Source organism: Gymnodinialimonas sp., from assembly GCF_059726805.1.
Map to the genome: position 1 here is coordinate 221,693 of NZ_AP041059.1, position 57,671 is coordinate 279,363.

44 protein-coding genes and 1 tRNA gene (1 of these 45 cut by a window edge) are annotated in these 57,671 nt (G+C 62.9%); 29 read left to right on the forward strand and 16 right to left on the reverse strand.

Going from position 1 to position 57,671, the window contains the following annotated elements:
- Positions 1-7 precede the first annotated feature (7 nt).
- Complete coding sequence (locus AC6I9R_RS01135; protein ID WP_461426943.1) at positions 8-619, reverse strand: ribonuclease D; 612 nt, start codon at positions 617-619, stop codon at positions 8-10.
- Positions 620-1,016: 397 nt separating this feature from the next.
- On the opposite strand from AC6I9R_RS01135, the gene AC6I9R_RS01140 reads away from it, so the two are divergent.
- The 10 genes from AC6I9R_RS01140 (at position 1,017) to AC6I9R_RS01185 (ending at position 10,682) form a co-directional block, all read left to right on the forward strand.
- Complete coding sequence (locus AC6I9R_RS01140; protein ID WP_461426941.1) at positions 1,017-2,219, forward strand: tyrosine-type recombinase/integrase; 1,203 nt, start codon at positions 1,017-1,019, stop codon at positions 2,217-2,219.
- Entirely contained in the window at positions 2,216-2,890 is a 675-nt protein-coding gene (locus tag AC6I9R_RS01145; RefSeq protein WP_461426940.1) for a hypothetical protein, read from the forward strand. The genes AC6I9R_RS01140 and AC6I9R_RS01145 overlap by 4 nt, the downstream gene beginning before the upstream one ends.
- A 79-nt stretch (positions 2,891-2,969) precedes the next feature.
- Complete coding sequence (locus AC6I9R_RS01150) at positions 2,970-3,224, forward strand: helix-turn-helix transcriptional regulator (protein WP_461426939.1); 255 nt, start codon at positions 2,970-2,972, stop codon at positions 3,222-3,224.
- A 106-nt stretch (positions 3,225-3,330) separates the two neighbouring features.
- Positions 3,331-3,681: a hypothetical protein gene (locus AC6I9R_RS01155; protein WP_497863051.1), complete on the forward strand. Its 351-nt coding sequence runs from the start codon at positions 3,331-3,333 to the stop codon at positions 3,679-3,681.
- A 196-nt stretch (positions 3,682-3,877) separates the two neighbouring features.
- Entirely contained in the window at positions 3,878-4,774 is an 897-nt protein-coding gene (locus AC6I9R_RS01160) for a DUF7146 domain-containing protein (RefSeq protein WP_497863052.1), read from the forward strand.
- Positions 4,771-6,297, forward strand: a complete 1,527-nt coding sequence (locus AC6I9R_RS01165) for a YfjI family protein (protein ID WP_461426936.1) — start codon at positions 4,771-4,773, stop codon at positions 6,295-6,297. Before AC6I9R_RS01160 ends, AC6I9R_RS01165 begins: the two co-directional genes overlap by 4 nt.
- Positions 6,298-6,461: 164 nt before the next feature.
- The gene (locus AC6I9R_RS01170) at positions 6,462-6,854 is read left to right on the forward strand and encodes a hypothetical protein (protein WP_461426935.1); all 393 of its coding nucleotides are present in this window, start codon (positions 6,462-6,464) and stop codon (positions 6,852-6,854) included.
- A gap of 161 nt (positions 6,855-7,015) precedes the next feature.
- Complete coding sequence (locus tag AC6I9R_RS01175; protein ID WP_461426934.1) at positions 7,016-7,798, forward strand: hypothetical protein; 783 nt, start codon at positions 7,016-7,018, stop codon at positions 7,796-7,798.
- Positions 7,795-9,096: a hypothetical protein gene (locus AC6I9R_RS01180; RefSeq protein ID WP_461426932.1), complete on the forward strand. Its 1,302-nt coding sequence runs from the start codon at positions 7,795-7,797 to the stop codon at positions 9,094-9,096. The genes AC6I9R_RS01175 and AC6I9R_RS01180 overlap by 4 nt, the downstream gene beginning before the upstream one ends.
- Positions 9,093-10,682 (forward strand): hypothetical protein, encoded by a 1,590-nt coding sequence (locus AC6I9R_RS01185; protein WP_461426931.1) that lies wholly within the window; start codon positions 9,093-9,095, stop codon positions 10,680-10,682. Before AC6I9R_RS01180 ends, AC6I9R_RS01185 begins: the two co-directional genes overlap by 4 nt.
- 444 nt (positions 10,683-11,126) lie before the next feature.
- On the opposite strand, the gene AC6I9R_RS01190 is transcribed toward AC6I9R_RS01185, so the two are convergent.
- Both AC6I9R_RS01190 and AC6I9R_RS01195 read right to left on the reverse strand, forming a co-directional pair.
- Positions 11,127-11,405 (reverse strand): hypothetical protein, encoded by a 279-nt coding sequence (locus AC6I9R_RS01190; RefSeq protein ID WP_461426930.1) that lies wholly within the window; start codon positions 11,403-11,405, stop codon positions 11,127-11,129.
- Complete coding sequence (locus AC6I9R_RS01195; RefSeq protein WP_461426929.1) at positions 11,402-11,647, reverse strand: helix-turn-helix domain-containing protein; 246 nt, start codon at positions 11,645-11,647, stop codon at positions 11,402-11,404. The genes AC6I9R_RS01190 and AC6I9R_RS01195 overlap by 4 nt, the downstream gene beginning before the upstream one ends.
- A 104-nt stretch (positions 11,648-11,751) precedes the next feature.
- On the opposite strand from AC6I9R_RS01195, the gene AC6I9R_RS01200 reads away from it, so the two are divergent.
- From AC6I9R_RS01200 to AC6I9R_RS01220, 5 genes are all read left to right on the forward strand, one after another.
- Positions 11,752-12,345 carry a hypothetical protein gene (locus AC6I9R_RS01200; RefSeq protein WP_461426928.1) on the forward strand — a complete coding sequence of 198 codons (594 nt, stop codon included), beginning with the start codon at positions 11,752-11,754 and terminating at the stop codon, positions 12,343-12,345.
- Positions 12,346-12,415: 70 nt separating this feature from the next.
- On the forward strand, positions 12,416-12,781 hold the full coding sequence (locus tag AC6I9R_RS01205; protein ID WP_461426927.1) for a twin-arginine translocation signal domain-containing protein: 366 nt from the start codon (positions 12,416-12,418) through the stop codon (positions 12,779-12,781).
- Positions 12,778-13,530, forward strand: coding sequence for a hypothetical protein (locus AC6I9R_RS01210; RefSeq protein WP_461426926.1), 753 nt, complete (start codon positions 12,778-12,780; stop codon positions 13,528-13,530). The genes AC6I9R_RS01205 and AC6I9R_RS01210 overlap by 4 nt, the downstream gene beginning before the upstream one ends.
- 812 nt (positions 13,531-14,342) lie before the next feature.
- On the forward strand, positions 14,343-14,750 hold the full coding sequence (locus AC6I9R_RS01215; RefSeq protein ID WP_461426924.1) for a type II toxin-antitoxin system HicB family antitoxin: 408 nt from the start codon (positions 14,343-14,345) through the stop codon (positions 14,748-14,750).
- Between the two features lie 874 nt (positions 14,751-15,624).
- On the forward strand, positions 15,625-16,116 hold the full coding sequence (locus tag AC6I9R_RS01220) for a hypothetical protein (protein ID WP_461426923.1): 492 nt from the start codon (positions 15,625-15,627) through the stop codon (positions 16,114-16,116).
- Positions 16,117-16,475: 359 nt separating this feature from the next.
- Here the strand turns inward: AC6I9R_RS01220 and AC6I9R_RS01225 are convergent.
- From AC6I9R_RS01225 to AC6I9R_RS01235, 3 genes are all read right to left on the reverse strand, one after another.
- A tRNA-Leu gene (locus AC6I9R_RS01225) sits at positions 16,476-16,562 on the reverse strand.
- Between the two features lie 41 nt (positions 16,563-16,603).
- The gene (locus AC6I9R_RS01230) at positions 16,604-20,221 is read right to left on the reverse strand and encodes a translocation/assembly module TamB domain-containing protein (protein ID WP_461426922.1); all 3,618 of its coding nucleotides are present in this window, start codon (positions 20,219-20,221) and stop codon (positions 16,604-16,606) included.
- Positions 20,218-22,014 (reverse strand): autotransporter assembly complex protein TamA, encoded by a 1,797-nt coding sequence (locus AC6I9R_RS01235; protein ID WP_461426921.1) that lies wholly within the window; start codon positions 22,012-22,014, stop codon positions 20,218-20,220. Before AC6I9R_RS01235 ends, AC6I9R_RS01230 begins: the two co-directional genes overlap by 4 nt.
- 150 nt (positions 22,015-22,164) lie before the next feature.
- On the opposite strand from AC6I9R_RS01235, the gene AC6I9R_RS01240 reads away from it, so the two are divergent.
- Positions 22,165-23,148, forward strand: a complete 984-nt coding sequence (locus AC6I9R_RS01240) for a complex I NDUFA9 subunit family protein (RefSeq protein WP_461426920.1) — start codon at positions 22,165-22,167, stop codon at positions 23,146-23,148.
- A gap of 6 nt (positions 23,149-23,154) precedes the next feature.
- Here the strand turns inward: AC6I9R_RS01240 and AC6I9R_RS01245 are convergent, their stop codons facing one another.
- Complete coding sequence (locus AC6I9R_RS01245) at positions 23,155-23,958, reverse strand: undecaprenyl-diphosphate phosphatase (protein ID WP_461426919.1); 804 nt, start codon at positions 23,956-23,958, stop codon at positions 23,155-23,157.
- A gap of 202 nt (positions 23,959-24,160) precedes the next feature.
- On the opposite strand from AC6I9R_RS01245, the gene AC6I9R_RS01250 reads away from it, so the two are divergent.
- The 4 genes from AC6I9R_RS01250 (at position 24,161) to gltB (ending at position 31,468) form a co-directional block, all read left to right on the forward strand.
- Positions 24,161-25,597: an NAD(P)-dependent oxidoreductase gene (locus tag AC6I9R_RS01250; protein WP_461426918.1), complete on the forward strand. Its 1,437-nt coding sequence runs from the start codon at positions 24,161-24,163 to the stop codon at positions 25,595-25,597.
- Between the two features lie 140 nt (positions 25,598-25,737).
- A complete protein-coding gene (locus AC6I9R_RS01255; RefSeq protein ID WP_461426917.1) occupies positions 25,738-26,478 on the forward strand; it encodes a hypothetical protein in 741 nt (246 codons plus the stop codon).
- Positions 26,475-26,933 carry a GFA family protein gene (locus AC6I9R_RS01260; RefSeq protein WP_461426916.1) on the forward strand — a complete coding sequence of 153 codons (459 nt, stop codon included), beginning with the start codon at positions 26,475-26,477 and terminating at the stop codon, positions 26,931-26,933. The genes AC6I9R_RS01255 and AC6I9R_RS01260 overlap by 4 nt, the downstream gene beginning before the upstream one ends.
- The gene (gltB, locus tag AC6I9R_RS01265) at positions 26,933-31,468 is read left to right on the forward strand and encodes a glutamate synthase large subunit (RefSeq protein ID WP_461426915.1); all 4,536 of its coding nucleotides are present in this window, start codon (positions 26,933-26,935) and stop codon (positions 31,466-31,468) included. Before AC6I9R_RS01260 ends, gltB begins: the two co-directional genes overlap by 1 nt.
- A gap of 283 nt (positions 31,469-31,751) precedes the next feature.
- Here gltB and serB read toward each other — a convergent pair whose 3' ends face one another.
- Entirely contained in the window at positions 31,752-32,627 is an 876-nt protein-coding gene (gene serB, locus AC6I9R_RS01270; protein ID WP_461426914.1) for a phosphoserine phosphatase SerB, read from the reverse strand.
- A gap of 85 nt (positions 32,628-32,712) precedes the next feature.
- Between serB and AC6I9R_RS01275 the strand changes: the two genes are divergently transcribed.
- Positions 32,713-34,182, forward strand: coding sequence for an alpha/beta hydrolase (locus tag AC6I9R_RS01275; protein WP_461426913.1), 1,470 nt, complete (start codon positions 32,713-32,715; stop codon positions 34,180-34,182).
- Positions 34,183-34,323: 141 nt separating this feature from the next.
- Here AC6I9R_RS01275 and AC6I9R_RS01280 read toward each other — a convergent pair whose 3' ends face one another.
- The 3 genes from AC6I9R_RS01280 to AC6I9R_RS01290 are packed head-to-tail and all read right to left on the reverse strand — an operon-like array spanning position 34,324 to position 38,426.
- Positions 34,324-35,373, reverse strand: coding sequence for a lipocalin-like domain-containing protein (locus AC6I9R_RS01280; RefSeq protein WP_461426912.1), 1,050 nt, complete (start codon positions 35,371-35,373; stop codon positions 34,324-34,326).
- Positions 35,373-37,754, reverse strand: coding sequence for an FtsX-like permease family protein (locus tag AC6I9R_RS01285; RefSeq protein WP_461426911.1), 2,382 nt, complete (start codon positions 37,752-37,754; stop codon positions 35,373-35,375). Before AC6I9R_RS01285 ends, AC6I9R_RS01280 begins: the two co-directional genes overlap by 1 nt.
- Before the next feature lie 3 nt (positions 37,755-37,757).
- Positions 37,758-38,426 (reverse strand): ABC transporter ATP-binding protein, encoded by a 669-nt coding sequence (locus tag AC6I9R_RS01290; protein ID WP_461426910.1) that lies wholly within the window; start codon positions 38,424-38,426, stop codon positions 37,758-37,760.
- A gap of 105 nt (positions 38,427-38,531) precedes the next feature.
- On the opposite strand from AC6I9R_RS01290, the gene AC6I9R_RS01295 reads away from it, so the two are divergent.
- Positions 38,532-39,302, forward strand: a complete 771-nt coding sequence (locus AC6I9R_RS01295) for an alpha/beta hydrolase (RefSeq protein WP_461426909.1) — start codon at positions 38,532-38,534, stop codon at positions 39,300-39,302.
- On the opposite strand, the gene AC6I9R_RS01300 is transcribed toward AC6I9R_RS01295, so the two are convergent.
- Positions 39,299-39,733, reverse strand: a complete 435-nt coding sequence (locus tag AC6I9R_RS01300) for a MarR family winged helix-turn-helix transcriptional regulator (protein WP_461426908.1) — start codon at positions 39,731-39,733, stop codon at positions 39,299-39,301. The genes AC6I9R_RS01295 and AC6I9R_RS01300 overlap by 4 nt on opposite strands.
- A gap of 327 nt (positions 39,734-40,060) precedes the next feature.
- Between AC6I9R_RS01300 and AC6I9R_RS01305 the strand changes: the two genes are divergently transcribed.
- From AC6I9R_RS01305 to AC6I9R_RS01315, 3 genes are all read left to right on the forward strand, one after another.
- Positions 40,061-41,239: a phosphoserine transaminase gene (locus tag AC6I9R_RS01305; RefSeq protein WP_461426907.1), complete on the forward strand. Its 1,179-nt coding sequence runs from the start codon at positions 40,061-40,063 to the stop codon at positions 41,237-41,239.
- 116 nt (positions 41,240-41,355) lie between these two features.
- Positions 41,356-42,951: a phosphoglycerate dehydrogenase gene (gene serA / locus AC6I9R_RS01310; RefSeq protein WP_461426906.1), complete on the forward strand. Its 1,596-nt coding sequence runs from the start codon at positions 41,356-41,358 to the stop codon at positions 42,949-42,951.
- A 63-nt stretch (positions 42,952-43,014) separates the two neighbouring features.
- The gene (locus AC6I9R_RS01315; protein ID WP_461426905.1) at positions 43,015-44,190 is read left to right on the forward strand and encodes an acetyl-CoA C-acyltransferase family protein; all 1,176 of its coding nucleotides are present in this window, start codon (positions 43,015-43,017) and stop codon (positions 44,188-44,190) included.
- A gap of 62 nt (positions 44,191-44,252) precedes the next feature.
- Here AC6I9R_RS01315 and pbpC read toward each other — a convergent pair whose 3' ends face one another.
- On the reverse strand, positions 44,253-46,292 hold the full coding sequence (gene pbpC / locus AC6I9R_RS01320; RefSeq protein ID WP_461426904.1) for a penicillin-binding protein 1C: 2,040 nt from the start codon (positions 46,290-46,292) through the stop codon (positions 44,253-44,255).
- Positions 46,289-51,712: an alpha-2-macroglobulin family protein gene (locus tag AC6I9R_RS01325; protein ID WP_461426903.1), complete on the reverse strand. Its 5,424-nt coding sequence runs from the start codon at positions 51,710-51,712 to the stop codon at positions 46,289-46,291. The genes pbpC and AC6I9R_RS01325 overlap by 4 nt, the downstream gene beginning before the upstream one ends.
- 165 nt (positions 51,713-51,877) lie before the next feature.
- Between AC6I9R_RS01325 and AC6I9R_RS01330 the strand changes: the two genes are divergently transcribed.
- The gene (locus AC6I9R_RS01330; protein ID WP_461426902.1) at positions 51,878-54,016 is read left to right on the forward strand and encodes an ATP-binding protein; all 2,139 of its coding nucleotides are present in this window, start codon (positions 51,878-51,880) and stop codon (positions 54,014-54,016) included.
- Here the strand turns inward: AC6I9R_RS01330 and AC6I9R_RS01335 are convergent.
- Positions 54,005-55,012 (reverse strand): asparaginase, encoded by a 1,008-nt coding sequence (locus AC6I9R_RS01335; RefSeq protein ID WP_461426901.1) that lies wholly within the window; start codon positions 55,010-55,012, stop codon positions 54,005-54,007. The two genes, AC6I9R_RS01330 and AC6I9R_RS01335, sit on opposite strands and share 12 nt — an antisense overlap.
- A gap of 168 nt (positions 55,013-55,180) precedes the next feature.
- Here AC6I9R_RS01335 and AC6I9R_RS01340 point away from each other — a divergent pair, with 168 nt between their 5' ends.
- From AC6I9R_RS01340 to rlmN, 3 genes are all read left to right on the forward strand, one after another.
- On the forward strand, positions 55,181-55,708 hold the full coding sequence (locus AC6I9R_RS01340; RefSeq protein WP_461426900.1) for an invasion associated locus B family protein: 528 nt from the start codon (positions 55,181-55,183) through the stop codon (positions 55,706-55,708).
- A gap of 5 nt (positions 55,709-55,713) precedes the next feature.
- Positions 55,714-56,229 carry an invasion associated locus B family protein gene (locus AC6I9R_RS01345; RefSeq protein WP_461426899.1) on the forward strand — a complete coding sequence of 172 codons (516 nt, stop codon included), beginning with the start codon at positions 55,714-55,716 and terminating at the stop codon, positions 56,227-56,229.
- Positions 56,230-56,290: 61 nt separating this feature from the next.
- Entirely contained in the window at positions 56,291-57,469 is a 1,179-nt protein-coding gene (gene rlmN, locus AC6I9R_RS01350) for a dual-specificity RNA methyltransferase RlmN (RefSeq protein WP_461426898.1), read from the forward strand.
- A 110-nt stretch (positions 57,470-57,579) separates the two neighbouring features.
- Here the strand turns inward: rlmN and AC6I9R_RS01355 are convergent, their stop codons facing one another.
- Positions 57,580-57,671, reverse strand: the end of a protein-coding gene (locus AC6I9R_RS01355; RefSeq protein ID WP_461426897.1) for a hypothetical protein. 94 nt of this gene lie beyond the right edge of the window; 92 of the gene's 186 nt are visible here — the last part of the coding sequence; its start codon lies beyond the right edge, outside the window; the stop codon is at positions 57,580-57,582.

Here is a 57,671-nt window from a genome sequence, read left to right on the forward strand (position 1 = left end):
GCTCCGCTCAATGGCTGAAGATATCGATCTCGGGCCAACCGGCCAGGTCGAGTTTCGCACGCATCGGCAGGAAATCAAAACACGCCTGCGCCATCTCGGCCCGGCCTTCGCGGGCTAGCATCATGTCCAGCTTGTCCTTGACCGCGTGCAGGTACAGCACATCCGACGCCGCATATTCGATCTGCGCCGGGGTCAGCGTGTCAGCCCCCCAGTCCGAGCTTTGTTGCTGCTTCGAGATATCGGTGCCCAGCAGTTCCTGCAGAAGGTTCTTCAAGCCGTGGCGGTCGGTGTAGGTCCGCACCAGTTTCGACGCGATCTTGGTACAATAAACAGGCGCGGTCAGCGCGCCAAAGGCGTGGTACATCGCGGCGATGTCGAAGCGGCCAAAGTGGAACAATTTCAGGGTGTTGGGATCTTCCAACAACGCGCAGAGGTTCGGTGCCTCGGTCTGCCCCTTGGCGATCTGCACCAGATGCGCATTCCCGTCCCCGTCCGACAGCTGGATCACGCAAAGCCTGTCGCGGTTCGGATGCAGACCCATGGTCTCGCAGTCAATCGCGACGATGGGGCCAAGGCTCAGGCCGTCGGGCAGGTCATTTTGGTATAGGGTATTGGTCACGGCGCTCGCCTCACTGTCGGATAGGCCCGTGCTTTACCGAAATCAGGCCCCGCGGGGAAGGGAGGAAGCGCGACGCCGTTTCCAAAGCTTAACCAAAGGTTAACGAAATTGCGATTATCGTGTGTTTCTAGGGGTTTAATATGGGTGCTCAAGCTTGAGCATCCCTGCACAACTACCGATCTTCGCCTTACGGCCTCAAGCAGCCCAAAGGGCGGTAGGCCAAGAAAAAGTGGTGCCCAGGAGAGGCCTTTAAACGCGGTGTCTATCGGTATCATCCAGCCTCAAGGCCTAACCTCTCGCTTCCTTTTCCCTTTTTTTATTGGCGCAAACAGTATCATTCCCTTTCATGTCGCCTCAAACCGTACTAGGAAGGCGAGGGGGATACTGAGGGGGATACATGGCCCACGTTCTGAATCGATTGAAGGCCACGCAGGTCGCGGCGCTTCCAAAGGGCAAGTATGCCGATGGCGCTGGTCTGTGGCTTTACAAGTCAACAGATCAGAACGGTCAATGGGTTTTTCGCTACACGCTCTACACCCGTCGCCACGAAATGGGCCTAGGTTCCGCCAGCACTGTCACTCTAAAAGCCGTTCGCGCGATAGCCGCCGGGCTGCGGGAAAAGGTTGCACAGGGCATTGACCCAATCAAAGCCCGCCGGGATGCCGAGCAAGCCGCCCTGCGGAACATGCACACGCTTCACGACGTGACCTTAGACGCCTTCGAAAGCCGAAAGGCTGACCTGAGGGGCGACGGCAAGGCCGGGCGCTGGTTAAGCCCCTTGGAATTGCATGTGCTTCCAAAGCTGGGCAAGACGCCCATTGCCGAGATTGACCAACGCGACATACGCGACACCTTGGCCCCCATCTGGCACGCAAAGGCCGACACCGCCCGCAAGGCGATTGGCCGCCTCGGAATTGTGTTCAAACATGCGGCTGCGCTGGGCCTAGACGTTGACCTGCAAGCGACCGAGAAGGCAAAGGCGTTGCTTGGAAGATCCCGCCACGTCGCCAAACACATTCCATCTATGGACTGGCGCGAGGTGCCCGCGTTCTTCGCCCAGCTATCGGACGGATCAACTACGCACCTCGCCTTGCGCCTGTTGATCCTGACAGGACTGCGCAGCAAGCCGATCCGCTTTGCTCGCATCGATGAAATCGAAGGAAGCATTTGGACAGTCCCCGGCGAAAACATGAAGGCCCGCAAACACCAAGCCGTGGATTTTCGGGTGCCTCTGTCAGCCTTGGCACTTGAGACGATTGAGTCCGCAAAGCTGCTGGCACGTGACGGTTACCTTTTCCCAGGCGTCAACAAAGGCGTGATATCGGACGCCACGATGTCCAGCCTGATGACACGAATGGAAATAGAGGCGCGTCCCCATGGCTTCCGGTCCAGCTTTCGCGAATGGGCCGACCGGGCCGGGGGTGTCTCATTCGAGACGGCAGAAATGGCGATTGCCCACAAGGCGCGCACCACGACACAAAAGGCCTACTTGCGTGATGATCAGCTGGAGCAACGCGCGGCACTAATGGAGCGCTGGGCCGATCATGTTGGTGGCGGCACAGGGAAGCTAGTGCAACTGCAATCGGGGGTAAGTGCGTGAATTGGGATACTGGAAAAGAGAACCTTGCAGGCGTACTGAGGCGTAGCTTTCCTAACGCTAATCTTGAGGAAATCGATGGATGGGCGCAGCGGATAGAGAGCAACGCCTCAATCGGCAGTGTCGTGGAAGATTTTTCTCGAAGAAACCGCGCGCCTGAAAAGGATGCCGAGAGTCTGCGCGCGGCGATATCAGGGCTTGAACGTGCGGAAAAGAACCTGAAATTAGTCGGACTGATTGGTGACGGGGTGCTATCAAAAGCTCTCCAAAAGTCTGAAGTGGCGGGGATTGGGCACCGTGGTCGCTATAGCGCGGATGGCTTGGCGCAGCATTTCACGGAGATTAGATGCGCGATGGAATTGGCGAGAGACACGATACTTGCCTTGCCACCCGGATCAGATGCTTTTGGTCTAACGTTTGGGCCCCGATTTTCCGAACCAACAGGACGAAGGTCCGAGAAATCCAAAGCAAGGGGCGTCGCGCGTGAATGCGGGGATGCCTATCGCGCACTGACCGGGCACTGGCCGAAACTGCCAACTACCAATACCATAGACAACAAAGCGTCGAGCCCCTTTATGACCTTGCTTGCAGGCGTATTCGATGCATTAGGCATTGATGCAAGCGCCGAAGCCTTCAACAGGGAGGTTGCAAAGGAAAGAAGTGAGCAAGAGTAGCTGGCACTCTCCTTTTTATCACTTAGTATCATGTGCCTACTTTCGGCCTCACTGACTAACAACGCAGTGAGGCGACGAAATGGAACACCTTGGAACTCAAGATGCGGCAGCGGTCGAGCACTACTCGACCGACGCGGCCATTCAGAACACCGATCCGCTTTTGTCCGCCCGTGACGGCGCTAAGTATTTTGCTTTTTCCCTGCCTACGCTTTGGCGGCGTGTGGCGGACGGCACTATCCCGCAACCCATGAAAATCGGCGGCATGTCGCGCTGGCGCAAGTCGGACTTTGACGCCGTAATTGCCAAGGCCAATGCCGACCGCGAGGCCGCATAAGAAAACCCCAACCCATGAGGCATCACGGGAAGGGGCATATGATCTTGGCTAACACCACCGATCATAGCTCAAGAAGTGATGGCCTTCAACTTTGAAAGCCTTCCAAATGAAAACTTCCGATGGCATCCCGCCACGCAACGCCCGCCGCATTTATCGGTGGGCAGACCTTCCGAGCGCAAGCAAGCCCGCCCAATATCGGGTGACGGATCCAGGTCAAGAGCCGCGCGTTATCACCGTGTCACGGCGCAAACGCCAAGTGCTTGAGGGCCTGATGCAAGCCCCGATTTTTGCCGCAAGCTATTGCCGCCTCTCGGATAACGTGTTGCCGCTGCGTCGCGATCACGGCGTCGATATCGCTTGCACAATCTACAATAACGACGCCGACACAGGCCGCGACCGCTATGGCATTTACACCCTCGTTTCGAAAGTTGAGCGCATCGATGGGGGGGCACTGTAATGACCGCAACGGCAGCCCCAATCCACATTGTCACTCCCATCGCTGGCACCGTTCGTTGGTCCCCTTCCGGCCGGAAAATGGGCGTCTGGGGTGAGGATTTTCCCGTGCGACCGCTGGTCCTGCTAAGCACTGGTGAAGTGCGTAACCTCTCGCCCACTGAATCGCGTTCTTTCCTGCATTCAGGAAAGGCCGCACAATGACATTTGCACCTCAAAACCCGCGTCAATCGGTTGATCCGCGCCAGCTTACACGGGACTTGGGCGGCACGTGGGCACAGGCCTACGGAACCGCGCCTTGCCCGATTTGTCAGGACCACCGAAAGGATCAAAACGCCCTTACGATCCGCGTGGAAGGCGACCGCCTGCTGATGCACTGCAAAAAGTCGAATTGCAGCTTCACGGATCTCCTAAGGGCAGCAGGCATTGCACCCGGCGGGTTTGAAATTGACCCGCCGGCGCAGCGCGAAGCCGACAAGGCGAGGGTCGAATATGAGGCCCAGCAACTCGCCAAGGCCCGCAGAGCGTGGGACTTCGGCAAGCCGATCACGGACACCAAAGGCGAGGCTTACCTTAAGGGGCGGGGCATTACGTGCCCCTTGCCCGATACCCTGCGTTGGCTAGCGGATTGCTATCACGGCCCGTCTGGGCGCTTTCATTCCGCCATGGTCGCTGATGTCCAATCAACAGGGGGGGTGCATCGCACGTTCTTCACGAAGCAAGGCGACCGATTGGCCAAGAATGCCAAGATGATGTTGGGGCCGTGCGCTGGTGGCGCGGTGCGCCTCTCTGAGGCCATGGGGCCGCTTGTGGTGTGCGAGGGCATCGAAACGGGCCTAAGCCTTCTCTCAGGCCTTCTGGACGGCCCTGCGAGCGTCTGGGCCGCGCTTTCCACGTCTGGCATCCGTTCGTTGGCCCTGCCACCGCGCCCGCCTTCCGGCGCGCTGGTGATCGCAACTGATGGAGACACCCCAGGGCGCGAGGCCGGGGCCGCATTGGCCGACCGCGCACATGCCTTGGGCTGGTCCGTCTCGATTATGTCTGCCCCGGATGGGCAGGACTTCAACGACGTACTCTTGAAAGGGGCCGCGCAATGACTGCAATTCAGCCCAACGCATACACCCCCGAGGGTCCGCAGCCGCTTCTCAGGGAGGTGGCGCAAGGGGCATGTTACCCGATTGAAGCCCTTGGCCCCCTCAGGGAGGCCGCAGAGGCCGCACAGGCGACTACACAGGCCCCCATGGCCCTCGCAGCACAGTCTGCACTGTCCGTAGCCTCTCTTGCGGTGCAGGCGCACGGCGATGTCGAAACCTTGGGCGGCTTCGCCCCGGTTAGCCTCTACTGCCTCACAATCGCCCGATCCGGCGAGCGCAAGAGCGCAACCGACAAGCTGTTGATGGCAGGCCTGCGAGAGTTTGAGCGGGAAGCGTCTACGGCCTATCAACAGGACGTGACCGCTTGGGAAAACGCCGCAGAAATCTACAAATCCGACCGGGCGCAGGTCATGGCGGGTTTCAAGAAGGCAAAAGGGACCGAGCGCGCGGCAACCCAAGCCGACCTAGAGGCGTTGGGGGGTGAGCCATCCGCGCCGCTTCTGCCGAACTTGACCGCGACAGAGCCGACCCTTGAGGGGCTGCATAAGCTATTCATGGCAGGGCAGCCCGCGCTTGGCCTGTTTTCGGACGAGGGCGGCGGCTTTTTGGGTGGTCACGGAATGTCTCAAGATCACCGATTGAAGACCGTGGCGGGCTTGTCCGCGCTCTGGGGCGGGGATCCTTTGACACGGGTGCGAGCTGGTGACGGAACGTCTTCGCTGTTTGGTCGCAGACTGGCGGCGCACTTGATGGTGCAACCCGTCGCCGCCCGCCCGCTCTTAGCCGATCCGGTTGCCAGCGGGCAGGGCTTCCTTGCCCGCTTCCTGATAGCAGAGCCGCAAAGCGCAATTGGCCTGCGCTTAGCCCCTGAGGCCCCCACGGGGGCTGCGACGCAGCTTGCAGCGTTTAGCGCCCGCCTGCGCGCTATTCTGGACGCACAGAAGCCCCTTGCTGGCGATACCCTGCAACAGCTTGAGCCGCCGCACCTCGCCCTGTCCCAAGATGCCCGCACGGTGCTTTGGGAATACTATGTTGAAACCGAGACCGCGCAACAAATGGGGGGCGGTTTGGAAGGGTTGACCGCCTACGCATCCAAGACGGCAGAGCAAGCCGCACGTATTGCCGGGGTGCTGACCCTTTGGGAAAGTCTTAGCGCCCGTGAAATCCAAGTTGGGATGATGAAGAAGGGCGTGAAGCTGGCCCGGTTCTATCTTGGGGAGGCGAAGCGCTTGGCAGAGGCGGCAGAGATCAGCGCAGAAACTGAAAAGGCCGAGCGCTTGCGCCTTTGGCTTCTGCAAAGCTGGCCGGGCATTGCGGTCGATCACGGGCGTGATCCGCAGACCATCCTGCCGCGCGATATCATCCGTTTCGGTCCAGGATCGATGCGGGAAGGTAAAGCAGTAACTGCGTTGACTGGAATGCTGGTCAAATTCGGATGGTTAGCGCCGTTAGAACATGGCGCTGTAATTGACGGCGCTGCCCGCAGGGTGGCCTTCCAAATCATTGGGCGCGGGATTGGCCAATGAAGAGGCAAGAGGCTGCGACATCTGCGACATTGCGACACGGCGGATAGAAGCCGCCCTTTTTGCGACCAGTACGCGCGCGCGCGCGTATTGGCCAACTAGTTCATGGCGGGAAGCCGCCCAAGACGACTTCAATTGACGGAATCACGCAACCGAAGGGCTACGATATGGACATCACATTCAAGGATCTTTTGACGGGTCGGACGGAACTATATGCAGATCCTAACGCCAGCCCCTTGCCGGATGCTTTGCGCCAGTCTGATAGCGCCGCGTTTGAGCGCCACCCAGATTGCACCGTGTTTATCAGGGACAGCCCGCCCGGCGAAGTGCCGCTATTCGATGCACTGAGGGCGAGCAAAGTTGAGAACGTGCGGTTTCTGATGGCCGTGTATCGAGGCGAAGGCGAAGGGAGCCGCACCCTCAATCCGATCCTAGAGGCGGGAATTTTTAGACTGGCCTTTGCTCTTGTCCCGGCCCTGCAAAATGACGCGCCTCATTTGGTGGACTTGGAAGTGTCGAAGCTTCTGAAGAGTGAAGAGCTTAAACACCTGCTAAACTAACTCGCGAATTTCGCCCTCAACTCTAGAAACAAATGCGGTAATATGGTACCCCAAAAGCAGATCATTTGTGCGCCAGATGGGTGCAAGCGCATCAACGCCATAGCCCGCCCAAGTTGGGAGCAATTCATGCCCATAGAAGAGACCGACGCTGTTCTAGGGGGTTGGCTGTAGTGTCCGGGCAATCCTCAACTACAACGGTGCAGAACAATTCGCCGTATGCTCCGGCGCAGGGCCCAATTGACCAAGGCCTTGCGGACGCGCAAAACCTCTACAATCGAGGCGGCTTCAATATCACGCCATATCAAGGCGATATGGTCGCGGATGCTGATCCCTTCCAGCTTCAAGCCTACGGGATGGCCCCGGGTGTTGTGAACTCGGCTATGGGTGGGGCGCAGGCCGCTCAAGCAGGTCTTATGCGGGCCCTGGACCCCAATCTTCGGAGCGGCGCGTTTGAGCAGGTCAGGCAAAACGTAATCGACACGGTGATGCCGCAGGTGAATTCCGCCTTCGCGGGGTCTGGAATGACCGGATCAACCCTCCACGCGCAAAACCTTACCCATGGCCTGACGTCGGGCATCGCAAACGTCGAAAATCAGGCCTTCCAACAGGGGGAAAACCGCGCGTTGCAAGCCGCTGGGATGATGGGGCAAGCTAACGCCCAGATGCTGCAACCCTTGGACTACCTTCGAGCCCTGGGTGGGGAGCGACAGCAGCAGGCTCAGGCGGAGATCCAGGCCGACGTTATTCGCGATCAGCAAATGCAGGCCGGGGACCTTCAGGCCCTTCAAGACTATCTGGCGTTGGCGTCGGGTGCGGGTAGTGCGTTCGGCACGCAATCTGGGACATCCACGGCACGTCAACGGCCCGGCGTGTTCAATATGCTTGGCTTCGGACTTCAGGCAGCACCGCTTGTTGGCGGTCTATTCGGGAAGGGTACAAAATGACCTTGTTTAACAGAGGCCCTGACAGCTTTCTGGGCCGCATCGAAGAGTGGATGACACCGGAACGCGGGATTGCCTTGCAGGGCCTCGGCATGGGCCTGTCTCAGCTTGGCAGTGGCCAGCCTGTTGACCTGTCTCAATCCCATCAGGCTCTTATGCAGAGGCAGCAAAGCGCCGAGCAGCGGCGTTTGCTAGATGAAAGCGGGATTCCTACTCGCTTCACCCCAGATCAACAGGCCATTCTGGCGATGATGCCCCCAGAGGCTGCCATGCGCGTCATTGCGCAAGAGGCATTCCGTCCGCCAGCAGCACCCGTGCGCGGCGTGGAAATTGGTGGGCGCTTGGTGAACCCCGCTACCGGGCAGGTCATGGCCGATTTCAGCGAGCCGGAAGAGCGCCGGATTATTGAGGGTGCAGACGGCTACCAGTATTTCCTAGACAATGGCGAACGCGTGTTGCCTGACGTGGTAGCGGGCGGCGCGGACGTCCCGTCGTCGGTTCGAGAATACGAGTATTATCAACAGCAAGAGGTCACGGCAGGACGTGAGCCAATGTCGTTTGGGGACTGGCAAGTGTCTGAAGAGGCCGTATTGGCAGGGCCGCAGGGGCAGGCATACACGCAACCGATCACACCGGGGCAAGAGGCGGTAGATGAAGAGTTCGCCAGCGAATACGTGGCTTGGAACCAAGGCGGCGGTGCGGATGCGATGTCTCAGCTTTCCCAAATAGAAGCCGTGGTAGGTCAGTTGGAAAGTGGCGGCCAAAACCTAACCGGCCCGTTGGTGGGGAGTATGCCCGATGCAATTGGGTCAGTGATCAATCCGCAAGCTGTAGATGCCCGCGAACAGGTGGAGGAAGTGGTGCAGCGGAACCTGCGCTTAATCCTTGGCGCGCAATTCACCGCACAAGAGGGCGAACGGCTCATTGCCAGGGCCTACAACCCGCGCCTGAGTGAAGAGCAAAACGCCGCGCGCCTTCGCAGACTTGTCTTGGCTATGGAGTCCGCTGCGGAATCTCGGGCCGCCCAGATGCGTTACTTTGAACAGCACGGCACTTTGGTGGGCTTTCAGGGGACCGTGCCGTCACTTAACGATTTCGCGCGTGCAGTTGAGGGTGATGGCCCATTGGCCGCACCATCGGATCGACCCGCCCCGCCTTCTCCGACGAGACAAGCCATCACTGTTGAGCAACTGCAACAAATGTCACCCGCAGAAGTCTCAAGTTACCTTGAAGGCATCCCCTTGGATGAGATCCCCGACGATATCCTTGCGGCGATCATCGCTGCGGAAAGGTCCAGATGACGACCCTAGCAGACCTAATCGCGGAGCAAGACCGTCGCGCACAAACGCCCGCGACGCAAACCTATGCGGAACCGCAGGTTGGAGTGGCGCAACAGCCAATCGGCCAATTGTCGCCCGGCGCTTCCGCCGCGCTTGGTAGTGATCCGGCGCGACACGGCACCATGAGGCACGAACTACTTGCCGAGGCCCAGCGCCGTGGCCTTGCCATGCCAGATTCAGCCGTTGGCACGCTAGGCGGCGTGTCTGCGGCGGCTACGGACGGCGCATTGATGGGCTTTGGTGACGAGTACCTTGCCGCGCTTTCGAGCGTTCTAGGTGTCCAGCCAGACGGTCAAGGCGGCGCAGACTGGTTTGATTACAGAAGCCCGATAGCCGAACGTTATGAAACTGCGCTGGATCAGATCAGGCAAGAGCAAGCGCAGTTTTCGGAAGGCCGACCGGGGCTGGGCTTATTGAGTGAGATGGGCGGCGCGTTCCTGATCCCCGGCATTGGCGCGCGGAATGCCATGGCATCGGCTTCAGCCCGTGGCAGGGTCGGCCAAGGTGGCATAATGGGCGGGGCGGCTGCCTTCACATATGCCTTTGGAGAGGGTGAAGATGGCTTGCAGAACCGCCTGCATTCGGGGGCACAGGCCGCCCCTGTAGGCTTGTTGGCTGGCGGTATTATAGCAAGCGCAGGCGAGGGCTTCAGCCGCGTTGTCCAGCGTCTTAGGGGGCAGCCGGATGAAGCGGCCACAGCCCCCACCGTGGCCGAGCTGAGAGAAACCGCAAACCGACTTTATGCCGACGCGCACGAGATTGGCGGCGTGATTCCAGCGCAACAGATTGGTCAGATGGCCACCAGAATGCGCGAGGTGATGCGCACAGAAGGATTTGACGCAGACTTGCACCCGCGCGTTGCTGCCGCCCTAGAGCGAGTGACGCGACAAGCAGGTGATACGCCATTCTCGGAAATGGAGATACTGCGCCGCGTGATTGGTGCAGCGGGCAATAGCCTAGAGCCGGATGAGCGGCGATTGGCGGCCCAGCTTGTGGATCTTCTCGATGACGAAATCGACGGATTGCCGGTATCTGGCGCCATTCGAGAGGCCCGCGACGCCTGGGGTCGCGTTCGTAGAATGGAGGCGGTAGAGGGTGCTATTGAGCGGGCCAGCCTAACCGATAACTTCACCCAAGGCCTTAGGGCGCAGTTTCGGCAAATGTTGCGAAACCCCCGCCGCCTGCGTGGGTATTCAGAGGCCGAGATTGACGCGATCCGTCGCGTCGCAAATGGGACTGCGCCTGAAAACGGCTTGCGTCAGCTTTCACGCATCATGTCACCCGCAAGCATTTCAGGGTCCGTTCTGACTGGTGGTGCGTTTGTGGGCGGCGCTGGCCCGGCGTCTCTGGCGATTCCGGCCACTGGGCTGCTTTCAGGTCGCATGGCGGGCGACATGACCCGACGCAGCGTTGATGCAGTGCGCGGCGCGGTGGGCCGGACGCCTGCCCAGCAAGGGCTTTTTGATCGTCTGATGCGTATGCCCACACCAGCCTTGCAGCCAAGCGTAGGAATAGCCCCGGCGATTGACGCACTGCTACGCAATTGAGGCCAGGCCGACTAGGCGGGGTGCCTAGCATTGATCGCTCGAATTTCGCGGTTACACCTTTGGAAGTAGGCCGCAAGCATGGTGATCACAATGGCGCAGGCCGCGACGGCCCCAAGCGAAGGTGCGCCCAAGGTCGTGGCAAAAAGGCCCATGGCGAATACCGCCGCCCAACCCGCTGTAACCTTTTTCGATTTGATAGCTGCGATACTGGTTAAGGCCAACGCCCGTTCTGGATTGCGGGCGAGCGCTTCCGCGCGGAGCCCGCTAACTTTTATCGTTGTGCGTCTGTCCATATCGTCAATATCGTTATGAATTACCGAATCCGCAAGGGCATCTGCGGGCTGCTATGCGCGAGAACAAAAGGCGCAAAGGCTTGCGGTGTACCGTGAGACCGAAGACGACGACGGGAAAAAAATAAAGCGCATCAACGCCATAGCCGATAAACTACGCAAGCCCGCCATGGACGGCGATATGTCCGCGATTAGGGCGGTTCGCGTCACGGATGATTGCACACGCCAATCGAAAGGCCCCGACGTCTTCTGTTGTCATGCCGCGCCCGGTCGGCGCGTTCTGCCCGAGACGCAGGAAATCCCCCCATGCCTCAACGGCATTGTGAGGCGCAGAACCTTCGCACAGTCGCAGGTAGGCCGCGCGACATGGGGTGGATGCCAGTACGTCGATTTCCGTCGCGTAGAGCGTTTCAATGTCGCCTTGAAAGGTCATTCCTTACCACTGGCGATTGCCACGCCTTGGCCGTTTGCAGTTTCGCCACCCTGTAAAAACTGAATCCCGTCGCGCTCCAAAGCTTCACGGATTGCGATCACGGTTGCGTGCCGCCCGCCCACGGGGCCTTGCGTCGCGTCCATTCGCTGCACTGTCGGATAGCTGACACCAGCCGCCTGCGCGAGGTCGGAAGCCGTCCAGCCAAGTAGGGCGCGAGCGGCGCGGATTTGTTCACCAGTCAAGTTCATGTCCTTTGATAGAAAAAATTAAGAAATAGATAGATTACCTATTGATAGAGTGCCTATCTTGATCTATACATAATCTATCAAAACCGAAAGGACAACCAGTGACCACCGCACCCTTCGCAATCAACCGCCGCGCCCTCATGTTGGACGCTTGGACCAATACCCACCGCATGATGACGACACTTGGCTACGCGCGCCACCAGATGCGCGAGGTCTTTGCTGTGGAATTGCGCAAGGCATGGGCCGCCGCCAAAGCAGCAACCGCCGCGCTCAAGGCGATGGCGGTTCAATCGACCGCAGACTTGCTGGCGCAGATCACAGCCCTCCAGAACAAGGACACAATGGGACACGACGGGATTGCACGTCTGGCCCAGCTTGAAAGCGCACTGGACACCGCAAAGAAGCGCGAAGCCGAAAAGCGTAAGCTGATCGCGGCAGGGGCTGGACGGATCTGCACCGTGACCTTCACGAAAAAAGACGGCACCGCCCGCACGATGAAAGTGCAGCCCGCCGCGATGGCCAAACGCGTCAAAGGGGACGGTGCGACCGACGCGGGCAAGTGTGCTGCGCTCACTCGCAAGGCGACGCACCCCAACCTTATGCCCGTTTGGGACGTTGAGGCCCGGGCCGCCCGCTCAATCAACCTCGCGACCATTACGCGCATCGCGGCGATGGGCCAAATCCACCGCTTCTAAGCCAATCCACAACGGCGCGGGGTGCAGTGATGCCCCGCCGCCCCTCTCTAGCCCCAGAAAGGTAAATGCCATGCAGGCGATAACTGGCCCCACCCGCCGACACGCGATTGCAGCAATTGGCGCAGCAACCGCAACGGTCGGGATTTCTACAGCCCATCCCGGCGATGCCCCAGCCTCAACACCCATCCAAGGCCTGTTTCGGCAATGGCAGGCGGCCAATGCGCGCGCCAACGGTGCCGACGATTCCGACTTCGATGCAGCATTGGACACCGTGAATGAACTTGAGCGCCGGATAGCAGACACGCCCTCGCAAACGGTTGCTGACCTTGCAGCCAAAGTTGTGGCGATATCGGGTGATGGTGGGTTTGACCTCAGCGAGAACGCAGGGCCAAACAATCCCAAGCTTTGGGCCGAAATTCGGGGGGTGCTGGCATGATTGGCCGAGTGAACAATATGCCGAAATCACATGCCGCCCTCTCGCGCCGAACGCTCTTGTCTGGCCTTGCCGTTTCTGCCGCCGCCTCAATTGGTGTTGGATCCGCTTCCGCCGCTGGGCAGCCCCAGGAAAGCCAAAAGTTACTCAGCCTATCGGACCAACTAGAGCCGATTTCTGCCGAGCATGATGCAGCGAAGTCTGATTATGACAGAATGATCAGCGCCGCACGGCGGGTTTGGCCGCGCGCCCCCGACGATGCCAAGTTTTTCGGGGCTGGAAGCGAGCCGGAAGTTTTCATCGATGGGTCCAGCTACGCAGGCGCACCAGGGGTTCTGACCGACGCAGCAATGGACTTGCACGCAGAAGGGCAAATGAGAGAGATCAACCGCCTTATTGCAGGTGGCGGCCCACGCCAAGCAATGCGCGCCGAGCGAATGACCAAACTCTTGACCGATTTTGAGAAGCGCCGCGATCCGGCACGGATCTATTGGGCAGAGGTTGCGCGCATTAGACGTGAATTGGATTTCGAGCGCCTTAAGAAGCGTTATCGATCCGCAGAGGTTGCCCTGCGCCAACACGTGCATTCGATTATGACGACGCGAGAGGAAACCTTGATGGGCGTCGTGATCAAGGCGCAGGCATTGGAATCGTGGTCCAGGGCCTGTCCCTTTAGGAAGGGCTTCAACGAATTTGCGTCAGACTGGTCAGATGAAATTGCCGGGGCGATAACCCGGCAGGCAAGCCAATGAGTTGCGGTGTCTGCAATCCAAAAGCGTTCCGCACTGGCACGGGCGGGCGCGTCTACGGGTACCAGACCATAAACTCGGAAACCGCTGGCCTATGTGGCGGCGCGGCTCCTGACCTGCATTTTCTTGGTGCCGAGTATGTCTTGACCGATTGGCGGCGCGGGCCAGTGGCAGGCCGTCCAGGTTATCGGCTACTCTGCAACGGCTTGATCCTTCGCCAAGGCGACAGGCTAATTGTGGACAGCGCCAAGAGTTTCGGCGGGCGGAACGTGTGGCGCAAAATCAATATGGAGAGGATAAGGGCCATGGGCGTTGATCTGAACGTCCTAACGCCAGAGGGCAGGGGAATGCGCTATGCTTGACCCCGACCATGCGGCTCACATTCAAGGAGAAGTTGACCACTAGCCCGCCACGCCAACGGTCGGCGACCTGGCAAGGGATGCGATTTATCTCGTTCCGGGTTCCTTAGCCCGAAGAAACCTTGCTCAAATCCACGCACCGATGCAAGAGTTGCCGACGGAGGCGGTCTACGGCAAGCATGCGTAACGAGGTCGATTTGTGGCAAAGAAACTGACGCTTCTAGAGCGCATGAGGCGCAATCCGCGCGACGACTGGACTATTGCAGATGTCCAAAAACTATGCGCACAACATGACGTGGACATTCGGAAACCGACCGGAAGTTCCCACTACGTTGCCGCCAGCCCATATCTGCGTGATGTCCAAACCGTGCCATTTAAACGACCAATTAAGGCTTTATATATAAAGCAGTTGGTTAGTTACGTCGATGCCCACAGTATGAAAGGGGAGGAAGATCCATGAACGATTACGCCATCGTTATATCTGCCGTCTCCGAGGAAGATGGAGGCGGTTTCATAGCCTTTTATCCGGACTTGCCTGGTTGCATGTCTGACGGGGAGACCCGCGAAGAAGCACTGAAAAATGGTAAGGATGCCTTTGGTGCTTGGATGAACGTACAGCGCGAACGTGGAGCGGAAATTCCTGCACCTGGGGATGCATACAAGCAGCATGAAGGCAAAATGGACGCCCTTTTCAAGGCGCTCAAATCTGTCATCGATTATGTGGACCACGCTGAGGACCGGATTACTTCGTTGGAAGATGAGTTAGAATCCTTGATCAAAGCGATGCGCGAAGATTGGCGCTCGTCTGGTGCGCTTGCCTCTCATGCAAACCTCAAGGCTCGGCAAGTTATCGCGAAGCATTGAATGCGGGCTCCGCGCCTCGCCACCTAATCTGCAATTTTCGTGGCCATGGGTTCCAGCACCCATTGGGCGAGGTGCCTTGCGCCGACCGCAATATTGGCCTGGTCGTCGCCAGTTTGCTCTATCCGGGTGGCAAACGCCGACGCGGAATCCTTGCTAAAGGTTGTCAGTCCAACATGGTCTGGTTTCTGACGTCCACGGACATCACGCCTGAAATCCAGTATTGTGAGAAGCCTATTTTCGGGGCACCACTCTAGGCCATGGCATTTCACTTCACACCTCGCCTAATGAAGGCAGCCGCCGCAGCGCACTATCTTGGGATCTCGACATCAAAGCTTCGGACGCTAGAGCTGCCTAGAAAAATCCTCGGGGGCAACAAGCTATATGATGTCCGTGATCTGGATGTGCTCGCCGACAGGTTAGCTACCGAGAACGCTACGGGGCGACAGACTTGCGCTGATACGCCTTCCGAACCAGTCAATCCACCAACTTGGCCATCGCACGGATGGTGAATGCTCCGTTTTGTTTGCTTGGTCATCAGCGAAAGAAGATGTTGCAGCCGTGTGGCCAAATTGGCCATTCGGGCAGGATTTGTTTTCGCCTCTTGCCGCCCCAGGGTGCAAAACCTCATACGCTGCCTTTCGCTTGGCCGTGAACATCGCTCGATCCTTGGGGGCGGGGTTCTCATCTCAGAGCGATATGCCACGTTTGCCTATGCCCCGAGGCTACTGCACCAGCGTGGGGCCGTGGTGGGCGTGAAGGATAGCATGGGGCGGTATGAGTGGCGGTTGGCGTCTTGAAAACAAGACAATAAAGAGTACCATTCCGATATAGCTTAAGCTAGGCCCACGAAGCATTCAGTCGATGGAAGTTTCAAATGGACCTGATACTCGAGGACGTAGAACGCGCGCTTGATGCCAAGCTGTTCTATGTTGCCCTATCGGTAGCGCTTAGCCTACCGGGAGTTTGCGCCGCCTTGGAGCAAGTAGACGGTAGCACAAGCGGTCAAGACAAGCGACTATATATGGATTGGTATGACCGTTATCTGGCGGCAGGCTATCCCTATCTAACCGCGCTCGACTGCTACAGCCTTCGGTGCGGGGTTATTCATCAAGGCAGATTTGGTCACGGCAAAATGCAGTATGCCCGAGTGGTGTTTACGATTGGCGACACACTGCACAAGAACATCCTAAACGACGCCCTCAATTTGGATATCTCATTATTTTGTCGTGATGTTGTGGCTGCGGTAAGACAGTGGGAGATTGATAAGTCACTTAACTTAACAGTTCGCCGTAACCTGCCCTTATTGGTCAAGTATCGCCCAGAGGGGATGGCGCCATACGTCAAGGGGGCCCCTGTGATTTCGTAGGTCGTCACAAAGGGTCCCAACCGCACTTACGCCGCACGCTGCCAATACCCCTTCGCAGATCCATAGCAGACACTTCTGAGGTGATAGAGGGTGACACTCAGTCACCCGAAATTTGATCATTGCTTGGTGCCCATGTCGCAATGTCGCAAGTGTCGCAGGGCACCGCCTTGGCCCGAGGGTAAGCAATACGCGCGCGCGAGGCGTCGCTAAATCTCATTTGCGCACGCAATGCTTTGTCCGGCCCAAAAAGGAACACCCCCAAGCAGGCCATGGAAGCCCATGTGGGGGGATAATGAGGGGGATAGACATAGGGATAAAATGCAAAAACACTTATCTAACAGCTAGTTAGAGGTGTTGACTGGTGCCCAGGAGAGGACTCGAACCTCCACATCGTTGCCAATACTAGCACCTGAAGCTAGCGCGTCTACCAATTCCGCCACCTGGGCAGGTGTCGTGAAGGGGCTGATATAACCGCCCACTGGCGGCGTCAATAGTCCTGCTCGAAGAAGATGCCGATGGAGCTATTCCCGCCCGATCCCACAGACCCCCGCGCGGTGATATTCGGGGTCAGATCGATGTTCAGCGACAGATCCGCGTCCCCCTCGGCATTGATGGTGACGTCCGTGTAGATATTCTCGGACAGGTAGCGCCCGGCGGTGACGGCGGCGTTGCCCTCCTCGTCCGTCGACAGGTCCAGATCATCCAGCCCTAGCCCGTCCCGCAGCCCGGCGATAAAGCCCGAATTGGTGGAGCCGCCCGCCAGCGACGTGGCCGCATCAGCCAGTTGCAACAGCTGCAGCGGCGATAGGCCCGAGACGGAGCGCCCGAACAAAAGCTGCGCCAGAACCTCATCCTCGGGCAGCGCGGGGCTGGAAGCGAAGGTGATGTCCGGGCTGGAGGCCGCGCCTTCGACCCGGATGGTGATCTCGTATCCACTTGCGCGAGAGGTCGCGGCAAGGCGCAGGAAAGGGTCGAAACTGCCCTGCAGGGTTGCGGAGCCCTCGGTGAAATCCAGCCGCGTGCCTAAGATCGAAAGCCGCCCGCGCACCAGGTTGAACTGACCGGTGGGGATCATGTTGGCCGTGGTCCCGAAAAGCCGAAGGGAGCCGCCGAATTCCGCATCGATCCCACGCCCGCGCAGGAAGATCCGCCCCGGCGCGTTGATCGTAATGTCGAGGCCCGTCGTCGCGCTGCCGCTTGCCCCGCCGTTGCTGCCTCGGCCCAGAAGTCCGGCAAACTGCCGGGTCAGGCGCTGTTCGCGGGTCTCGCCGACGTAGCTGATGTTGGGAATGGCCGCGCTGCCGGACAGGCTCGCCTCGGGCACGCGAATCTCGGATTCGCCCAGGGTCACGGTGCCTCGCACTTGAGGGGCCCGGGCGAGCGGGCCAGAGATCGTCAGATCCGCCTGGCTGATCCGCGCCTCGTAAAGCGTCGGGTCGACCAGCCGCGCATTGCGCAGGCCGATGGCGATTTGCCCATCAAGGCCAGGATTGCCAAGGTTGATGGACCCATTGGCGCTGAGATCGCCGCCGCTGGAAAGCTGGCCATTGGCGTTGACCGAAAGCCGCCCATTCGACAGCTGCCCGTTGACCCCCACATTCTCGACCGCCAGCGCATAGGTCGGGACCGAGACGCGCGCACCATTGGTGTTGAGCGTCCCCGAAAGCGCGCCAAGCCCCGGCTGGCCTTGCATCGCGAGGTTGAACCCCAGGGTCCCCCGGATGGTGCGCGGTGCAATAAAGCGGTTGGCCAGCGCAAGGGGCGCGCGGCCCGTCGCCGTCAGATCAACGCTGTTGCCGGGCAGCCCGACACGGCCGTTCACCGCAGCGCTCATCCCACCGGGGCCGCCAAGATCGGCGCTGATTTGCCAGGGATCCTCTGCGGTGCGGGTGAGGGAGGCATCGGCGCGGACGGGCCCGGATAGGGCATCGGTGAACAGCCCGACATTGGCCAAACGCGCGGCGACATCGACGCGGCTGGTGTCGGGCCCGATGCTGGCGCTGCCGGTCAGATTGACCTCGGGGTTTGCGATCGCCAGATCGGAAAGAGTCAAAACCTCTCCCTGGCGCACGGCGGTTGCCACAAGCGTGGTGCGCCCGGCCAGAAGCTGGGGCGGTATCCCGTTGCCGATGGAAAGCCCCTGGGCCGAGGCATCAAGCGCAAGGGTGAAATCCGTCGTCTCGGCATCGAAAATCCCGTCGATGTCGGCGCGAATGGCGTTCGGCCCGGTGAGGTTGGCGGCGACGTCAAAGGGTGCCGTCCCCGTCCGCGCGACGTCCGCCGTGATCGTCACGGGACCGGAAAGGAGATCAGTGAACAGACCCACATTCTGCAGCTGAAAACGTGTGCTCGCCGAGGTATCGCCAGAGCTGAGGGCCGCGTCCCCTGTCAGGCTCAATTCTGCGTTTTCGAGACTTAAGTCCTGCAGGCTCAGCCCGGTTTCATCCCGCGTGACTTGCGCCGACAAAACGGTTTGCCCGGCGAAGACTTGCGCGGGGACGGCATCGGCGACGCGCAGGTCCTGGGCGGTTCCGCCGATGGCGAGATCGAAGGCGCCTGAAAGCGCCTCGGCGTTGCCCCTGAGGGAAAGATCAACGGATCCCTCCAAGGGCTGGCCCGCCAGGGCGGCGAAGCGGGTCAAATCGCCAGCGCGGGCGGCCAGACCAAGGACAACGTCCAAGCGTCCCTCACCGGTTTGCGCCGAAGCGCCACCGGTCAGGGTGAGATCTCCGGTGCCCAGGGCCAGGTCCGACAGGATCATCGGCGCGCCGTTGATCCAGGACATCATCGCGCTCAGCTCGACCCGCTGCCCCAGGGCCTGCGCCAAAGCGGGATCGCGGTGGGACAGGCCGGACATCGCGCCGGTCAGCTCTGCCGTTGCGGCTTCAATCCCCGTGTCGGTAATCGCGACGGCCCCTTGCAGGTCCAGCGCGGTGTCGGTGATGGTCAACTCGTCCACCGCCAGCTGATCAAGGTCCAGCCGCAATCGGTAGTTATCGCCCGCGGCGCGGTCATAGGTAATCGCCAACCCGGCCCGCGCGATCTGCGCGTCGACGCCACCTGCGGGCAGGCGAACGCTGTTCCCTTCGGGCGGGGTGATCTGACCCAGAAGTGAGATCTGCACCGGCAACCCGCCGGGATCGAGGGCCAGGTCCCCCTCCAACGTCAGGGCGGCGGAAGTCAGGCGAAGCGCCTCTAGCGCGGTGCCCGCGTCCGATTGCCGGACCTGGGCCTGTAACTGCACATCATCGCCAAAAAACGCGCGGTAGTCGGGCAAAAGCAGCGGAGAGATATCGCCGCCGATGTCCACGACAACCAGTTGATCGCCATTGTCGCCAGAGGAGGAGATCACCTGCCCCAGCAGGCGGTCCTGCCCCCCGGTGGCGAGCGCAATCTCGGCGGCGAAATCGTCAATCGGGCCGTCGCCGTCGATCTGTAGCCGGACATCGGGGCGGCCGGGCAGGCCGAGCAATTCGGCGGCCAGCCCGCCCTCGCCCTCTTGCAGCAGCAGGGCAAGGTCGAGCTCTCGGGTGGTGTTGTCGTAGGACGCGTCCAGGGTGAATTGGCCGGTCGGGCCATCCAGACGGTCGAGCGTGATCTGCGCGTTGCCGGCACCGCCTGCCAGAAGGACGCTGCCCTCGACCGCAAGGGTCGCGGGCAAGCCGATGATCGGCGCCCCCAGCACGACTTCTTCTATGGCAACCGTTCCGATTTCGACCCTAACCGGCAGTTCAGGCAAGGCAAACGGCTGCGCTTCGGTGTCCGCCAGATCGACGCCGTCGACGGGAAGGGGCGGGCGGATGACCTCTAGCCGAGCGGCGGTGAGCGCGTTGATCCGAAGCTCTCCGGTCAGAAGGGCCGAGCGGGTCCAATCGAGCACCGCGTCTTCCAGCACCAGCCAAACGCCGTCCGCGTCCGAGATCTCCATCCGCGAGAGTGAGGCTTCTGACGACAACGCGCCCCGGAAGCCGGTGATGGTGACTTGGCGTTCATCGCCGTCGGAAAGTTGCTCTTCCAGGAAGCGCGACAGGGCGGTGCCGTCATCCTGGGCGGTCGCTGCAAGCGGGCACAGGGCCAGCAGCAGGATCAGCAGAACGCGGATCAAAAGGCGTGCCCGATGCCAATGTAGATGAACAGATCCTCGCCCACGCCTTCGCCGCGCACCGGCGTGGCCAGATCCACCCGGATCGGGCCGAAGGGGGTGGCGTAGCGCACGCCGACGCCGGCGCCAGCGTGCCAATCCCCGGTGCCACCAATGGAATCAGCGCCGATGAACCCGGCATCGGCGAAGGCGACCAGACCGAAGTTAGTCTCGCCGATGTCCTGGCGGAACTCGGTAGAGAGGCCCGCGAAGCTGCGTCCCCCGGCGGGCAGACCGTTCTGGATTGCGCCAAGGGACTGGAACTCCTGCCCGCGCACCGTGCCGGCCCCGCCCGAGAAGAACAGGAAGTTGGGCGGGATATCGGTGATATCGCCGCCAAACACGCTGCCCAATTGGGCGCGCGCGGCGATGCGGCTGGCGTTATCTTCGCCGAAGCCCACATACACCCGCCCATCCAGATAAACCCGCGCGCCGCCGCTGCCTTGATCGGTGATGAACGGCACGGCGCTGCCTTCCAGGTAGAAGAGCTCCCGCGCGTCCAGCGGATCTTCGCGACGGTCCCAGGTGAGCCCGACGGGGGCGGAAAGGACGGTGATCTGGCGATCCACGAACTGGTCGTCGATGTCGTAGTAGTCCAACCCAAGCCCGAGGGAGCCCACGAGACGGCGGTTGAAGTTATGCTCCACCCCAATCTCGGCGCCCACGGTGTTGAGCGAAAAGGCGGGCTCGTTCAGGATTTCGCCGCCAAGCTCCACATAGGCGGTGGTATCGGGCGTGAAGGTGGCGGGCCGCGAGTAGCGCAGGCCGAGGGAGGCATCGATGCCTTGGACATCGTCGGTGGACAGGCCTTCCGACCCGATGCCGCTGATCTCGCCCTCGATCCGCAGCCGCTCGGCCCCGCCAAAGAGGTTGCGGTGCAGCCAATAGGCGCTGAGCGCGGCACCGTCATCGGTGGAAAGCTCGGCCCCGAAGCCGAAACGGCGCGGTTCATTCTCGACAAGCGTCGCTTCGATATTCATCACGCCGTCGGGGCCAACCTCCCCTTCTTCCAAGGCGATGGCCGAGAAGACGCCGGTATCCTGCAAGCGCCCCTCGACCCGGTCCAGGGTTTCGGGCGAGAAGGTCTCTCCCTCGGGCAGGCCCGCGATGGCAAGGATGCGTTCGGCACGCATCCGATCCTGGCCGCGCGGCACAAGGGTGCCGAATTGAACGATCTGACCGGGCTCGACCCGGACGCGGACATCGAGCACCGCCTCTTGGCCGCGCGCGGTGATCTGTTGATCGCTGACAGTTGCCGTCGCATAGCCGATCTCGCGCCAGGCGCCAATCGCGACACGGGCGGTTTCGCGCAAAAGGCCCGTGGTCACGGCGCCGCCGGGGCGGAATTCGCTGGGAAGCTCGGTTTCACGGGCGAGCGGCGCAATCTCGGCGGTACCAAGCTGGAACACCGGGCCGGGCTCGACCCGGATGGTGATCTGATTGACTGAGCTGGGGCCTTGAAACGGTGGGATGCGCGCGGCTTCGCGCCCGTCCACATCGATCCGTACCACGGGTGAGAAATGGCCCGCGTCATACAACGCAGCCACCAAGCGCCCGTAATCCGCACGGGCGGCGGCAACCAGATCCTGGGCTGTCCGAACCTCTTCGGTTTCCTGCAAAAGCAGCGAGGCAGCGCGCAGCCGGTCGGTCAAATCGTCGTCGACGCCCGGGGCGTTCAATTGGACGTTTTGAGCCTGTGCTGTACCCGCGAAGGTACAGACCACCAGTGCTAGTGCTGTTGATAGACGTCCACCCATATGAATCTGGTAAAACTGTTCGTCCGCAAAGGCCAGCACTATACCCGCCGATCCCCCTCAGTTGGCGGAAAGTTGAGACCTTTTGCGCCTTGCCGCACCTTGGGTGGGCACGTATCACCGCAAACAAGCTGCGACTAAAGGAGCCTTACCATGGCCAAACTCGTCACGATCTTCGGTGGATCCGGTTTTGTCGGCCGCTACATCGCCCGCCGCATGGCTAAGGACGGTTGGCGCGTGCGTGTCGCGGTTCGGCGCCCGAACGAGGCTTTGTTCGTGAAACCCTACGGCGTTGTCGGCCAGGTGGAACCGATCCTGGCCAATATCCGTGATGACGACAGCGTGCGCGCGGCGATCCACGCGTCAGACGCGGTGGTGAACTGTGTGGGCACCTTTGATGTGGGCGGGAAGAACAACTTCCAGGCGGTGCAGAACGACGGCGCGGCGCGGATCTCGCGCATTGCGGCGGAAGAGGGCGTGACGTCGCTGGTGCATATCTCGGCCATTGGGGCCGATGTGGGCGGCGAAAGCCTTTACGCGCAGTCGAAAGGCCAGGGGGAGGCCGCCGTGTTGGAGGCCTTTCCGACGGCTCTGATCCTGCGCCCCTCGGTCATTTTCGGACCCGAGGACGCTTTCTTTAACCGGTTCGCGGGCATGGCCCGGAACACGCCCGTGCTGCCCGTCGCGGGGGCCGAGACGCGGTTTCAGCCTGTCTATGTTGACGATGTCGCCCAGGCCGCCGTTCTTGGCGTCAAGGGCGAAGCTCACGGAATCTATGAGCTTGGCGGGCCAGACGTCGCAACCTTCCGCGAGTTGATGCAGCGCATGTTGGACGTCGTGCGCCGCCGTCGCTTGATTGCGAATATTCCGTTTCCGGTGGCCGGGATCATGGGCGCAAGCTTTGATCTGCTGTCTAAGCTGACCGGCGGGCTGTTCCATAATGGCATCCTGACCCGTGACCAGGTGCGCAGCCTGCGGTCGGATAACGTGGTGTCAGACGACGCCCAAACGCTGGCGGATCTGGGCATTCAGGCGACGGCGATGGACGCCGTGCTGGAGGATTACCTTTGGCCCTATCGTCCCTCGGGTCAGTTTTCCAACATCAAGGAAAGCGCCAAGAACCTGCGGGAAAGCTGAGCCTTTTCAGGTATATGCGATGAACAGCAGCACCACGCCCAGGATCACGCGATAGATGACGTAGGGCGTGAAGCTGACGCTTTTGAGCAGCTTGAACATCAGCACCAACGCGCCGAGCGCTGCAAGGAACGACAGCCCGGCGGCGATGGCGCCGTCACGGGCGGTTTGGGCGTCAGCGGTGGCGATCACCTCGGCGCCCGCAAAGACGCCCGAGGCGATGATCGTGGGGATCGACATCAACATCGCGACCCGCGCAGCGCTTTCGCGGTCGTACCCCAGATAACGCGCCGCGGTGATGGTGATGCCGGAGCGTGACGTGCCCGGGATCAGCGCGATGGCTTGCCAAAGGCCCATGACGATGGCGTCCCGTAAGCTCCAGCCATCGCTGTGTTTTTCGTGCTTTCCGGTTTGGTCCGCCCAATAAAGGACAAGGCCAAAGATCAGCATCGTCCAGCCGATCACCGCAATGGAGCGCAGGCTGTCGTAGATGCCCGTGATCTCCAGGAACAGGCCAAAGAGGATGACGGGGATCGTGGCGATCACCAGCAGGAAGGCGAGCTTCGCGCCGGGGGTGTCGATGCGTCCTGTCAGAAGGCGCGGGGTGCCCGCGATGGCGGCGCGCACATCGCGCCAGAAGTAGAGGATCACGGCGCCCAACGTGCCGACATGGACGGCCACATCGATCGCCTGTCCCTGATCCTCGGTCCCCATGAGATTCGGCAGGAGAATCAGGTGCCCGGAGGAGGAAATCGGCAAAAACTCGGTGACACCTTGGATAAGCGCCAGCAGAAAGAGGGTATAGAGGCTCATACAACCTGTCCGTGTGTTGATGGCATCCTATTGAGAACAAACATTTTAAGATCCAATAGGTAACTTATGCTGCCATATTAACGGTTCGGAAACCGTTCTGTTAAATCGCTGATCGCGCAACACTTGAATTTAGGTAAGCATTGCTGTCTTTTTATCCTCTGGCGAGCCCGATATACGGGCGCAAACAGATGGGAGATGTGGTGTGGCTAAGCAACCCATGTTGAAGTTCGTGACGCTTGGCAAAGAGATGCCTGAAAAGCGGGAAGCGGACCAGCGTAAAGAAGACTTCGCCGAGATCTACGGTGAATATGCGACCGAAAAGGCAGCGGAGCAGGCGGGGCGCTGCTCTCAATGTGGCGTGCCGTATTGTCAGAGCCATTGCCCGCTGCACAACAATATCCCCGATTGGTTAAAATTGACTGCAGAAGGCCGTCTGCGTGAGGCGTATGATCTGTCTCAGGCGACGAACACCTTCCCCGAGATCTGTGGCCGCATCTGCCCGCAGGACCGCCTGTGCGAGGGCAATTGCGTGATCGAGCAATCGGGTCACGGGACGGTCACGATAGGCTCGGTCGAGAAATACATCACCGACACCGCTTTCGATAACGGCTGGGTCATGCCGATTGCGCCGTCGGTGGAACGCCCTGAATCTGTTGGGATAATCGGCGCGGGCCCCGGTGGCCTGGCTGCTGCCGACATGCTGCGGCGCGCGGGTTTGCAGGTGACGGTTTACGACCGTTACGACCGCTCGGGCGGGTTGATGATGTATGGCATTCCCGGCTTCAAGCTGGAGAAGGACGTCGTGATGCGGCGCAACAAGCAGCTGGAAGAGGGCGGTGTTGAGTTCGTGCTGAATTGCAACGTCGGCGAAGACATCACCTTCCCCGAGATCCGCGAAAAGCACGACTTTGTCGTGATCGCGACGGGCGTCTACAAGTCGCGCGAGCTGGAAGGGCCGGGGTCCGGCGCGGATGGGATCGTGCGGGCGATTGATTACCTAACTGCTTCAAATCGCAAGTCTTTTGGTGATGTCGTGCCCGAGTTCGACAGCGGCGAGTTGAGCGCCGAGGGAAAGCGGATCGTGGTGATTGGCGGCGGTGATACGGCCATGGACTGCGTGCGCACCGCGACGCGACAGGGCGCGAAAAGCGTGAAGTGCCTTTATCGCCGGGACGAGGCGAATATGCCCGGATCGATGCGCGAAGTGCAGAATGCCAAGGAAGAAGGCGTTGATTTTGTTTGGCTTTCTGCGCCCAAGGGGTTCAGCGCGGCCAGCGATGCCGTGGACGGTGTGATGGTGCAGAAAATGCGCCTGGGCGCGCCGGACGCGACGGGACGCCAAAGCCCGGAAGTCATTGAAAACGCTGACTATGTCGAAGGCGCAGACATGGTGATCAAGGCGCTGGGGTTCTCGCCTGAGGATCTGCCGATGCTGTGGGACACGCCTGAGCTGGAGGTGACCCGTTGGGGCACCGTGAAGGCCAACCGCACCCATGAGACAGCGTTGGAAAACGTCTTTGCCGTGGGCGACATCGTGCGCGGCGCGAGCCTTGTTGTCTGGGCGATCCGCGACGGGCGCGAGGCCGCCGAGGCGATCCTGGAGCGGGTCTATGCCCAGGGCACCGTCGCGGCGGAATGATCCGTTAACACCCTCACCGGGCGGCGTGGGCCGCCTGTGACACCCGTACACCGGGCGTACACAACCTGTACACCGGAATTGCCACAAACCGCCCGGAGCACATCTTGGGCAAAACGTTAAACGACAGGACCTCTGACCTGATGACTGCCATTCGTTACCAGATCCTTACCACGGCCCTGTCGACCGGGCTGCTCACGGCGATTTGCGCAACGCCGTTGACAGCGCAAAGCGTTAACCTTTTCCCGGTGCCGGAGGGCTGCACGGCGTTTCTGACGGTTCAGTCGCGGTCCTGCCTGATCTCGCACCACTGGCGCTGCGACGGGGACCCGGAAGGGACCCATTGGCGCGCGACGCTGGATCAGGAGGGGGCGTTCTACCTTAGCTTCACGGATGAGGAATTTCGGTGGTTGCGGGCGTTCAACCTGCGCAACGGGTCGCAAGATACGTTGATGCAGCCCGAAGAAGACCCGGCCTCGATGTCGGAGCTGTTGGAAACGGGCCGCGACACGATGGTCTTCTCGATCCGGGAAGATCGCCCGGAGGGCGTGTTCCGCCGCGACTACACCGGGTTTGACGCGCTTTCCGGCGCGACCGTAACCGTCGACGGCGAAGTGTTGGAAGTGACCGAGTTTGCCTACCAGTGGCAGACGGAGGCAGGCCCCCGCGTGACCGAGGGCAGCCAGTTCGTGAGCCGCCGCCTGGGCCTGTTCTTCGGCGGGTTGGAGACGGTGACGACCCCGTCGGGTGAGGTGTTCGAGGGCAATTACTCTCCCATGGAATTCGCGGAACCGGGCGAGCCGGGGTTCCTGTCGACCGAGCCGCAATATGATTGCGGCGACATGATGAGCGGGCTGACCTTGCCGGCGGGAGAGCAGGGATGAGCATCGCGGATCCCTACCGGACCACTGGTGTCTTGCATGGCGCATGTCTGTGCAAATCAGTCTCTATCACCGTGGATGGAGACTACATCGCCGCCGTGGGCGGGTGCCATTGCGGCATTTGCCAGAAGTCCAACGGCGTGTTCTGGGCGGCATTCCAGGCCAATGCAGACGCGGTGCAGGTGACTGGGGACGTGGCGACCTATGCGTCCACCCCTTTCGCGGAACGGACGTTTTGCCCGATCTGCGGCAGCAACCTGTGGCTGCGCGATACCGATGACGACGCGGCGGTCTATGAGTTGATGCCCGCGTTGTTCCCGGACGCGGCAAAGTTCCCGTTGATCTCGGAAATCTACACCGACTGTGCGCCGGCCTACGCCACGCTATCTGGCGATCATCGCCGCGCCACCAAAGCAGAATACGAATCCAAGAACCCCCATATCGAGGGAGATATCTGATGACCCAATTTGACACCGCATGGGCCGCCGCCGAGCAGGCGAAGCGAGAGTGGATGGAGCAGAACGGCATGTTCCGCGAGGAAGACGAGCATTCGTCTTGTGGCGTGGGGCTTGTGGTTGCGGTGGATGGGAAACCTCAGCGGTCGGTCGTGGAGGCGGGGATTACCGCGCTGAAGGCGATCTGGCACCGGGGCGCTGTGGATGCGGACGGCAAGACCGGCGACGGCGCGGGTATCCATGTGCAGATCCCCTACAAGTTCTTCGGAGAGCAGGTGCAGCGCACCGGCCACGAGATGCGCGATGAGTTGCTGGCCGTGGGGCAGGTGTTCCTGCCTCGGTCTGACTTTGGCGCCCAGGAAGTGTGCCGGACCATCGTGGAATCCGAGGTTCTGCGGATGGGCTATTACATCTACGGCTGGCGCCATGTGCCCGTGGAAGTCTCGTGCTTGGGTGAGAAGGCCAATGCGACGCGGCCCGAGATTGAGCAGATCATCATCTCCAACGCCAAGGGCGTCGATGAAGAGACGTTTGAGCGTGAGTTGTACGTGATCCGTCGCCGGATCGAGAAGGCCGCTTTGGCCGCGGGCGTGCAGCAGCTGTACCTGTGTTCGCTGTCGTGCCGCTCGATCATCTACAAGGGCATGATGCTGGCCGAGCAGGTGGCGGTGTTCTACCCCGACCTGCAGGACGAGCGGTTTGAGAGCGCGTTCGCGATCTATCATCAGCGCTACTCCACCAACACCTTTCCGCAATGGTGGCTGGCGCAGCCGTTCCGCATGTTGGCCCATAACGGCGAGATCAACACGCTGAAGGGCAATTTGAACTGGATGAAGAGCCATGAGATCCGCATGGCGAGCGGGTTCTTTGGCGATCTGGCCGAGGACATCAAGCCGATCGTGGCGCAGGGGTCGAGCGATAGCGCCGCACTGGATGCGGTGTTCGAGGTGATGGTGCGGGCCGGGCGGTCTGCGCCGATGGCCAAGACAATGCTGGTGCCCGAGGCGTGGAGCCAGACCGCGACGGAACTGCCGAAGCCGTGGCTCGACATGTATTCCTACTGCAATTCCGTCATGGAGCCGTGGGACGGCCCCGCCGCCTTGGCGATGACCGATGGGCGATGGGTCTGTGCTGGGCTGGACCGCTCGGGCCTGCGGCCGATGCGTTACGTCGTGACCGGCGACGGGTTGCTGATTGCGGGGTCCGAGACCGGGATGGTGCCGGTGGATGAGGCCAGCGTGGTCGAAAAGGGCGCGCTGGGGCCCGGGCAGATGATTGCCGTGGACATGCAGGAAAAGGCCCTGTTCCACGACGCCGAGATCAAGGACGCCCTGGCCGCGTCGCGGGATTTTGGCGATTGGGTCGGCAAGATCACCGATCTGGAGGCCGAGACGCGCGGCGAAACGGAGAAAGCGCTGTTCAGCGGTTCGGACCTGCGCAAGCGGCAGGTTGCGGCGGGCTATTCGATTGAAGAGCTGGAGCAGATCCTGGCGCCGATGGCCGAGGATGCGAAAGAGGCTTTGGCGTCCATGGGGGATGATACGCCGTCTGCGGTTCTGTCGTCTCAGTATCGTCCGCTCAGCCATTACTTCCGGCAGAACTTCAGCCAGGTGACGAACCCGCCGATAGACAGCCTGCGCGAGTACCGGGTGATGTCGCTGAAGACCCGGTTCGGGAACCTGAAGAACGTGCTGGATGAAGATTCGTCGCAGACGGAAATCCTTGTGCTCGACAGCCCCTTCGTGGCGAACGCGCAGTTCGACAAGATGGTCGGCTACTTCCACGATTCGGTCGTGGAGATCGACTGTACCTTTGACGCGGGTGGCGAAAGTGGGGCTCTGCGCCGCGGGTTAGAGCGTATCCGCGCGGAAGCCGAAGACGCCGTGCGGTCCGGGGCGGGGCACCTGGTGCTGACCGATCAGGGGCAGAGTGAGGCCCGGGTGGCGATGCCGATGATCCTGGCGACGAGCGCTGTGCATTCGGGGCTGACCAAGAAGGGGCTGCGGACCTTCTGCTCGCTCAACGTGCGCTCGGCCGAATGCATTGACCCGCATTACTTCGCCGTTCTGGTGGGCTGTGGCGCCACCACGGTGAACGCCTATCTGGCGCAGGATTCGATTGCGGACCGGATCGACCGGGGGCTGATCGAGGGCACGTTGACGGAGGCGATGACGCGCTATCGCAATGCGATTGATGCGGGCCTGTTGAAGATCATGGCGAAGATGGGGATCAGCGTGATCTCCTCCTATCGCGGCGGTCTGAACTTTGAAGCCGTGGGGCTGAGCCGTGCGATGGTCGCGGATTATTTCCCCGGCATGTTGAGCCGGATCAGCGGCATCGGCGTCAGCGGGTTGCAGCACAAGGTGGAGGAAGTCCACGCCAAGGGCTGGCTGCGGGGCGAGTCGGTGCTGCCGATTGGTGGCTTCTATAAGGCGCGCCGGTCCGGCGAGACCCATGCTTGGCAGGCGACTACGATGCATATGATGCAGGAGGCCTGTAACCGCGCGAGCTATGGTCTGTGGAAGCAGTATTCGGCGCAGATGCGGAAGAACCCGCCGATTCACATTCGCGATCTGATGGACATCAAGCCGCTGGGCGCGCCGGTGCCGTTGGAGGAAGTGGAAAGCATCACTTCGATCCGCAAGCGGTTCGTGACGCCGGGCATGTCGCTGGGCGCGCTGTCGCCCGAGGCGCATAAGACGCTGAACGTGGCGATGAACCGGATTGGCGCAAAGAGCGACTCGGGTGAAGGCGGCGAAGATCCGGCGCATTTCCACCCGGAGCCCAATGGCGACAACCCGTCGGCGAAGATCAAGCAGGTGGCGTCGGGCCGGTTTGGCGTGACCGCCGAGTATCTGAACCAGTGTGAAGAGCTGGAGATCAAGGTCGCCCAGGGTGCCAAGCCCGGTGAGGGCGGGCAGCTGCCCGGCATGAAGGTGACGGATCTGATCGCGCGCCTGCGCCATTCGACGCCCGGCGTGATGCTGATCTCACCCCCGCCACACCACGATATCTATTCCATCGAGGATCTGGCGCAGCTGATCTATGACCTCAAGCAGATCAACCCGCGTTGTAAGGTGACGGTGAAGCTTGTGGCGTCCTCGGGCGTTGGCACGATTGCCGCCGGTGTCGCAAAGGCCAAGGCCGATGTGATCCTGATTTCGGGGCATAACGGCGGTACCGGGGCGAGCCCCGCAACCAGCATCAAGTATGCCGGTCTTCCGTGGGAGATGGGCCTGACCGAGGCGCATCAGGTTCTGGCGATGAACAACCTGCGGGGCCGGATCACGCTGCGCACGGATGGTGGCCTGCGCACCGGGCGTGACATTGTCATGGCTGCCATGATGGGGGCTGAGGAATACGGCATCGGCACCGCCGCGCTGATCGCCATGGGTTGCATCATGGTGCGTCAGTGCCAGTCCAACACTTGCCCCGTGGGCGTCTGTACCCAGGACGAGGAGCTGCGCGACAAGTTCACCGGGAATGCCGACAAGGTAGTGAACCTGATCACTTTCTACGCCGAGGAAGTACGCGAGATCCTGGCAGAGCTGGGCGCGCGGAGCCTCGATGAGGTGATTGGCCGGGCCGATCTGCTGACGCAGGTCAGCCGGGGGGCGGCGCATCTGGATGACCTGGACCTGAACCCGATGTTGATCACTGTCGATGGTGCGGATCGGATCGTTTACGACCGCAACAAGCCCCGCAATGAGGTGCCCGATACGTTGGACGCCCAGATCGTGAAGGACGCGCATCGGTTCCTGGAGGATGGCGAGAAGATGCAGCTGTCTTACGCGGTGCAGAACACTCTGCGGACCATCGGGACGCGGACGTCGAGCCATATCGTGAAGCGATTTGGGATGCGGAACGATCTGCAGCCGAACCATTTGACGGTGAAGCTGAAGGGCTCTGCCGGGCAATCCTTGGGGGCCTTTGCCGCGCCGGGGCTGAAGCTGGAGGTGTCGGGCGATTCGAACGACTACGTCGGTAAGGGCCTTTCGGGGGGCACCATTGTGGTGCGTCCGCCGATGGCCTCGCCGCTGGAAGCGTCAGACAACGTGATTATCGGGAACACCGTTTTGTACGGCGCGACGGACGGGTATCTGTTCGCCGCGGGCCGGGCGGGCGAGCGGTTCGCGGTGCGGAACTCGGGCGCGAAGGCGGTGATCGAGGGCTGCGGGTCGAACGGGTGCGAGTATATGACCGGCGGGGTCGTGGTGATCCTGGGCGGCATCAGCGCCAACTTCGGCGCGGGCATGACCGGGGGCATGGCGTATCTCTACGATCCGGAGGGGATGGCGCAGGCGCAGATGAACATGGAGACGCTGGTGACGTGTCCTGTGACGGTTGATCATTGGGAAGCGCAGCTGCGCGGTTTGATCGAGCGCCATGGGGAGGAGACCGGCTCCATGCGGGCGCGCGATATCCTGCAGCACTGGGACGTGGAGAAGGCGCACTTCGTGCAGGTCTGCCCGAAAGAGATGCTCGACAAGATCCCCGCGCCTTTGGGGATCGAAGAAGCGGCGGTTCCGGCGGAGTAGACTCCGCCGGGGGGGGGTAGCGCTCCCGCCCAAACGACGAAAGCAGAGCTTTCGCGTTCGGTTGGGCATGGCGCGTGCTGACGCACGCGCGGTTGCGCTCTGACGGGCAGGTTTGGATCTGTTTGATCGATATTGGATTTTGCTGAGAGGCCGTTTGCGGGCAGGTCTGCCGCAAACAGGCCATTGCGAGGGTCGGTGCGAGTCGCAGGCCGCGTCAAGGACAAGCCGCGCGGGGCGCGGTGCTGCGCATCCTTGACCCGACCTTCGACTCACGGGGGGTGATTCAGGCGGTGACGAAGTCTGTTTTTGCGTAGCCCTGGATGAACAGCAGCGCCGTGAGGTCGGCGTGGTTGATGCGGTGTTTGGCTTGTTCCTGGACCACGGGTTTGGCGTGGAGCGCCACCCCGGTGCCCGCCAGTTGCAGCATGCCCAGGTCGTTGGCGCCGTCGCCGACGGCGAGGACGTCCTTGGGTTTGATCTTGAGGCTTTTGGTGATGCGGTGGAGCGCCTCGACCTTGGCGTCGCGGCCGAGGATGGGGCGGGTGACGTCGCCGGTGAGTTTGCCGTCTTGCGCGAGGAGCGTGTTGGCGTGGTGTTCGTCGAAGCCCAGTTGCGCGCCGATGGCGGAGGTGAAGGCGGTGAAGCCGCCGGAGACCAGCGCGCAATGGGCGCCGCCCGCCTTCATCGTGGCCAGAAGCGTGGCGCCGCCGGGCATGAGGGTGATGCGTTTCTCTAGCACGGTTGCGATGGTCGCCTCAGGCAGGTCCTTCAACAGGCCGACGCGCTCCAGCAGCGCTTCCTCAAAATCCAGCTCGCCGTTCATGGCGCGGGCGGTGATCTTGGCCACGCGGTCGCCGACGCCAGCCTCGGCTGCCAGCTCATCAATGCATTCCTGCTGGATCATCGTGCTGTCCATATCGGCGAGCAGCATGCGCTTCTTGCGGTCGCCCGCCTTCTGCCAGACCAGATCCACGCCCTCGGCGCTCAGGCTTTCCCAGACGGTCTGAATGTTGCGCGGGATCTTGGGGGCGTCGAACTCGGCGCAATGGTTGGGGTCGAGCCAGACAGCCTCGCCGCCGCCCATGGCGTTGCGCAGGTTCGCCACAAGGCTCGCGTCCAGATACATGGCGTGGTTGGACATGAGGGTGATGGTGAACATGGGCTCGGCCTCCGACGTGTTTTGGCGACCATAGGCGGGGCGCGCGTGCTGGACCAGTCGCTTGGTGAAGGCTATGTGGCGGTTGATGAAGACGTGGATATTCGCAGTGGTGGCGGTGCTGGCCCTTGGGGTGGGCATCGCGTTGCAGGAACGCGCGGCGGCGGGGCTGGAGGTGCGGCATGACACCGTCGGCACGACGCCGGTGACGGTGACCCAAGCGGCGGGGGCGGATGGCCCGGTGGTGGTGATCGTCCATGGCTTCGCGGGATCGCGGCAGATGATGCGCGCCTGGTCGCTGAGCTTCGCGCGGGCGGGCTATATCGCGGTGGCGCTGGATCTGGAGGGACACGGGCGCAACCCGGTGCCGATGTCGGGGGATGTGACCTCGCTCGATGGGACAACGCGGATCCTGCTGGAGGAAATCGCGCGGGTTGTGGAGTGGTCATTGGCCTTGCCCGGCGCGGATGGGCGCGTGGCGCTGGTGGGACACTCGATGTCGTCGGACCTTGTGGTGCGCGCGGGGTTGGCGGACGAGCGGGTGGCGGCGGTTGTGGGGGTCTCGGTCTTCTCGCAGGCGATTGTGGAAGACGCGCCCGAGAACCTGCTGATCCTGAACGGTGCCTGGGAGGGCGCGTTGCGCGCAGAGGCCCGGCGCGTGATGGCGGAGTTGGACGCCGTGGAGGGTGAGACGATTGGCACCCCCGGGGAGGGCTTTGCGCGGCGCGCCGTGGCGGTGCCATGGGCGGAACACGTGAGCATTCTGTTTGCCGTGGGCGGGTTGAGAGAGGCCGTGGACTGGCTGGGGGCGACGTTTGAGCGGGGCACGGCAGAGGTCCCGAGGCTCGGCTGGGCGCTGCTGGTGATGCTGGCGGGCGCGGTGACGTTGGCGCGGCCTTTGGCGGGGGTTTTGCCCGCAGGCCAAGTGCCAGAGGCCTTGCCAAGGCGGGCGTTCTGGGTGCTGGCGCTGGGGCCCGCGCTGGTCGTGCCGCCGGTGGCGGTTATGATCGAAGTGGGGGCCTTACCGGTGCTCGTGGCTGATTATCTGGCGGTGCATCTGGGGCTATATGGGCTCTTGGTCCTGGGCGGCGCCTTGGTCGCGGGGTGGCCGGTCGAGGCGCGGGGCTGGATCTGGGGATTGGCCTTGGCGGCCTTCGGGATCGGGGTGTTCGGTATGTTGCTGGACCGCTACGCCGCGTCCTTCGTGCCCCATGGGGGCCGCGTGGTGATCATCGCGGCGATCGTGCCGGGGGCGGTGCTGGCGATGTGGGCGGATGCGGTGTTGACCCAGGCGACGCGCGCGCCTTTGTGGCAGAGGGCTGTGGTGCGCGGGGCGTTCCTGGGCTCGCTCGGGGTTGCGGTGGCGCTGGATTTCGAGCGGCTTTTCTTCCTGGTTCTGATCTTCCCGGTAATCCTGTTGTTCTACGGCACCTTCGGGATGATGGGCCGTTGGGTGGGACGGCGGACCGGATCGAGCCTGGCTGTGGGCTTGGGGTTGGGCGTGCTGTTGGGCTGGGCGCTGGGCGTGTCGTTTCCGATGTATGTCGCGGGGGGCTGACTGTGGGACCGAGGGGCTGGCCCCTCGGGCTCCCCATGCGCTCCTGCGGAGCGCAGGCCCTCCGGGGGGGGATATTTATGGAACGGGGAATAGGGGAGTGAGGCGCTTTGATTGGCAGTCCGGGTTTCTGGCGCGCAGGGTCTATTCGTAGCCCGTCATTTCCAGGTAGCCGCGTCCGGCGTGGGTGCCGGTGAAAGAGATCGGGCCTTCCCAATAGGCGAAGGACGTGTTCATCCAGCTTTGGGGGTTCAGGGGTGTTGTGGTGATGTCGATGCCGCGTTCCGGGAACTCCAGGCGCCATTGGGTGGGGATGGCGCGGCCGTCCACGTCGGTGGTTGCCAGCGGCGTAAGGGCGACGGCGCCGTCGCCATAGGCCTGGGTGGTGCCATCGGGCGCGATGTAGGTGGCGGAGGTGAAGGGCGTGTTGCTGCTGTCGCGCAGGGCGAAGGCCATCAGGCGCGCGCCGTCGGGCAGTTGTAGTGAGAACCAATCCCAGCCGCTTTGATCCTCGGACAGGGGTTGGGAGGACCACTCGCGGTCCAGCCAGCCGTTGCCGGTGACCTGCACGGGGCCTTCCGGCAGGGTAAGGGTGCCGGTGACCGTGTAGAACGGTTGCGAGTAATAGTAGCTCGCCTGCCCCTCGGCGCTTTTGACGGAATACCCGGCGTCGCCGTGAAAGATCAGCGGGCCCGTGGCCTCCAGCGCCAGGTCGTAGGCGAAATCGTTGCCGCGCGCGGTGAGGATCAGGGCATCGTAAGCGTCACCGGTGGGCGCGGTAGAGACCATCTGCCAATCATCAATGTAGGCGCGGAACGGCTGCGCGGTGACGCCCGCCTGACCGATGCCGCCGCGCCCCAGACGCTCGGCGCTATAGTGGGCGTAGGGCGTGGTGAGGCCCGCGTGGCCCATGAAGAGTTGCGGCGCGGTCCAATCCTCGGAGGTTTGCGGGGCGAGGGCGCTGCGAAAGAGCGTCCATTGGATGCCGTATTCCGTGCCGTCGGTGCCTTGCAGCGTGGCTGTCAGATACCACCACTCGATCCGGTAATCGGGGTGGGGGCCGTGATCCTCCGGGAAGGAGAAGCTGGGATCGGGCGCGGGGACCGCGAAGCCATCGGCGGTGGTGCCGAGGCCCGCGAAGCCTTGGGCGTGGAGGGGGCCTGTGAGGAGGAGGGCGAAAAGGAAACGGATCATCAGCGTTCCTGCGCGAAGACTTGTGTGAGGCGTGCGGGCGGGATGCGGGCGAGGCGCAGGGTGGGGATGAGGGCGGCGAGGCCTGCTGCGAGGAGGGCCAGCGCGCCAAGGCGGAGCCAGTCACCGGGGAAAAGCTGCATCGGAAGACGCCAGCCGAAGGCCTCCACATTCACCAGCGCCAGGAGGATCCAGGCGAGCAGGAGGCCCACGGGAAGGGCTGCGAGGAAGGTGATCGCTGCCAGGATCAGGCTGCGCCCCATCTCGACCTTCGCCAATGTCGCGCGTGATGCGCCGATGGCCCAGATCGGTGCCAGTTGCGGCAGGCGGAGGTTTGCGAGGGTCAGTAGGCTGGTGAGCAGGGCGATGCCCGCCACGCCCAGGGTCAGGACATTGAGCGCGCCGGTGACGCGGAAGGTCTGGTCGAAGACCTCGACCGAGAAGGCCTTAACCTGCGCCTGATTGGTGACGGCGTCCGGGGGCAGGCCGAAATCGGCGCGCAGGCGGGTGGCGAGGGCCGGCGCCTCCTCCGGCGCGATGCGGATGGCGAAGCGACGTGGGCGGACGTCTGGATAGGTCTCTGACAGGCGAGTTAGGGACACAATCGCCTGGCCCTGGGGGTTGCCGTAGTCGGAGTAGATGCCGACGATGGGAAGGCCGTTTGCGATATCGCCGATGGAGAGGTTCTCCCGCCGGGCCAGTTGCTCGTTGACCAGGATCGCCGCGCCGGACGCGATCTGACCCCAGGGGTCGTGCGCCTGGGACAGGAAGGGCCAGGCGTCACGGTAGGTCTCGTGATCGACCACGCCGAAGAGGTCGGCGGGCTGACCGAACAGGCGGATCTCGGTCGAGACGATGGGCAGGATCGCGTCCACGTCGGGGGCGAGGACCTGCATCAGCATCTCTGCCTCATCGGGGGTTGTTGCGGTCACGTAAAGCTCGGATGCGAGGCGTTGGTCGAGCCAGCCGAGAAACGTTGTCCGGAAGGATCCGACCATGGTCGAGACGCCGATGTTGGCGGATAGGGCCAACAACAGGGCCATGAGCGCCAACGACAGGCCCGGGATCTGCTGGCGGGTGTCGGCGACGACCCATTCGGCGAAGGCGCCTTTGGGGCGGATCAGTGACAGGGCGCCGGTCATCACGGCAGGCAAAGCCAGCGCGGCGCCGATGAGCAGGCAGGCCAAACAGCCGAAGGCTGCGATGAGGCCGTGGCCGAAGAGGGCCAGCGCGCCCGAGGCGGCGAAAAGCCCGAGCGCCGCGAGGGCTTGCAGGCGGATCATCCGGCCCGAGGCCTGGGCCCAGGCGCGCGGCATCGCGGGCGCCAGAAGCGGCATCCGCGCGGTGCGGATCATCGCTTGGACCGCGGCGGCGGCGGTGCCGACAAATGTTATCACCAGTCCCGAACCTGCCCAATAGGGACTGAATTGAAGCACGCCTTCGATCTCGGCCCCGTAGAGACCGCGCAGCGTTCCGGCGACGCCGGGCATGAGGCTTGCGGCAATCGCGTAGCCCATCGCGACACCGATCCCTCCGGCAATCAACGCGATTGCGGCCAACTCCAAAGAGAGGGCCAAGAGGATCGTGCGCAGGGGCGTGCCGAGGGCGCGGAGCGTTCGGACGATGGCGCGACGCTGCTCGAACGCGAGCCCAATCGCAGCGTGGACGATGAAGAGACCGACGCCAAAGGACAGCAGGCCAAAAGCGGTCAGGTTGAGGTGAAAGCTGTCGGTCAGCCGCGCGATGTCGTTGGCCGTGTCGGGCGCGCGGAGCGAGAGGGAGGTCGCCTCGGCGATCGGGGGCAGACCAAGGGGTTGCGCGTTGGCGACCAGAAGGTAGGACGGATTGTCCTGGCCCAGAAGCCGCGCGGCGGTGGAGATATCGGTGATGGCGGCGGCGGGAGGCACTGTTTCGGCCAGGGAAATCGGCGGCAGGTCGGCGGGGAGCGGGCCATTCGCCGTCTCTGGCGTCATCAGCATCAGGCCGGGAGCCGTGAAGAACGCCGCCAGATCCAGGTCGCCGTCGAGTGCGGGGCCTTGGGCCTCAGCCGGGGTGGTCAGCGGGTCGATCCCGAGCACGCGTAGCCGGCCATTCGCGTCGCGCAACTCGCCGGAGATGACGGGCGACACCAGGTAGCCTGCGGCGCGCAATGCCAGGTATTCCGAGAGGTCTACGGGGCGTCCGTCGGCCCGCTCCAGCCGCGCCAGTTGGTCTTGTCCAAGGGTCGCGGCGGCGCGGTCATATGCCGTGCGGGCCTCGGCATTGATGGCTTGCACACCGGACCAGAGCGCCGTCGCGAGGGCCAACCCGAGGGCGAGCATGGCGAATTGGCCGGGGTGACGCCGCCAATGGGACGTAAGGCTCGAAAGGGCGGTGTAGAGCATGTTCTAGCCCCCCAATCGCCCACGGGACAGATGCACGCGACGGCCAAGACGCTCGGCCAGCCTCGGGGAGTGGGTCACCATCAGAAGGCCGGCACCGGTCTCGGCCACAAGGTCCAACAGCAGGCTCAGCACGGCGTCGCCGGTTTCCTCATCCAGGTTTCCGGTCGGCTCATCTGCCAGGATCAAAGCCGGACGCGGGGCAAGCGCGCGGGCGATGGCGACGCGCTGCTGTTGACCGCCGGACAATTGCTCTGGGTATCGGCTGAGCAAGTCACTAAGGCCGAGGCGCGTGGCCAGATCAGCGGCGAATTCCGTGTCGTGTCGCCCCGCAAGCCGGGCTTGCAGCGCGATGTTCGCCCCTACGGAAAGCGACGGTACCAGATTGAACTGCTGGAAAATCAGCCCGATCCGCAGCCGCCGCACCTGCGCCCGGGCGGCATCATCCAGCTGGCCGATGTCCTGCCCTTCCAGCACGACCTCACCGTTATCGGGCTGATCCAACCCGCCAGACAGATGCAGAAGCGTCGACTTGCCCGATCCGCTTTCGCCCGTCAGCGCCAAGGTCTCTCGCACGGCCAGCGCAACGGAGACCCCATCGAGCACCTTCAAAGGCCCGTTGTCCGAGGGGTAGGACTTGCGAATATCGCGAAGGTCGAGGAGAGGCGCGGTCATGGAAAGCGATGTAGCAGGCGCGGGCGGGTCGGACACCCCTTCGTCATGAATAGGGATGCGCAGACGGGCGATCTGCCGCAGGGTGGTCGCCGCAGGGAGGACATCATGCGGATCACGGACTGGGACGATGCCTACGCCAATGGCGCGTATATTGAGAACGCGGATGAGATTGTGGCCGGATGGGCAGAGCGGGCCGCCAAGATGGTGCCGGATGAGGCGCTGCCCGGTGTCGATCTGTATCTGCCCGAGGGGCGGGCGCAGGGTCTGACGGTCGTGGTGCATGGCGGTTACTGGATGGCGTTTTCGGGCCGCGACTTTGCGCATCTGGCGGCGGGCCCGCGCGCGGCGGGGCAAGCGGTGGCCGTGGTGAGCTATACGCTGGCACCCAAGGCGCGGATTGCGGAGATCACCCAGGAAGTGGCGCACGCGGTCTGCGCGGCGGCCCGGCGCATCCCCGGCCCGATCCGCCTGACGGGGCATTCTGCGGGCGGGCATCTGGTGACACGGATGGCGTGCGCGGGCGTCCTGCCCGACGAGGTCGCGGCCCGGATCGTCCATGTGATGTCGATTTCCGGCGTCCACGACCTTCGGCCCCTGCTGTGGACCAAGATGAACGAGACGCTGCGGATTACGCGAAACGAGGCGATTTCGGAAAGCCCCGCGCTGCTGGTTCCCCGGGGCGATACACGTTTAACGTGTGTCGTCGGCGCAAAGGAACGCCCGGAGTTCCGGCGTCAAAACGCGCTGTTGGCCAATATCTGGCAGGGCCTGGGGGCGGAAACGAAAGCGGTCGAGCTGCCGGGCGAAGACCATTTCACCATCATCGAGGGGCTCGAGGCCCCGGACCGCACGCTTACAAGGCTGTTGCTCGATTAAAGCCGTTCAAAAAGACTGCCGATGGCCGTTTTCAGCTGTGCACGGTCTTCTGGACCCAGGGCGTCCAGCATCTTGCTTTCGGCGGCCTGCGCGGCAGATTTAAGGCGCGAAAGCTCGACCGTGCCCTTATCAGACAGGCGCACGACAAGGCGTCGCCGGTCGGCCTTGTCGCGAATGACCGAGATCATGTTGAGGTCTTCCAGCCGTCTCTGCGCCCGGCTGACCCGCGCAGCATCCATCGCCGTGAGGATGCACAGATCGTGGGAAGAACAGGGCTGATGCGAGGGCAGGGCCATCATGATGCGCCACTCTGGCATCTGCAAACCGGCGTCTTCGATCACATTCGTGAACATCTGCGCCGAGATGACAGACATCTGGAACGGCAGATACTCCGACAGATCGAAGGTAAAGGAATGTCCTTGGTCTTTCATTTGGACCTCGCCAATTGCAGTCGCGGTTGCCGGGCAACCTTAAAGTCTTACTCAACCTAAGGAATAGCTGTGTGTCATGCAAACGCCAAGAAAAATGTAAAGTTTGGTTGACATTGCGTTGGTTTTCCGGGTGCGTCCTATCGATTGCGCGGCGATGATTGGGCGCGGCTAAAAAGTTTCCCATCGGCAACGTGAAATTCGGGGAATCTGTCAAAACCGACGGTCTGGGCTGTTTTTCCGTCTTGTGCCTTACGGCGCCCCTCCCGTATTCCCGCAGGTGGGACACCCCTCCCCAACGAGGGGCGCATATCTGTGAGGATACTCGTTATGGATACCAAGACCCCGGCCACGCGGCCGGTCACGAAGCCTGTCGCCACCCCGGCGAACCCCCGCTTCTCCTCTGGCCCCTGCGCCAAACCCCCCACCTGGACACCCGAGGCTTTGGCTGACGCGCCTTTGGGCCGGTCCCACCGCGCGGCGAAGGGCAAAGCGAAGCTGAAGCTGGCCATCGACAAAACCGCTGAGATCCTGGGCGTGCCCGAGGGATACCGCGTGGGCATCGTGCCTGCGTCGGACACGGGCGCCGTGGAAATGGCGATGTGGTCGCTGCTGGGCGCGCGCGCCTGCACCATGCTGGCGTGGGAGAGCTTCGGCGCAGGCTGGGTGACGGATGCGGTCAAGCAGCTTGGCCTCGACGCGACGGTGACGACGGCAGAATACGGCGAGTTGCCGGATCTGGGCGCCGTCGATTGGGATACAGACGTGGTGTTCACCTGGAACGGGACCACGTCCGGCGTGCGCGTCCCGAATGGGGATGTGATCCCGGCGGACCGTGAGGGGCTGACGATCTGCGACGCGACCTCTGCCGCCTTTGCCCAGGACCTGCCGTGGGACAAGCTGGATGTCACCACCTTCTCTTGGCAGAAGGTGATGGGCGGCGAAGCGGCCCATGGGATGATCGTCCTCAGCCCACGCGCCGTGGAACGGCTGGAAAGCTACACGCCCGCTTGGCCGCTGCCGAAGATCTTCCGCCTGACGAAGGGCGGCAAACTGATCGAGGGGATCTTCACGGGTGCCACGATCAACACGCCCTCCATGCTGTGTGTCGAGGATTACCTTTTCGCGCTCGATTGGGCCGAGAGCCTCGGTGGTTTGCCGGCGCTCCACGCCCGCGCGGACGCAAATGCAGGCGCCATCCATGCGTTCACTGACGCACGCGATTGGATCGACAACCTCGCCCATGATCCGGCGACGCGGTCCAACACCTCCGTCTGTCTGAAGTTCACCGATGCCCGCATCCAGGACGGTGCGGCCTTCGCCAAGGCCGTCGCCAAGCGCCTAGCGGATGAGGGCATCGCGCTCGACATCGGGGCGTACCGCGACGCGCCCGCAGGCCTTCGCATCTGGTGCGGGGCCACCGTCGAGACCTCGGACATCGAAGCGATGCTCCCCTGGCTCGACTACGCCTTCCACGCCGAGATCGCAGCGCAACCCGTCGCGGCCTGACCCAAAGCGCATGCGGGAGCGGCCTAATGCGCGCCGCTCCCCCCTTCATCTTGCCAAATACAACTCAATTCTCCGGCAGGCCCCACGCGCCGCCGCCCCATATAGGAGAGCCACCCATGGCCCCCAAAGTTCTCGTCTCCGACAAGCTCTCGGAAACCGCCGTCCAGATCTTCCGCGATCGCGGCATCGACGTCACGTTTGAGCCCGACCTCGGCAAGGATAAGGAGAAACTCCTGTCCGTGATCGACCAATACGATGGCCTGGCCATCCGCTCCGCCACCAAGGCGACAGAAAAGGTCATCGACGCTGCCGCCAACCTCAAGGTCATCGGTCGTGCGGGCATCGGGGTCGACAACGTCGACATTCCCGCCGCGTCGAAGAAGGGCATCATCGTGATGAACACGCCCTTCGGGAATTCGATCACCACCGCCGAGCATGCCATCGCGATGATGTTCGCGGTGGCGCGTCAGATCCCCGAGGCCTCTGCCTCCACCCACGACGGCAAGTGGGAGAAGTCGAAGTTCATGGGCGTCGAGTTGACCGCCAAGACCCTCGGCGTCATCGGTGCGGGCAATATCGGGTCCATCGTGATTTCTCGCGCGCTGGGCCTGAAGATGAAGGTCGTGGCCTATGACCCCTTCCTGTCCGAGGAACGCGCCAAGGAAATCGGCTGTCAGAAGGTGGAATTGGACGAGCTATTGGCCCGTGCCGACTTCATCACCATGCATGTGCCCTTTACCGAGAAGACAGCGAATATCCTGTCCGCAGAGAACCTCGCCAAGACCAAGAAGGGCGTGCGGATCATCAACTGCGCGCGCGGCGGCCTCGTGGATGAGCCTGCCCTGGCCGAGCTGCTGAAATCCGGTCACGTCGCGGGTGCGGCATTTGACGTGTTCGCCCAGGAACCGGCGACGGAGAACCCGCTGTTCCACCTGCCCAACGTCGTCGTCACGCCGCACCTGGGCGCTGCCACCACCGAGGCGCAGGAGAATGTCGCCCTGCAAGTGGCCGAGCAGATGTCGGATTATCTGCTGTCCGGTGCCGTCTCCAACGCGCTCAACATGCCGTCTGTGACCGCCGAGGAAGCCGCCGTGATGGGGCCTTGGGTGAAACTGGCCGAGCATCTGGGCGCCTTCGTGGGCCAACTGACGCAAGAGCCGATCAAAAGCATCGACGTGGTCTACAACGGTGTCGTCACGGGCATGAACCTGAAGGCGCTCGATTGCGCCGCGATTGCCGGTGTGATGAAGGCCACGAACCCTGATGTGAACATGGTTTCCGCCCCCGTGATCGCCAAGGAACGCGGTATTGACCTGTCCCAGACGACCCAGGACAAGACCGGCGTGTTCGATGGTTACATCCGCCTGGTCGTGAAGACCGACAAGCGCGAGCGGTCGATTGCAGGAACGGTCTTCTCCGACGGCAAGCCGCGCTTCATCCAGATCAAGGGCATCAACATCGATGCCGAGATCGGGGCGCATATGCTCTACACCACCAACGAGGATGTCCCGGGCATCATCGGCGCGCTGGGTCAGACGATGGGCGAGAATGGCGTGAACATCGCCAACTTCACCCTCGGCCGCTCTGGCCCCAAGGGAGAGGCGATCGCATTGCTCTACCTCGACGCACAGCCGCCCGCCCCGGTGCTGGAAAAGCTGATGGCCACGGGGCTGTTCCAATCGGTTCAACCGCTCCAATTTGACGCCGTGTAAAACTTGGCGTTACGGCCCGATTAATGCTCTAACCCTCCGTGACACATCGCGGAGGGTTTTATCATGGACGATATCGTCATCCTGTCGGGCGCGCGCACGGCAATCGGCACATTCGGCGGCAGCCTCGCGGGGACACCCCCGATTGAGACGGCGACCGTCGCGGCCAAGGCCGCGCTGGCGCGTGCGGGTGTTGAAGGCGGTCAGATCGGCCACGTGGTTTATGGCCATGTCATCAACACCGAGCCGCGCGACATGTACCTGAGCCGTGTCGCGGCGATGCAGGCGGGTATCCCGGACACGACGCCTGCGATGAACGTGAACCGCCTCTGCGGTTCCGGCGCGCAGGCGATTGTCTCGGTGATCCAGTCTCTGGCCATGGGTGACGCGCAGTTTGGCCTCGCGGGCGGAGCCGAGAGCATGTCGCGGTCGCCCTACGTGATCCCGCAGGCGCGGTTTGGTCAGAAGATGGGCGACGTGAAGACGCTCGACATGATGCTGGGGGCGCTGAATTGTCCGTTTGGCACCGGGCACATGGGCGTGACCGCCGAGAATGTGGCGGATGAGCATGATGTGACGCGCGACCAGATGGACGCCTTCGCCATGGCCTCGCAAGAGCGGGCAGCCCATGCGATTGAGCAGGGCTATTTCGCCGAGCAGATCGTGCCCGTGGAGGTCCGCGTGAAGCGCGACATGGTGCCGTTTGAGGTGGATGAGCATCCCAAGGCGACCTCGCTGGAAAAGCTCGGGTCCCTGAAGGCAGTTTTCCAGAAGGATGGGCGCGTGACGGCGGGCAATGCCTCCGGCATCAACGACGGTGCCGCTGCGCTGGTTCTGGCGCGGGCTGAGGCGGCGGAGGCCGCCGGATTGAAGCCGCGCGCCCGGGTGTTGGGCTATGCCCACGCGGGCGTGCGGCCCGAGGTGATGGGCATCGGCCCGGTGCCAGCCGTGGAAAACCTGCTGGCGAGAACCGGGCTTTCCATCGGTGATTTCGATGTCATCGAATCGAACGAGGCTTTTGCGGCGCAGGCCCTTGCGGTCAACAAGGGCCTTGGGCTGGACGGTGCGAAGGTGAACCCCAACGGCGGGGCCATCGCCCTAGGGCACCCGGTCGGGGCCACGGGCGCGATCATCACCGTCAAGGCGCTTCATGAGTTGGAGCGGATCGGTGGGTCAAAGGCGCTGATCACCATGTGTATTGGCGGTGGGCAAGGCATCGCTTTGGCGATCGAGCGGATCTAGGCGCCAGAGCCTTGCAAGGCTCTGCCCAGTCTTTTGCAAAAGACTGGGGCACGGGTGGCGGGTCAGTCCGCCACTTCCACGGCGCGGCGTTGGGCCAGTCCCGCCGCGTCGATGACCGTCAACTCTCCGAAGCCCACCTCGGTCTCCAGCGCGATCTCTCGGTCGTGCCAGTTGGTGGCGACGGGCGCCCCGTTCCAGAGCCAGGTGAAGGGCGGCGTGCCTTCCGCCACCCGGGCCAGCAACGGCAGGCCCGGCTGATAGGCCAGCACCGCGCCTTCGGGCGGGAAGGTGATTGCGGGGCCGTTGGCCTCGGCGATGTCGGCGCCGGGATTGAAGCTGCGCAGGGTGTCGGGCAATTGCGCATTCGACAGCGTCAGTGCGCCCGGTGGGGGCGGACGGCGCGGTGTCATGCGTTCGTCGATGCGCGAGAACGCCTCGAACAAAAGCGGCGCCGAGAGTGCCGCCCCGAAAGATCCGGGCACTGAAGCGCCATCGGCGCGGCCCATCCAAACACCGACCACATGCTGGCCGTCAAACCCAAATGCCCAGGCGTCGCGGTGGCCATAGCTCGTCCCTGTCTTGTAGCTAAGCCCGATGCGCGGGGCGTTGGGGGGCGGGGCGACATCGCCCAGGACATCACCCAGATACCAGGCGGCGGTAGCTGACAGAATACGTTGACCCTCTTCCCTCTGGCCTTCTCGCCAATGCAGCGGTGCCGCGACGCCGCCGCGCGCGATGCCGGCGTAGAGGGCCATGAGGTCCTCCATCGTTGTGCCAAGCCCGCCGAGCGCAATCGCAAGGCCCGGTTCCTCACCTTCGGGCAGCGAAACCTCCATCCCGGCGCGGCCCATGGCGGCGAGCATGTGGTGCGGGCCCACTTCATGGAGCAGGGTGACGGCGGGAATGTTCAGGGACATTTGCAAGGCTTGCGCCGCCGTGACTTCGCCGCGAAAGACCGAGTCAAAGTTCTGCGGTGCGTAGCCTGCGATGGAGATCGGGCGATCCTGGATCAGGGTTTGCGGATGCAGAAGCCCGCTGTCGAAGGCGAGGCCGTAGATCAGCGGCTTGAGGGTCGAGCCGGGGGAGCGGACGGCCTGGGTCATGTCGACAAAGCCTTCCCGCGCCAGATCCGTGTAATCGGGCGAGCCGACGGAGGCGAGAATGGCCCCGGTCTCATGGTCCATCACCATGATCGCGGCGGACATTTGCGGGCCAAGGTCGGTGATCGCCCGGGCGGCGAGGCGCTCCATCTGCCGTTGCAGATCCGCGTCCACGGTCAGGTGGTGGGTGCCTTGCGTGGGTCGCTCGGACAAGGCGCGGTCCGCGAGATGCGCGGCCAGGGCGGGGAAGTTGCGCCGCTCCGTCGGGATCGGCTCATCCCTTGCCCAGGCGATCTGCGCCTCGGTCAGATCGGTGAAGGTGACGGCGCGGGACAGCACGCGGTTGCGCGCGATCTCGGCGGCTTCAGGAAAGCGGTCCGGGCGGCGGGAGTTGGGGGCTTGCGGCAGAGCGACCAGCAGCGCCGATTGCGCGGCGGTCAGGCGGTGCGGTTCGGTCCCGAACCACGTCAGTGTCGCCGCGCGGGCGCCTTCGATGTTGCCGCCAAACGGCGCGAGGTGGAGGTAGAGGGTCAGGATTTCTTGCTTCGACAACTGCCGTTCCAGCGCCAGGGCCAGCCGAATCTGTCGGATCTTGCCACTCCAGGCGCCGGTGCCCGATTCCTCCAACAGCCGCGCCACCTGCATGGTCAGCGTGGATCCGCCCGAGACGATGCGCCCGCTGGTCACCCGCTGCCATGCGGCGCGCGCAAACCCGCGCAAATCGACGCCCGGGTGGGTCCAGAAGCGGCGGTCTTCATAGGCCACCAGCATCTCGATATATCCGGGATCAACGGCGTCGTAGGACACGGGCAAGCGCCAACGCCCGTTCTCGACCGTATAGGCGCGCAGCAGGTCGCCGTCGCGGTCCAGCACCTCGACGCCCGTCTCCAACGTCAGGGGCGGGATCTCCGTCCGGTCAATCCAATCATCCACCCACAACAGGGCCCCTGCGAGGAGCGCAGCGAGGAGGATTCCGAGGGTGGTCGCAATCGGCTTGATCATTCCGAAACGCTTATCCGGCCAGAGGCCGTCTGCGCGCGATAGGTGGGACGGTACATATCCTCGACCATCGCGGCGGGGTGGTGGAAGTTGCCCGGCGACACGGCGCGCACGATGTAGGCCATGCGGATACGCTCCACGCCGTAGCGCATATCGACGGCGGACAGGAACCGCTCGGCCCGGAACTCGGACATCTCGGGCGCGACGCCCAGGTCGACGCCGTCCAGCGCGCGGACATCACCCGATTGCAGCAGGTTCGGGTTGTCGATCTCGAAGCCTGCGGGCAGTGGGTCATCGACCATCAGCCGCCCATCGGGCGCGCCAGTGTTAATCACGGTCAGGAGTGTCACCAGCCGCGTGCCTTGGGTCACCTGCGCCGGGTCAACGGGCTCGCCTTCCAGCGTCAGGTACTCCCGCTCAATCCGGTAGCCGTTGCCGAAGGCTTCCGTCGGGCCATCGGGGCGGCCAAAGCGGCTGAGGGTTATGACCTCATCGCGGGTCCCGGTGTTCTCGATCACACGGGTTTGGGCCGTGTCGTCCAGCACCTGGACGTAGGGCCCGACAATCGGAGCACCGTCCATCATCAGGCCCTGGGCTGTGGGGTTATCGATGAGGGCGTGGGCTGCCAGAAGGGCCCAAACGGCCTCTTGCGTGGAGGTGCCGCCCTCGGACGGGCCGATTTCCACCGCGTAGGCCGGCAGGTTCACCGTCGTCGACCCCGCGCCTGCTGCCAAAGCGATCAACCCGTCCGCGTCGCGCCTGCGGCTGCCGTAATCCACGCGCCAGCTGTTGGTGTCTTCGGTCAGGCCCGGCAGCGACAGGCGCCCAAAACCGGCGATGAACATCGCGTCGGCGCGCGGTTGATCGCCGTACATAGCCAAAGCCGCGCCCAGTTGGCCGAGGGCCAGCGCGGTGGCGAATTCGGGGGCCTTCACGTCAGCGTAGTAGCGTAGGTCACCCATGCTGGCCTGCCCCTCGCGGGCGAGGACCATCAGCGCATAGGCAAGGCCTTCGCCGCCATTCTCGAAATCCGGGTGCGATGCGACGGCATTGGCGAGGTTATCGAGCGCGCTTTGGAACGGAATGTCGGGCACCGAATGCCCCTCCGCCCGCGCGCGGGACAGGAAATCGGTGACATAGGCGTCGAGCCACAGGTCCCCCGAGGATGCGCGCCAGAGGCCAAAGCCGCCGTTCGCCGATTGGTTCGTGAGGACCGAGGCAATGGCCCCTTCGATCCGGGTGTTGAGATCATCGGCGGTGCCAAGGTCCAGCGCTTCGGCCACAGATGACAGGTAGAGCAGCGGCAAAGCGCGGCTCGCGGTCTGCTCGGTGCAGCCATAGGGGTAGCGGTCCAGCCGTTGCAGCAGGCCCGCCACGTCGTAGCGCGCGAGCGGCCCTGCGGACAGAATCGCACGGGTGCCTTCCGGGTGGAAGCCGGTGAAGGCGGCGGCGTCGATGGTGAAGCGTTCGCCGGGGGCGAGCGTCAGGCGTGTGGTTTCTGCGACCTCTGGATCGTTGGCTTGAACAGGGATCGTGAGGGTCTGGATAATGTCCGTGCCATCGGGCGTGGTCAGGGTGACGGAGATTTCGGCCAGGCCCGTGCCGTCAGCCGCAATGAAAGGGATGCGCAGGCTGGTGCCTTCACCTTCGGCCAATGTGACAGCGCGGACGAGTTGACCAAAGACCTGCACCTCCGGCGCCGTGGTGATCACGAGGGGCATCTCGCCGGTCGGGCCTTCGGTATGGGTGATCTCCAGCAACAGGGCCGAGGTATCGCCGGGGGCAAGGAACCGCGGCGCGCTGGCGGTGATGACGACAGGGTCCCGGACGATGACATCGGCCTCGGCCTGGCCCACGCCGGTGTCGCTCCAGGCGGTGGCCATCACGCGGATGGTGCCGTTAAAGGCGGGCATGTCGAAGGTCGTTCGCGCGATACCGTCGTCGCCCACGGTCAGGGGGCCAGAGAAGAGCGCGACCAGGTCTTCAGACGTGGGATCGGCCTGCATCCGCAGACCGGCGCCCGCGTCACCGCCTTGCCTGATCCGGCCCTCCGCGCCGTCGCGGCTGTCGATCAGGCGGCCATAGATATCGCGGAACGCCATGCCCAGGCGGCGCTGGCCAAAGTAGTGCCCCTGCGGGTCGGGGCTGTCGAAGCTCGTGAGGTTGAGGATGCCAAGATCCACCGCAGCAATCGTGGCATGGACCGTCTCGCCGGGCAGCGCGCCGTCAACGCGCAGGGCGACCTCCATGTGGCCCCGGGGACGCATCGTTTCGGGCACGTCCAGGGTGGCTTGAAGGGCGTGATCGGCGGGATCGACGGCGGCATGGGCGAGGCCGATGGCCCGGGTCGGGACCGGGCCAGAAGCTGTCTCTAACGGGCGGATCAGGGTTGCCGTGACATAGGCCCCGGCACCCCAATCGTCGGTTACCGGAAGGGTGATATCGGTGGGGTCATCGCCAAGTTGGACGATCTGTTGATCGATCAGCCGGTCGGTCATGACTTGGACAAGCGCCAGACCGCCGGTGCGCGGCACGATTCGCAGGGTGGCCGTATCGCCCGGGCGATAGGCCTCGGCATCGAGCGAGACTTCCAGCGCGTCGGGCGTGTCGGTGCCGTCGCTTGCCCCGTACCACCCAGCGCTGAAGCTGACGGAGGAGACGGCGAAATCACCGGCATCGCTTTCAACGCGCAGCTCGAACTCACCCCATTCGACGGGCAGGTCCAGCTCTGTCGGCTCACCTGTCAAAACCGCCTCGCCTATCGCGATCTGCTGGCGGGTGGTGACAGGTTCCCACGTCCAATTGCCGTTCTGGCGATACCATTGGTAGCGCCGCTCGACCCGGTTGAGGGCCCAGCGCATGGGCATCGGATCCGCGCCGGTGGTGATCACGTGGAAGGGGGCCTCCACCCCCTCGGGCAGGGTGCTGTCGAACAGGGGACGGATGCCAATGACCGGATTGGATGGCAAAAGGGTGACGGTTTCGCGCCGCTCGATGGGACGGCCAGAGCCTTCGGTGATCTCGGCGGTGATCGCGAGTTGCCCGGGCTGGTCGACGCCGTCGAACTCGGGGAAGGCAAGGGCAAGCGCGGTGCGGCCCTGGCCGTTGGTCTCGACCGGGCCGAAGCTGGCGAACTGCGGGTCGGGCAGCGCGTCGTGGCGGCCAAACTGGTAGCCGGGGTGACCCGGCAGTGTGCGGATCGGGGTGAGCGCCATGCGGCCCGTGATGTCCAACCCGGCGGCGGGCGCGCCGAACAGGTAATCGGCGCGGAAATCGGTGATCGGGCGGGCGCCGCTGCGGAAAGTGTCAGAGGGCAGATCGATGGCGAGGTCGAGCCGTTCGGGCAAGAAATCCTCCACCAACAGTCGCACGTCACGCAGGGGGCGGGCGTCGGGATCAGCGTGGATCGCCAGACGCCAGGTGCCGCGCGGGACATCGGCACCGAGCGGGAGGGACGCAACAAAACCGCCTGCGCCCGCCTCATCCAGCAGATGGCGGGTGAACTCGACACCATCGGGGCGGGTCAGGATCGCGGTCAGGGGCAGGTCCGGGATCGCTTGGGCCTGGGGATCGCGGGCCAGAGCCGTCAGATGGATCGTGTCGCCCGCGCGGTAAATGCCCCGGTCTGTTGTGAGGAACACGTCAATGGGGCCAGCGGGCGCGCGGCCCTCCACGCCTCTGTCGGACAAATCAAACTCCGCATCGCGGAGCGAGAGGAACGCGAGATCCGTGTCGCCGCTGCGGGCGGTCAAAAGGGCCGGGGACGCGCCCTGTTCACCCGCGGCGATGGCAGAGGGGAAATGGACGTAGCCGTCAGAATCCGTCTCTAACGTGGCCAAGACCCGGTTGGATTCGGAGATAAGGTCAACGGTGACGCCTGCATGCGCCTCGGTCGTGGCCAAGGATCGCACCAGGACATGGACACCGTCCGTGCCGCTGATCGACGTCAGGCCAAGGTCGCTGACCAGGAACCACTGGGTGGCCCCCCCTTCGGAGCTACCGGCGCCGCCAACGCGGGCTTCCAGCGCGTAAAGGCCGGGCGCGCGACCCTGCAGAACCTCACCAATAGGCACGCGTGTCGTGATGCCTCTGTTCGGCTCAGACGCGATCTCGGCCTCGCCGTTCCAGACGGCTTCCCCGATCTCTTCGGCGAAACGATCCACCTGCCATTCGGCGAGAGGACGCCCGAAGTACTCTTCCTGCAGGGTGCGCAGGATGTTGCGGTCTGCGACGTGGAACAGGCGCAAGTCGACAAGGTCCGTATTGACCCCAACCAGCGGAATAGTGCCGCCCGCCGACGCGGGAAGAATGTAGGCGCGGCCTGCAAAGCGGACCGAAGGCGCGCGGTCGCGCACGTATTGGCGCAGCGTGACGGGGGCATGCAGAACTTCACCGGAAGCGGCGGGCAGCCCCGCGCGCAGGGTGAATTCATAGCGTTGCCCATGGCGCACGCCCGAGAGGCAGAGCTGACGGCCATCGGCCTCGACCGCGACGTCGGAAAGGGTCGATTGCAGGAAATCGTCGTAGATCACGCCGCCCGCCGCGAGGGGCTCTGACAAGATCGCGCAAATACGGGGGAAATCAGCCTCCACATCAACACGCGTATCGGTGACGCGGAACCCGTAGAGGCCCAGAACGCGGTCCAAAGCCGCTTCACGCGCGGGCGTCACGGCGTGGGTCAGGGCCAGGCGCAGCGCGGGGATCGCATCACGCCCCCGGCCCCGCCGCTCCAGCGCCTCGGCCAGAACGTCGAGCGCATTGGCGAGCTCCGCGCCTTCGGTGCGCAGCGTGGCGTTCACACTGGCCAGAAGCGCGCGGCTTTCATACTGCCGCCGTTCCGAGGCATTCTCGGGCTCAATCGCCAGAAGATATGTCGCGTAGGCGGTCCAGTCTTCGCCCTGGTCCCCGACCGTGATGGCGGCGCCCATGCGGCGCATGGCACCGACCATATTGCCCTCGTCAAACGCATTGCGCGCGCTGCGGCGCCAATCGTCAGGGGCAAAGAGCCCGGCGTAATGGGTCAGACCAAGGGTGTTGGCCTGGGCCAGGGCGCTGGAAAAGTCGGTGTCCTGCAAGAACCCCAGATCGGTGTAGGTCCTTGCCGCCAAAGCAAAGGCGGCGTCCGGCGTGTCGCGCAGGATGCCGGACAGCGCCCCGGCATAGGCCGTTGCCTCCCCTGCGGCAGTCTTGGGGAAGCAGGAATTGTTGACGCTGTTGAAGGTGAAGGCGGCACATTCCGGGTCGACTCGGCAGGCGGCGTTGCAATCCGTCAGGGTGGTATCAAAAATCGGGCGCAGGTCTGAGCCGGGCAGGTCGGTGTCACGAATGATCTGGGTCGTCCGCTCTGGCAGCAGATCCTGCGCGTGCAGGGGCAGCGTGAGGAAAACGAAAAAGCCGACAGCAACCGCCAACGTGCGTGTCATGGGACCCTCATAAATCTCTTCAAAAAATAGTTGCCCAAAGGTGCCATGGCGCTTTTCGGCTGTCGATGATTCCCCCGCGTGTCCCGGCCTGCAATGGAGGATTAACGCCATATTCACTGGGATGAGGCCATCCTGCGCGGAACAACTTCATCAGGGCCTGGCCCCATGGCTGCGATTAACATGAACGACCGCTTGGCGCAGGAACGGCGTGCCCGTCTTCAGGCGGAGCAGCTGCTTGCCCTGCGGTCTGATGAGCTTTATTCGGCCAACCGCAAACTGGCCGAACATGCCACGGCGCTTTCCACGCAAGTCATTGAACAACGGGAGGAAAATGCGCTTCTTAAGGGACGCACCGACAAGACGGAAGCGCAGTTGGAGGTCGCCACAGAACGCGCTGTGACGGCGCAACGGCGGCTTTGGGACGCGCTGACCGCCACCGAGGATGGCTTTGCGATTTTCGACCGTGATTGGCGCCTGGTGGCCGCGAATCCCGCGTTTTTCTCGATCTTCGACGGGGTGGCGGATGTTACCGAAGGCGCGACGTATGAGGCGATTCTTCGGGTTGGGGTGGAAGAGGGCATCGTTGATCTGCAAGGCGAGGACCCGGAGGATTGGGTGGATCGCATGGTCGCCCGATGGGAATTGGACCCGATCCCCAACGTCGACATCAAGCTATGGAATGGCGCCTACATCCGGCTGAACGACAAGCAGACGCCGCAGGGGGATTTCGTCTCTCTCAGCATCGATATCACCCCCAACATCCGCCGTGAGCGGGAGCTGTCAGAGGCCCGCGATGCGGCGCTTGCGGCGAACCGAGCGAAGTCCGCCTTCCTCGCCAATATGAGCCATGAGATCCGGACGCCGATGAACGGCGTCGTCTCCATGGCCGAGTTGTTGCGCGACACGGGGTTGGACGAAGAACAACAGATGTATGCCGACACCATCCGCAATTCTGGCGAAGCGTTGTTGGTGATCATCAACGACATCCTCGATTTCTCGAAGATCGAGGCGGGCAAGTTGGAATTGCACGCTGAAAGCTTTGACCTGAACGCCATGGTCCGAGAGATCTTCCGCCTTTTGCAGCCCAGTATTGCCGCCAAGGATCTGGAGTTGCGGCTGGACTATGACATTTTCCTGCCTCCCCGTGTGATCGGGGACCGGGGGCGTATCCGGCAAATCCTGACGAACCTGATCGGCAACGCGGTGAAATTCACTGAAGCGGGCAATGTGACCGTCCATGTGCTGGCGGACCCCGTGCAGGATGACAGCGATGACGTCGCCGTTTCGATCGTGGTGCAGGACACCGGCGTCGGCATCGCGCCCGAGAAGCAGGAACATGTGTTCGGAGAGTTCAATCAGGTCGAGGATGAGGCTAACCGCCGTCACGATGGCACCGGATTGGGCCTCGCGATCACCAAGAAACTGATCGCGATGATGGACGGTGAGATGTGGCTTGAATCAGAGGTCGGGCGCGGCTCTGCCTTTGGGTTCAAGGTTCCGATGAAGCTGGATCCGAAGGAAGGAACCGGGCCTGTTGCGGGTCTTCCGGTGGATCACTCCAGAGTGCTCGTCATCGGCCACGGGGCCGGCCGGGACGAGCAATTGTTTGACGCGCTGGGGCGGCTTCACGCGGACACGACGCAAATCCGCCGCTTGCCCAAAGCGCGCGACCTTGAAGAGACGGCGGCCGTGGTGCTGTGTGATCCCGCGATAGACGCCGCAGATGTCATGGAGGCGCTGGAGGCCGAGAACTTTACCGGCGCACGGCTGAGCAATCTGGGGAAAGACGCTGTGCCGGAAGGGTTTGAACCATGCGTGCTTGACCAGGGCCTCGCGGCGTTGCGGGCTCAAATCCTGACTGTCCCGCCCACGCCCCCTGTCGTTGAATCCTTGCCCCCTGAACCGGAGGAACTGCCCATCTCACCCCCGCGCCTGTTGGCTGCCGAAGACAACAAGACCAATCAGATGGTGTTCAAGGCCATGCTGAAAGGTTTGAGTCTGTCCCTTGAGATTGCCAACAACGGCCTGGAACTGGTGGCAGCCTACAAAAGGGAACTGCCGGATCTGGTCATGACGGATATCTCGATGCCGGAGATGGACGGGTTGGAAGCCGCCGCCGCGATCCGCGCTTATGAGGCGGAACAAGGTCTGCCGCCGGTGACGATCATCGCCATGACCGCCCACGCCGTTGAAGGGGACCGGGAAAGGATCCTGGCCGCAGGGCTGGATGACTACGTCACGAAACCGCTGAAGAAGGCCCTGATCCACGAGAAGATCGCAGAGGCCTTGAGCTCAGAGGGTTAGGCCGGCCAGCCCTTTGGCGATGCGGTAGTGCCCGGTCTCCATCCCGTTCCAGTTGCGGATTGGGCCATGGGTGAGGGCCTGCGCCTTGGGATGTGCGGGGTCCAACACGCCCAATCGGCCCAGGATATGGGCAATCGCGGCCTCCGACCCGCGCGTGGCGCCATCGGCGATTTTCAAGGCAACGCCGATCTTCAACTCAGGCACGATGGCGATGAACACGCCCTCCGCCCCGGTTTTGACCGCGGCGCGGTGGCCCATGGCGCGCATCAGATGGGTACAGGCCCGCCCCTCTCCGGCGACCAGGTCGGGGTGGGACATCATCGCTTCTCGCAGACGCACCATGGCGGCTTGCCGCGCGCCGCCATCCGGCGTGGCCGCCGCGAAGGCCGCCATCGCGCGGGCGAGGCCAGACAGGCGCGTAGCGAAATTGGGGGCGGAACAGCCATCGATGGCGAATTCAGGGTTGGGCTCTGCGGTCACGTCATCCCAGGCCTCTCGGATCGCGGCCTGTAGGGGGTGTCCAAATTCGATGTACTCAGGGTCCGCGCCGATGTGTTTGCCGAAGGTCAGAAAGCCGGTGTGCTTGCCCGAGCAATTGTTGTGCCGCTGGTCCGGGCCGCAGTGCGAACAGATCAACCCATCACGGGCAGGCTCATCACTGGGCCATTGCGACCCACAGCGAAGATCGGCCTCGGATAGCCCAAGGTTGTCCAACCACGCCGTAACGCGGTCCGTATGGATCGCCGCGCCCTGATGGGAGGCGCAGGCCAGCGCCAGATGCTCGGGCGTCAGGCCAAACGCGTCCGCCGCGCCGCTTTCCACGAGGGGCAAAGCCTGGATCATCTTCGACGACGAGCGCGGTAGGATCCGCGCGTCAACATCGCCCATCCCCGCAATCAGCCCCTCTTCATGGTGCCAAATCGCGACGCTGCCCCGGTGCGTGCATTCCAGAATCGGGCCGCGATGGACCTCTACCAAGACCTCAGCCGTGTTCATTCCGTCCCAATCCCTTCACATCCCGGCGAAATTCCGCACACGGGGCTTTTTTCAACAGAACCTTTCGGCTACGTTACCGCCCAATTACGGTTGGACGCCCCATCTTTTACGATGATCTAAAAAACGGGTGCCGACCAGAGGCAGCGAAGGGGCTGGAGGCTCTTACTCATGAAGACATATCTTGCTGGTATTCTGGCGGGCGCATTGGCTTTGACGGCTACAATGGCGCTTGCTCAAGACGAATCGACGAACCGCGTCAACGCCGAAACCGATTGGTCGGTGTTCGTTGAAGACGACCCGACGCAATGCTGGGTCGTGTCGACCCCATCCGAGACTGTGAACACACGCGACGGTCGCGTTGTGTCCGTGCGCCGCGGCGATATCCTGATGTTCGTGTCGTTCTGGCCCGGCCAGGAGCGTTTGGGCGAGGTCAGCTTCACCGGCGGCTACCCCTTTGCGGACGGCTCGACCGTGACGATGGCCATCGGCGGCACCTCGTTTGAACTGTTCACCGAGGGCGAGATGGCCTGGGCCGCGTCGCCTCAGGACGATGACCGTATCATCACCGCGATGAAGCGCGGGGCAGAGGCGGTGCTGACGGCTCGGTCCTCGCGGGGCACCCAGACGCAGGACACGTTCAGCCTGCTGGGCTTCACCGCTGCCGTTGAAGACGCCGAGACCCGCTGCGGGAACTGATCACCATGACCCTCGGACCCCGGAGCCTGGGCGCGTTGGCGCTTTGCCTGTGCGCTGCTACGCCTGCCGTTGCGCAGACCCCTCAGGCACCCTGGCCGATCTACGTGCAGGAAAACCCCACGCGCTGCTGGATCGCGGCGGAGCCTATAGGCACCACCGCATCGCGCGGCGGCGAGGATGTAACGGGCAACATCAACCGCGACATCGCGCTGCTGTTCGTGTCATTCTGGCCGCAAGATGGCCGTGTTGGAGAGGTCAGCTATACCGGCGGGTACCAGTTCGCAGGTGGCAGCACCGTGACGGTTGAGGTCGGTGACGCGAGTTTCGACCTTTTCACCGAAGGCCCGAGCGCTTGGGCGGGCTCCCCAACAGATGATGCGCGCATCATCGCGGCGATGCGCGATGGGGAAGAGGCGGTCGTGACCGCCACCTCGACCCGGGGGACCGAGGTGATCGATACGTTCACCTTACAAGGCTTCGATCTGGCGATGAATGACGCTCAGGTGCGCTGCGCCGAGTGACGGGGTTTGCGTGGTGGCGACACCTCCTATATGGGAAGCCAACCCTAGGAAGAGTATTGTCATGACCGCCACCGCGCCTATCACGCAGGACGTTCGCACGTTCCCTCGCAAATTGCCCGATGGCCCGACGAACTTGATCGGGCTAACGCGCGACGGCTTGCGCGCGGCCCTGATCGAGGCGGGGACGCCCGAGAAGCAGGCGAAGATGCGGACGGGTCAGATTTGGCAGTGGCTCTACCAGAAGGGCGTGCGCGACTTTGCAGCCATGACCAATCTGTCGAAAGACTATCGCGCGATGCTGGCCGAGACCTTTGTGGCCGAGGTGCCCGAGGTTGTTTCCAAGCAGGTCAGCGCCGATGGCACCCGCAAGTATCTAGTCCGTATCGCGGGTGGGCATGAGGTTGAGGTTGTTTACATCCCCGAGGTGGATCGCGGCACGCTGTGCATTTCAAGCCAGGTGGGCTGCACGCTGACCTGTTCGTTCTGCCATACCGGCACGCAAAAGCTGGTGCGCAACCTGACGGCCGGAGAGATCATCGGCCAGGTGATGCTGGCCCGTGATGATCTGGACGAATGGACTGCCGCCGGGGAAGGCAGCGATCTGAAGCCGCGTCTGGTGTCCAACATCGTGCTGATGGGCATGGGTGAGCCGCTGTACAATTTCGACAACGTCCGCGACGCGATGAAGATCGCGATGGACCCGGAGGGGATTTCCCTGTCGCGGCGGCGGATCACGTTGTCGACCTCGGGCGTTGTGCCGGAAATCGCCAAGACCGCCGAGGAAATCGGCTGCATGTTGGCGGTCAGCTTCCACGCCACCACCGACGAGGTGCGCGACAAGCTGGTGCCGATCAACAAGCGCTGGCCGATCGCGGACCTGCTGGACGCGCTTCGCGACTATCCCAAGGCCAGCAATTCCGAGCGGATCACGTTCGAATACGTAATGCTGAAGGACGTGAACGACAGCGATGAGGACGCGCGGCGTCTGGTGCAGTTGATCAAAGGCATCCCCGCCAAGATCAACCTGATCCCGTTCAACGAATGGCCTGGTGCGCCCTACGTGCGGAGTGATTGGGAGCGGATCGAAAAATTCGCCGATATCGTCTACAAGGCAGGCTATGCCTCACCCATCCGTACCCCGCGCGGCGAGGATATCATGGCCGCCTGTGGGCAACTGAAATCCGCCACGGAACGCGCCAGGAAATCTCGTAAGCAGATCGAGGCTGAGGCGGGGCTTTAAGCTGCGACAGCGCGCGGCGAGGTAAACCCCGCCCTACCGCATACCCCAAAAGAAAAGGCGCCGCCCGCGAGGGCAGCGCCTTTCCAATGTCGTGCAATCTGATCCGCGGATCAGGAGTGGTGCAGCGCCAGAACCAGCAGCAGAACTGCGATTGCGGGGACCAGGATGCCGCCAGCGGAGGAACCGGTGTCTTCAACGATGA

What these genes read in the sequence shown, in the direction of transcription:
- AC6I9R_RS01140 (WP_461426941.1), top strand. Translation starts at nt 1,017, where the DNA reads ATGGCCCACGTTCTGAATCGATTGAAGGCCACGCAGGTCGCGGCGCTT.
- AC6I9R_RS01150 (WP_461426939.1), top strand. Translation starts at nt 2,970, where the DNA reads ATGGAACACCTTGGAACTCAAGATGCGGCAGCGGTCGAGCACTACTCG.
- AC6I9R_RS01155 (WP_497863051.1), top strand. Translation starts at nt 3,331, where the DNA reads ATGAAAACTTCCGATGGCATCCCGCCACGCAACGCCCGCCGCATTTAT.
- AC6I9R_RS01160 (WP_497863052.1), top strand. Translation starts at nt 3,878, where the DNA reads ATGACATTTGCACCTCAAAACCCGCGTCAATCGGTTGATCCGCGCCAG.
- AC6I9R_RS01165 (WP_461426936.1), top strand. Translation starts at nt 4,771, where the DNA reads ATGACTGCAATTCAGCCCAACGCATACACCCCCGAGGGTCCGCAGCCG.
- AC6I9R_RS01170 (WP_461426935.1), top strand. Translation starts at nt 6,462, where the DNA reads ATGGACATCACATTCAAGGATCTTTTGACGGGTCGGACGGAACTATAT.
- AC6I9R_RS01180 (WP_461426932.1), top strand. Translation starts at nt 7,795, where the DNA reads ATGACCTTGTTTAACAGAGGCCCTGACAGCTTTCTGGGCCGCATCGAA.
- AC6I9R_RS01185 (WP_461426931.1), top strand. Translation starts at nt 9,093, where the DNA reads ATGACGACCCTAGCAGACCTAATCGCGGAGCAAGACCGTCGCGCACAA.
- AC6I9R_RS01190 (WP_461426930.1), bottom strand. Translation starts at nt 11,405, where the DNA reads ATGACCTTTCAAGGCGACATTGAAACGCTCTACGCGACGGAAATCGAC.
- AC6I9R_RS01205 (WP_461426927.1), top strand. Translation starts at nt 12,416, where the DNA reads ATGCAGGCGATAACTGGCCCCACCCGCCGACACGCGATTGCAGCAATT.
- AC6I9R_RS01210 (WP_461426926.1), top strand. Translation starts at nt 12,778, where the DNA reads ATGATTGGCCGAGTGAACAATATGCCGAAATCACATGCCGCCCTCTCG.
- AC6I9R_RS01215 (WP_461426924.1), top strand. Translation starts at nt 14,343, where the DNA reads ATGAACGATTACGCCATCGTTATATCTGCCGTCTCCGAGGAAGATGGA.
- AC6I9R_RS01220 (WP_461426923.1), top strand. Translation starts at nt 15,625, where the DNA reads ATGGACCTGATACTCGAGGACGTAGAACGCGCGCTTGATGCCAAGCTG.
- AC6I9R_RS01235 (WP_461426921.1), bottom strand. Translation starts at nt 22,014, where the DNA reads ATGGGTGGACGTCTATCAACAGCACTAGCACTGGTGGTCTGTACCTTC.
- AC6I9R_RS01240 (WP_461426920.1), top strand. Translation starts at nt 22,165, where the DNA reads ATGGCCAAACTCGTCACGATCTTCGGTGGATCCGGTTTTGTCGGCCGC.
- AC6I9R_RS01245 (WP_461426919.1), bottom strand. Translation starts at nt 23,958, where the DNA reads ATGAGCCTCTATACCCTCTTTCTGCTGGCGCTTATCCAAGGTGTCACC.
- AC6I9R_RS01255 (WP_461426917.1), top strand. Translation starts at nt 25,738, where the DNA reads ATGACTGCCATTCGTTACCAGATCCTTACCACGGCCCTGTCGACCGGG.
- AC6I9R_RS01260 (WP_461426916.1), top strand. Translation starts at nt 26,475, where the DNA reads ATGAGCATCGCGGATCCCTACCGGACCACTGGTGTCTTGCATGGCGCA.
- gltB (WP_461426915.1), top strand. Translation starts at nt 26,933, where the DNA reads ATGACCCAATTTGACACCGCATGGGCCGCCGCCGAGCAGGCGAAGCGA.
- serB (WP_461426914.1), bottom strand. Translation starts at nt 32,627, where the DNA reads ATGTTCACCATCACCCTCATGTCCAACCACGCCATGTATCTGGACGCG.
- AC6I9R_RS01275 (WP_461426913.1), top strand. Translation starts at nt 32,713, where the DNA reads ATGAAGACGTGGATATTCGCAGTGGTGGCGGTGCTGGCCCTTGGGGTG.
- AC6I9R_RS01280 (WP_461426912.1), bottom strand. Translation starts at nt 35,373, where the DNA reads ATGATCCGTTTCCTTTTCGCCCTCCTCCTCACAGGCCCCCTCCACGCC.
- AC6I9R_RS01285 (WP_461426911.1), bottom strand. Translation starts at nt 37,754, where the DNA reads ATGCTCTACACCGCCCTTTCGAGCCTTACGTCCCATTGGCGGCGTCAC.
- AC6I9R_RS01290 (WP_461426910.1), bottom strand. Translation starts at nt 38,426, where the DNA reads ATGACCGCGCCTCTCCTCGACCTTCGCGATATTCGCAAGTCCTACCCC.
- AC6I9R_RS01295 (WP_461426909.1), top strand. Translation starts at nt 38,532, where the DNA reads ATGCGGATCACGGACTGGGACGATGCCTACGCCAATGGCGCGTATATT.
- AC6I9R_RS01300 (WP_461426908.1), bottom strand. Translation starts at nt 39,733, where the DNA reads ATGAAAGACCAAGGACATTCCTTTACCTTCGATCTGTCGGAGTATCTG.
- AC6I9R_RS01305 (WP_461426907.1), top strand. Translation starts at nt 40,061, where the DNA reads ATGGATACCAAGACCCCGGCCACGCGGCCGGTCACGAAGCCTGTCGCC.
- serA (WP_461426906.1), top strand. Translation starts at nt 41,356, where the DNA reads ATGGCCCCCAAAGTTCTCGTCTCCGACAAGCTCTCGGAAACCGCCGTC.
- AC6I9R_RS01315 (WP_461426905.1), top strand. Translation starts at nt 43,015, where the DNA reads ATGGACGATATCGTCATCCTGTCGGGCGCGCGCACGGCAATCGGCACA.
- pbpC (WP_461426904.1), bottom strand. Translation starts at nt 46,292, where the DNA reads ATGATCAAGCCGATTGCGACCACCCTCGGAATCCTCCTCGCTGCGCTC.
- AC6I9R_RS01325 (WP_461426903.1), bottom strand. Translation starts at nt 51,712, where the DNA reads ATGACACGCACGTTGGCGGTTGCTGTCGGCTTTTTCGTTTTCCTCACG.
- AC6I9R_RS01330 (WP_461426902.1), top strand. Translation starts at nt 51,878, where the DNA reads ATGGCTGCGATTAACATGAACGACCGCTTGGCGCAGGAACGGCGTGCC.
- AC6I9R_RS01335 (WP_461426901.1), bottom strand. Translation starts at nt 55,012, where the DNA reads ATGAACACGGCTGAGGTCTTGGTAGAGGTCCATCGCGGCCCGATTCTG.
- AC6I9R_RS01340 (WP_461426900.1), top strand. Translation starts at nt 55,181, where the DNA reads ATGAAGACATATCTTGCTGGTATTCTGGCGGGCGCATTGGCTTTGACG.
- AC6I9R_RS01345 (WP_461426899.1), top strand. Translation starts at nt 55,714, where the DNA reads ATGACCCTCGGACCCCGGAGCCTGGGCGCGTTGGCGCTTTGCCTGTGC.
- rlmN (WP_461426898.1), top strand. Translation starts at nt 56,291, where the DNA reads ATGACCGCCACCGCGCCTATCACGCAGGACGTTCGCACGTTCCCTCGC.